Consider the following 57,671-nt stretch of genomic DNA (forward strand, 5'->3'; position numbering starts at 1 on the left):
GCCACGTCCGTGAGCGGCACCGTGGTGGGCAGCACGGGTTCCGAGTTCGGCTCGTCCAGCACGTCCATCGGCAGCGCCACGAACACCGGTCCCCGCGGCGGGGTCAGGGCGATCTTGACGGCCCGCCGGATCGTGCGGAGCACCGAGCGCGGGTCGGTGACCCGGGTCGCGTACTTCGTCACCGGCTTGGCCATCGCCACCAGGTCGGACGCCATCTGCGCGTCCATGGCGTCGTAGCGGACCCCCGCGTCACCGGCGACCACGACGAGCGGGGTGTGACCGCGCAGCGACTGGTAGAGCATGCCGATGCCGTTGCCCAGCCCCACACCGGAGTGCAGCTGGAGCAGGGCCGCGCCTCCGGTGGCCCGGGCGTAGCCGTCGGCGATGCCGGCGGCGACGGTCTCCTGGAGGGCGAGGACGTACCGGAAGTCCGCTGCCGCGTCGACCGCGTCGAGGAATCCCTGTTCGACCGTCCCCGGGTTTCCGAACATCACATTCAGGCCGTCGGCCTTGAACTGCTCGATCAGCCTTTCCCGTCCGGGAGTGGCTTCCATGAATTCCCCCTCTTTCCCAGGAGTTACCGGACTACCATCCGTACCGGGTGAGCCCGTTCTCCAGGACTTCCACGATCTTCTGCCCCGTCAGATATGAATCGGGGGTCGAACGGCCGGTCACGAAGGGGAAGTCGACGATCACCGAAAGGGGGTGTCCGAAATTCCCGTGGTACGCGCCGCGCGGGCCGGTGGCATCGCGCAGGATGTACTCCAGCGGATACGGGGGCGGCCCCATGTTGAAGTCGGTACCGAGGAATCCGGTGCCGTCCTTGTAGTCGTATTCCTTGCAGTGGCCGGTGACGTGCTTGCCCCAGATGATGCTCTTGCGGTCGCCCCAGTCCCGGGCGAAGGCCAGGCAGGCCACCCCGTAGCACTCGGCCGCCACGACCTTGCCGGCGTTCTTGAAGGCGAGGATGAGGGCGTGGACCCGCTCGTTGTTGGCGAGGTCGGCGATGGGGCCGCTGCCGCCGACGATGAGGATCGCGTCGAAGGAGGCGATGTCCTCCTGGAGCTTGTCCAGATCGCGGTGGTACTGCTCCAGCTTGGGCAGGTAGTCCTTGTCGCTGGTGTACGGGCGCTCGGGCGCCCACGCCTCGATGTCGAGCGGCGAGTCGAGTCGGCTCGACTGCTCGAACTCGCGGCCCAGCCGCGCGTTCTCCTCGGTGGTCACCGACCGGCCCAGCGGGGGGTCGATGTAGTGGGCGTCGAGGCTCGGCGGAAGTGCGTGGGCCCGCTTCCCGGTCGGCGTGGCGAATACGACTTCATAGCCCCGCTCGTCGAACTTCGATACCGGTCCGATCAGTTCTTCGGCCCAGTAACCGTGTTCGGAGACAATGACCAGAATCTTTCTGCTCACAGATTCCTCCAGGCGCCGCCTGTTGTGTTGGCGTCCCCCACCCTGCTTGTGCCCGGGGCCAGCGTCAAAGCGCCCGTATGCGACTTCGTGAGGTAGAAGGGCGGGCCGCCCCGACACCTCATGTAGTCGCCGCGCGAGGTCATGAAGTAGACGCGGTACTCCATGACTTCGGCCGAATCGATGAACCTTTGCGGGGCCCGCGTCCTATGGTCTGGACGCGCCCGTGATTCACGGGTGTGACGAGCGGGACGAATGCGCGAGGAGAGGGACGGGGACGATGACGATGGACCTGTTGTGCACACACATCGACCAGATACGTCCGGTGAAGCCCGGGACCGAGGGCTGCGAGGAGTGCCTGGCCACGGGGGACGGTTGGGTGCACCTGAGGATGTGCCTGAGCTGCGGGCACGTCGGCTGCTGCGATTCCTCGAAGAACCGTCATGCCACCCGGCACTACCGCACCACCGAACACCCCATCGCGGCCTCACACGAGCCCGGCGAGGACTGGGCCTGGTGCTACGCCGACAAGCTGATGCTGGACCCCGCGTGAGCGCGGCCCCGGAGCGCGCGGCGGCCCCCTCCTCCTCCGCCGGCTCCCCCACGACCCCCGCGCAGAGCGTCCGCCCCGCCGCCGGCCCCGCTCCCGCCCGCTCCTCCGCGGTCGCCCAGACCGGGTCCGCCGCGCCCGCGACCACGGCGGGACACGCCGCGGCCGCCACCGAGCGCTCCGAGAACCGCAAGCCTGTCATCCTCGCCGTCGACGACGACCCGCAGGTGCTGCGCGCCGTCCGGCGCGACCTGCGCAGCGCCTACGGCGACCGCTACCGGGTCCTCGGCGCCTCCTCGGCCGCCGACGCCCTCAAGATCCTCGACTCCCTCGACGAACGCGGCCACGACCCGGCCCTGTTCCTGGTGGACCAGCGGATGCCCGACGTCACCGGGGTGGAGTTCCTCCTGGAGGCCGTCAGCCGCTTCCCCGACGCCCGCCGGGTCCTGCTGACCGCCTACGCGGAGACCGACGCGGCGATCACCGCCATCAACCGGGTCCGCCTGGACTACTACCTGCTCAAGCCCTGGGACCCGCCGCACGAGCGGCTTTTCCCGGTCCTGGACGACCTGCTCTCGGACTGGCTCGCCACCTACCGCCCCGCCTACGACGGGATCATCGTCGCGGGCCACCTGGTCTCCCCGGGCACCCACGCGGTCCGGGATTTCTTCACCCGCAACGGCCAGCCCTTCCGGTTCCTGAACGTCGAGCGCGACCCCGAGGCGCTGACGGTGCTCGCCGCCGCCGACCCCGACGCGGCGCTGCCACTGGTCCGCTTCCCGGACGGGGCGGTGCTCTCCGCGCCGACCGACACCCAGCTCGCCCAGCGCCTGGGCCTGGCGACCACCGCCTCCCGCCCGCACTACGAGTGCGTCATCGTCGGCGCCGGCCCGGCGGGGCTGGCGGCCGGGGTGTACTCGGCGTCCGAGGGCCTGTCCACCCTCATGCTGGACTCCCGCGCGCCGGGCGGCCAGGCCGGCACCTCCAGCCTGATCGAGAACTACCTCGGGTTCCCGTCGGGTCTCTCGGGCGGCGACCTGACGCGCCGGGCCACCATCCAGGCCTCGCGCTTCGGCGCCGAGATCCTGCACCCGGTGGAGGTGGTCTCGCTGACCCGCGACGACCCGGCGAAGATCCTCACCCTGGCGGACGGTACGGAGATCAGCGCGGAGACGGTCCTCCTCGCCACCGGCGTCTCCTACAACCGCCTTCAGGCCCCGGGAGCGGACCGCTTCGAGGGCGCCGGGCTCTACTACGGGGCGGCCACCACCGAGAGCTCGGCCTGCATCTCGCAGCACGTGTTCATCGTGGGCGGCGCCAATTCGGCCGGCCAGGCGGCGGTGCACTTCGCCAAGTACGCGGCCCGCGTCACGATCCTGGTGCGCGCGGCGTCCCTCGACGCCAGCATGTCCCGCTACCTGATCGACGAGATCGCGCGCACCCCCAACATCGAGGTCCGGGTCCGCACGACCGTCGTCGCGCTGGACGGCGACGAGCACCTCGAACGCCTGACCCTCCACGACGCCGACACGGGCGAGGACACCGAGGTCGCGGCCCGGTTCATGTTCACCTTCATCGGAGCCCGACCCCACACGGACTGGCTGGCCGGGGTCGTGGAGCGCGACGAGTACGGCTTCGTCCTCACCGGCTCCGACCTGATCTCCAACGGGGGTGAGCTGCCCGCCGAGTGGAGCCTGGAGCGCGCCCCGTACCCGCTGGAGACCAGCGTGCCCGGAGTCTTCGCGGCGGGTGACGTGCGCGCCCACTCCGTCAAGCGGGTCGCCTCCGGAGTCGGCGAGGGCGCCATGGCCGTCTCCTTGATCCACCGCTACCGCTCGATGGGCTGAACCCTCCGCGGCACCTGCCGAGAGCGAACACCGAAAACCTTGCGATCAAGAAGGATGCGGATGCAACGTTGATTACATGATTACACCCGAGCAGCAGACACAGCTCCGTACCTGGTTCGCGGACCGCCTGCCGGTGGACGTCTACGAGTCCCTGGTCTCCGTCACCGCCGACCGCGAGGAGATCACGGTCATCGGCACCCTCCCGGCGAACGAGTCGGTGAAGGACTTCCGCGAACGCACCCGGGAGCAGCGCGTCGAGGTGGCACGCGAGGCGGAGGAGCTCTACCGCCGCAAGGTGTCCTGGGGCGTGCGCTCCGGCGACGGGACCACGCTCTTCACCCACCTCGCGGTCCCGGTGATGACCCGGCTGCGCCAGTCCGAACGCCAGGTGCTCGACACCCTGGTCGAGGGCGGCGTGGCCCGCAGCCGCGCCGACGCGCTGGCGTGGTGCGTCCGCCTCGTGAGCCGCAACACCGACACCTGGCTCACCGAACTGCGCGACTCCCTCGACACGGTCCGACGGGTCCGCTCGCAGGGCCCCGACGTCAAGGCGGACATCAAGAAGTCCGGGTCCGAATAGCCGAAAACCTCGCCGGGCGCGCAAGATCCCGGAAAGGTAGCCCGGACGGGACCAACGACCTCAGGGAGAGGCTCCACACGATGACGACCACCGTCGAGTACATCCGCTACCGGATCGCACCGGACGACCAGCCGGCTTTCGAGGACGCCTACGCGCGGGCGGCCGAGTCCCTGGCCGCCTCGCCCGAGTGCATCGACTACGAACTCGCCCACAGCGAGGAGGAGGCCGAGCGCTACATCCTCCGCATCCGCTGGACGTCGGTCGAGGACCACCTCCAGGGCTTCCGCAAGGGCGAGCAGTTCCCGGCGTTCTTCGCCGCGATCCGGCCGTACCTGAACAACATCGAGGAAATGAAGCACTACCGGGTCACCGACGTCTTCGGCACGGGAAAGGCCGCCTCCCAGTCATGAGCACCACGCCCGACACGACGCCCACCATCTACGAGTGGATGGGCGGGGCCGAGGCGATGAAGCGCCTCACGGACGTCTTCTACGCGCACGCCCTCCAGGACGAGATCCTGGCGCCGGTCTTCGCCGGAATGGACACGAACCACCCGCAGCACGTCGCCGTCTGGCTGTCGGAGGTCTTCGGCGGCCCCTCCGACTACTCGGCCCACCACGGCGGTCACCAGCACATGGCCACCAAGCACCTGGGCCGCGGCATCACCGAGACGCAGCGCCGCCGCTGGGTGGACCTCCTCATGGACACGGCGGACGAGGTCGGGCTGCCGTCGGACCCGGAGTTCCGGGCGGTGTTCGCCTACTACATCGAGTGGGGCACGCGCATGGCCCTGATCTACTCGGGCCCCAACCCGCCGCCGGTCGACGCGGCGAAGATCCCCGTCTGGTCCTGGGGGCAGACCCCGCCTTGGATCCCGAAGTCCTGATCCGGACCGCGGGCGCTGTCGGGAACCGCCCGGCAGCGCCCCCGCCCGGCAGGCTCGCACCCCTCACGGCCGGCCCCGCCCGGCAGACTCAGCCCGTCAGGCTCAGCCGCGGGGGTGTGCCGCGTGGTCCTCGCCGCCCGGCCGGTCGGCCAACACCACGGCCAGGGGAACCACGCCGTCGTCGTCACCTTCGTCCGCGCCCTCGCCCCTGCCCGCGTCCGCGCCCCGCCAGAAGTCGACGGCCTGTCCCAGGATCTCGCGCAGGGTCGCCCATTCGCCGGGTCGGTCCCGCGCGTAGTCGTGCCAGGACGTGATCGCCACCAGCCGTCCGGGGGCCCGCGGCAGCCACGACAGATCGCGCAGCACGTCCGCCAACGCGTCCCAGTTCCCCCCGAACCACTCCGGCGCGCTCAGCGCGTCCCCACACCGCCGCAGCAGCTCCGCCTTGCTCCCGACGCCGGCCAGGTCCAGCCGCAGCGTCGTCCAGCCCGCCTCGTCGGCGGCGGCCAGCGCCGGGCCGAGCGGCCCCGCTTCCAGGGTCATCGCAAAACCGCCTCGAAGGTGTCGTAGTGGTCGTCCGTGTAGAAGAACTCCCCGCCTCCACCGGTCACGATCCGCCGTGCCCCACGGTCGCGTTCGCCGGGTGTCCGCACGGTGAACTCGTGGTAGTAGCCGCGCGCCTGCGGCGGCAGGACCTTCTCGAAGTTCCCGAAGACCGTGCCGTCCTGCCGGTAGGGGTACGGGCCGCCCTTGTCGATCAGCGCCAGCACCTCGCGCGCCTGCGGCGGCAGTGCGTCGGCCCGGACGGTGGCCATCCCCTTGGCCCAACCGGGCACGACGGCGCGCGCCCCGGCGCTCGGGCTCGCGGTACCGGCGCTCGGGGGAGCGCCGGTGCGCACCGCCGCCCCGGGCGTCTTCCCGGCGCAGCCGACCGCGGCCACCAGTGCGGCGCACAGGAACAGAGCCCCCAGCACACGCAGCAACGATCGGGGCACGTTCCGAAGGATCATGCGCCGATCGTGCCAAATATCCGATTCACCCGCGAGTCGCGGGGTCCGGGGTGTGGAGACGGCCTAGAGCGCGGCCATCTTGGTATAGGGGCTCAGGATGCGTTTTTGGACCGACCCGAAGTCGACGAGGACGGCGATCCCCTCCTCGATACCGACGACACGGCCGAGGCCGTGCTCGTCGTGAGTGACCCGATCGCCGACGCTGAACTGCCGGAGCGGCGGTTCCACGGGGGCCTTGAACGGGCTGGACGGCAAATGGCGGCGAGGTACTGCTGACTTAGTCATTGACTCCAGTATGCGCCCAGCGGGCCGTCCCGCGGTCCGCCGTTCGGATCTCAATTCCGGCACCATCCGCAGCAGGAGGGCGTGGAAGCGGACCCCGCGGGGCCGATCAGTCGTCCGGGTCGGCCCTTTCCAGGGCCGGACGCAGCCCCGGCTGGGACTCCGTCAGCAGGTAGTCCGCCACCGCCGTGTCGGTGACCAGGCTGGTCACCAGACCCGACCGGAGCACCGCCCCGATCGCGGACGCCTTGCGCAGCCCGCCGGCGATCGCCACCACCTCCGGGATGCGGCGCAGCCGGTCCGCCTCGACGGTGATGCACCGCTCGCCGAGGTCCCGGCCGACCCGCCGGCCCTCGGCGTCGAACAGGTGCGCGGACATCTCGGCCGCGACGCCGAGCGAGGCGTAGTGCGCCCGCTCCTCGTCGCTCAGCATGTCGTGCACGGTGGAGATGCCGGGCTCCCACGAGCCGATGGACACCGCAGCGACGGTGACCTTGTCGAAGTACTCGAAGGCCCGCGCGATCCCCGTCTGGCCGCGCAGCGCGGCCGCCGTCGCCGGGTCGGGCAGCAGCATGGGCGCGTAGATCGGGTGCGCGTCCCCACCGGAGACCTGAGCGGCCCGCCGAACGGCCTCCACCGAGCCGCGCTCCGCCGTCCCGGCGTCGTACACGCCGGTCAGCTGGACGACGGTGCAGGGCGGCAGCCGGTGCAGGGAGGCCGCCATGTGGATGGTCGAGCGCCCCCAGGCGAGACCGAGCACGTCGCCCTCGTTGACCAGCTCGCCCAGCAGGTCGGCGGCGACCGCGCCGAGGTTCTCCGGGTCGGGGGCGTCCTCGGTCGCGTCGGCCGGGGACTCGACCACCACCGCGTGCCGAAGCCCGTACCGGGCCCGCAGCGCGTCGGACCGCTCGGCGTCGAGCTCCGCCGGCACCCTGATCTCGATCCGTACGAGGTCGCGTTCGAGGGCGGTCTCCAGGACCCGGGCCACCTTGAAGCGGCTCACGCCGAACTCCTCGGCGATCTGGATCTTGGACTTGCCCTCCAGGTAGAAACGGCGGGCCATGGCCGCCGCCTGCACCAGCTCCGCGGGTCCCATCCGCAGGGCTGACCGTCCCGCCGACATTGCAGACACCGCGTTCTCCTCACTGCTGTTCACACTCTCGACTCGCCGTTCATCCTGTCAGATCCGACGGCCGTTGATCAGCCCGTACAGCCTCGGTTCACCGAGCTGTTCACCAAGCCTTGGCCCCGTGGTCGCAAGCCCAGGGCGCCGCCGCGATCGCCGCGCCCGCCTGCGCGCGCAGCGTCCGGACGGCGGCGGCCGGATCGGGCGCCCCGTAGACCGCGCTCCCGGCGACGAAGACGTCCGCGCCGGCCTCCGCGACCCGCTCGATCGTGGAGGCCGAGACCCCGCCGTCCACCTGGAGCCACAGCTCCAATCCGTGCTTGGCGATCATCTCCCGGGTGCGACGGATCTTGGGCAGCATGATGTCCAGGAAGGCCTGACCGCCGAAGCCGGGCTCGACAGTCATGATCAACACCATGTCCAGTTCCGGCAGGATGTCCTCGTACTGCTCGATCGGGGTGGCCGGCTTCAGCGCCATGGCCGCCCGGGCGCCCTTGGCCCGGATCTCCCGCGCCAGCCGCACGGGCGCGGCGGCGGCCTCGGCGTGGAAGGTGACCGACCCCGCGCCGGCCTCGACGTACTGCGGCGCCCAGCGGTCCGGGTTCTCGATCATGAGGTGCAGGTCGAGCGGAATGTCCGTCGCGCGACTCAGGGACTCCACGATCGGCACGCCGAGCGTGAGGTTCGGGACGAAATGGTTGTCCATGACGTCGACATGCAGCCAGTCGGCCCCCTCGACGGCCTTCGCCTCCTCGGCGAGGCGGGCGAAGTCGGCGGACAGGATGCTGGGATTGATCTGAACGGCCATGCCCCAAGCGTGCCATGCCGAAGGCCACATCCGGCCACGACCCCGGAACTCCCACTCTCGTCAGCCACGCTTAAACGACGAGTCCCCTCACTTCACACCCACTTAACCCTCGTGCCACGTTCCGCCCCGCCCCCTCACAGGGGCGGCGCCCCGCGCAGATGACGCACGAGCCGTTCCAGCGCGGACCAGCTCTCGGCGCTCTCGCCGTCGCCGAGCGGGTAGTAATAGCCCGGTCGACCCCTGTGCCCCAGCCGCACCGGTGGTTCCTTCAGCGGCGTCCGGCTCGCGGTGGCGCGCCCCGCCTCCTCGACCTCCGCGGGGCCCAGAACGAACGCGTACGGCAGCGGCGGAGGCTCGAAGCGCGGCGGGGCGCTCAGGTCCCGGCGTGCCTCGCGCACCTGGCACATCATGGTCTTCAGCCCGTGCCGGGTCACCAGCTCGTCGGCCAGCTCCGCCAGCGCCTCCAGGGCCGGCTTCTCACCCGGGCCGTACCCCACGGTGAGGGTGACGTCCTCCTCCACGCCCTCCGGGGTGCGGATCACGCGCAGGGTGGCGACGGCGGGCCGGTCCGGGGTGCCGACGACCACCGTCCAGGTGGGTCGGGGAGCGCGCTCGTAGGCCACGTCGGTCAGCCGCCGCCTGGACCAGACCAGTCCGGCCGGCTCCGACGTCCCCCAGCCGGCGGGCGGACCGCCGGCGAGGGCCTGCCAGGCGGCTTCCACCGCGCCGCCGAGTAGGAGATCCGCATCGGCGCGGTGCAGGGTACGGAAGGAGACGATGAGCTGACGCTCGCCGGTGGGCTCGTACGCCTCCGTGAAGGCGTCCGCCACGGGGGTCTCCCCGCTCTCGCCCCGGTCCGGGGTGAAGGCGCCGTCCCGCCATTCCAGTACCGCACCGGTCAGCCCGTCGTAGTAGCCGCACCGCTCGTCCCGCACCACCCAGCGCGAGGAGGTGGACTGCAGCAGCATGCGGGTGGGCATGGAGAGGCGGCAGTGCGGCGGGGTGACGATCTGCAAGGAGCGCTCGCTCTCCAGGGTGGCCCGCAGGGCATCGGAGAGCCAGCTCGTCATGGGTACGACCGGCCGGTCCTGGAGGACGACGGCGGCCTCGTCGGTGAGCATGTCGACAGCCGGCTGGGCGGCAGCGGGGACCGGTACCGCGGTGACGCCCGAGACATCGACGGGACGGGCCGCGCCGACCGTGCCGGGGGCGTCCGGCGGCCATACCCGGCCGCCCAGCAGCATGGTCATACGGGCCGCGAAGGCACCCGCGAGCTGCTCCGCCCGGGGGACGCCGACGGCGGCCCGGGCCTCGATCCACCAGGCCGGGCCGTCGCCGGACGGCTCGGCGCCGGGCCCCAGCAATCTGGACGCCTCGCCGGGCACCTGGAGCAGCAGCGGCACCTCGATCGAGACGAGCGGCCGCCCTTCGGCGTCGCAGAGCTGCACCACGGCACCCTCGCCTGCTGTCTCGACCCGCAGGTCCGGCCCGCCCGCGAGCAGCCCCGCCAGCACGCTCAGCGGGTCGGGCATGCGCTCGGTGAGCGCGATCACGTCGGTGGTCATGCGGTATTCCCCCTGGCTGCTTGATCATGGTCATCACCGAGCAGCGCCTTGGCGCGAACGAGCAGGCCGTCGTCCGCGGGCTCCACAAAACGAGTGACGACTCGTGATTCCCGAGCGTGCTGTACCGACGCGCCCGGATGCGCACGTGATCGCCCTCGCGGGCAAGCTTCCATTCGGCGCAGAAGGTGTCGGACCCCCAGAAGACCTCGGCCGCGGCGAACTCCGGGCGCCGGACCTCTTCCAGCAGCGGCACGAGATCGTCGAGCAGAACCGGTACGTCGTAGCGGTACGTCAGCCGGATCGGCACCTGGCTTCCACACCAGGACGGCGTCCTCGGCGTCGGAGGAGTACATCTCGGCGACGGCGTCCGCGTCCCAGAAGTCGACCAACACCCGGAACGCGTCGTCCGGGGTGAAGTCGCCTCGCAACTCCGCCCGGCCGCATTGATCGACTGTCGGGCCGGTCACGCCCCGAGGAAGTCGCGGATTCCGGCCAGCGGGTCGCGCCCGTGCTCCTCGGCGTACTGCCGTCGGCGCGCGTCGGCTTTCCCAGGATTCGCCTGGCAGCAGTAGTCCCAGAAGTCGACCAACACCCGGAAGGCGTCATCGAGAGTGTAGTCGCCCTGGACGTGGTCGACGAAGAAGTTCTCCACCCGCACGCCTTGAGTGCTGATGGTGACGGTGTGCGCATTTCCGTCCAGATCCTCCGGCGCGAAATTCGGGTTGGCCTTGGCCTCGGCCACCAAATCAATCGCCTCGAGGACGGACAGCGGAGAGAGCTGGATATCGGCCGTCACCCACTCTCCCAGGAACATCAGTTCGTCAGGCCCACAGAAGAACGGTGTCCCGGTCTTCTCGACGTAGTACTGGGTGCGAATCACTGCTCTGTTCTCCTTCTTGCCTAATTCGGCATGAGCGGGTAAATCGTCTTCGCGTCGCCTGTGATCGGGTCGAAATAACCTTCAAACTTGATGCCCTTCCAGTCTCCCTGCCACTTGTTGGTGACCGGGTTGACCACACGACCGTTCTCGAAGGCTTTTTCCATGGCGCGCCTGACCTGCTTCTCCGTCCAACCTGCAGGAAAGAAGGTTGTTTTGGCTCGCTTCATCACCATCAACCCGGTTCGCGGATCACGCATCCACACGTTCCCCGTAGTCAGTCCCGTTTTGTTATCGATCTCGATGATCTTCGGGACTTTGACCATGTGACTGTTAAGGTCACGACCGCCGGGACGGAAATGATATCCAGACACCTTGGGGTTGCCGTTGCGATCATACTTGAGCTCACCCTGCAGCACATGCTCGAATGTGTGCTCAGGAATACGACCGCCCTTTGGCAGCGGAGGAAACTCTTCCGTCTCCGGCAGATTTTCATGGGGGGTGGACGGCTCCCCCCCGGAACCCGTACCGGAACCCGAACCCGTGGCCGGCTGACCCGTGCCGGGATCGGCGGGGTCATGGGGATCGCCACCATGACCGGAACCTGGACCGTGACCCGCAGGGTCGTGACCAGGGCCATGGCCCCCACCGGCACCCGTGTCCGGGGCGCTATGCCCTACGCCGGACGAGGGACCGTGGTTTTCTGCATGCGCCGACGGACCGTGCGCAGTACCGCTGGAACCGTGCCCACCTAGGTGCGGGGTACCGTGCGTCCCACCGCCACCCGCCAGGTGCGCCGGGCCGGACGGGTGGGTCGACCCGTTCTCCATGCGGCCGGGGCCGCCGGCGCCTTCGAGGACCTTCGGCTCTTCCCTGACCGGTGCCGTCTCGTGCTCGTGGACATTGGGCAGGTCGTCCTTGTGCGGTTCCCTGACGGGTTCGGTATCGGGAACGACGTTGCCGTGCTCGTCCCTGATGTACCCGTCGGCGCCGAGGACTCGCTTGTTGCCCGCGTGGTCGACGTAGTCATGCCCGGGAATCGCGGGTACCTCGCCCGGGTGCGGCGAGGTGCCGGAGGGGATGTTGCGGGCCATGTCATCGACGCCCGCACGGCTGGCCTTCAGGCCCTCCATGAGGTCGCCGACCTTGAACTTGGTGACGACCGCCGCCTTGCCGAGGTAGCTCATCGGGTCGACGAGCGCCCCCGCCTTGCCCAGCGCGGTCGCGGCCTCCGCGGCCACACCCAGCTTCCCGGCCTTGCCGAGCTTGAGCAGCGAGCCCGAGCCGAGCGTCAGGGCGTTGAACAGGACCGTCCCGCCCGCCCGCGAAGGGTCCTTGTCCCACTCGTCCCATGCGACCAGGGATTTGCCGAAGTTGCGCAGGGCCGCCTTCTGCTTGTCGCTGTCACTGTGGTCGACCGGCCCGAACATCTTGTCCATCGCCCAGTCGTACGGGGTCATGAGGTAGGCGCTGACGCCGCCGAAGACATTGCCGATGCCCGACCAGGTCTTCTTGAAGTTGTCCCAGTCGAACACGTTGACCATGCTGCCCAGGCCTTTGAGCGTGCCCCAGACACCGTCGACGAAGAACCCCTTCAGGGCGCCGCCGGCGTGGTCCTTCGTCCACTCCCACGCGGCCCGCAGCCCGGTGTACTCACGCTCGTCGGCCGTCCCCCAAGGCGTCTCCTTCGCGTCCTTGACGTCGCTTTCCTTGAAGCCGTACATGCCGGCCTTGTGCGAACCGTCATCGACGACGAAGTGGGTACCACCGACCAACGCGGTGATCTTGTTGGCCGCGTCACGCTCGACGCCCTGGAACGCCACCCATGTCGTACCGACCTCACGGACGAGACGAGCGTTCTCGTCGATCTTGCCCTGGTCCTTCTGCCAGTCGTCGTCATCCTTGTTGTCCGCGACGAACTTCTCCGCGTCCACGCGGAGTTGTCTCATCTTGTCCACCAGCGGACGGGCAGTCGTCGCGAAGGTCGTCAGCGCGCCGCTGACGGACTCCAGCTTCTTCGCGAACTCATCGGCCTTGTCCCGCACCGGAATCGTCGAATTGAGCAACTCCTCCTGCTCAGGCGCGTCGTAGACGGCATCCAACGCCTGGAAGGCGTTGTGCACGTCCTTGCCCGTACCGCGAATGCCGGAGGCGGTCGTCTTCAGCGAGGCCGCATGCGTCTCCAAAGTCTCCAGATTGCCCGTGAAGGTCGGTATCTTCCCCAGGTCGATCACTTCTGGGGGCCCTTCAACTCTTCCGGAGTCGGAGCCTTGGAGTACTCGTCCTGCTTGTTCTTCGCCATCGCGAGGTCGCCCTTGAGGTACTCCTCAGTGGCCAGACGCGCCCCGGTGATGGACTTCCCCGTCCGCACGGGAAGGAACTTCACGTCGTTCTCCGTGTGCTGCTGGAACTCTTGCAGCGCCTGGGCCACGGGACCGAACGCACCCCCCTTGGGGATTTCGGTACCACCCAGGACCATCGTGCCCGCCCACGTCGCGGCGCCCACCAGGCCCTCGCCGTACGCCGTGAACTCTTCCTCGAATTTGCCGCCGGCCTCCGCGGTCTTGCTCAGAACCCCTTGAACGCCATCCGGCTTGATGTCCCACGTCGACACGGTGCCCCCCGTTCTGCAAACACGTCCCGCACTGACGTGCCATGTCTATCAACTACGCGTTGCCGTCTGCAAAGTGAGTTCCAGTCATGTCGACATCTGTTACGGAGCGGTGACACGCGCGGCGGGGCAGCCCCGCCCGTGCCGGCTTCGGCCGGGCAATGGGCGGGGCTGCCGGGAGGGAGCGCTACGCCGTGCGGCGGAGGAGGGCCAGGTACATGGCGTCCGTGCCGTGGAGGTGGGGCCAGAGCTGGACGTCCGGACCGTCGCCGAGGGCCGGGACGCCGGACATGTACGGGCGCGCGTCGATCAGTTCGGCCGACACCCGGGCCGACGCGCCCGCGCCCCGGCCCTTGAGGACGTCGTCCACCACGACCCGGGTCTCCGCCAGGTGCGGGGAGCAGGTCGCGTAGCCCACGACGCCGCCCACCCGTACCGCCGCCAGCGCCTCCCGCAGCAGCCCGCGCTGGAGCGGCGCGAAGCCCTCCAGGTCCTCGGGCCGGCGCCGCCACCGCGCCTCGGGGCGCCGGCGCAGCGCGCCGAGGCCCGAGCAGGGGACGTCCACCAGGACCCGGTCGAAGGAGCCCGGCAGCCACGGGGGGCGGGTGCCGTCGGCCGCGATGACCTGGTACGGGCCGGGGTTGCCGGCCAGCGCCTTCTCCACCAGGCGCGCGCGGTGCGGCTGCTTCTCGGAGGCCAGCAGGAACGCCCCGCGCTGCGCCGCCAGCGCCCCGAGCAGGGCGGCCTTGCCGCCGGGTCCGGCGCAGCCGTCGAGCCAGCGCTCGTCGCGGCCCTCCACGGGCGCCGCCGCCAGGGCCATCGCCACCAGTTGGCTGCCCTCGTCCTGCACCCCGGCCCGGCCCTCGCGCACCGCCTCCAGGGCGCCCGGCTCGCCGCCCTCGGCCATCCTCACCGCGTACGGGGACCAGCGCCCCGGCAGGGCGGACTCCTCGCCGACCGCCTCCAGCAGCTCCTCGGGCGTGGAGCGGCCCGGGCGGGCGACGAGGGTGACCTCGGGCCGCTCGTTGTCGGCCTCCAGGAGGTCCTCGATGCCGGCCCGGCCGCCGCCCAGCGCGTCCCACAGGGCGCTGACGACCCAGCGCGGATGCGAGTGGTAGACCGCGAGGTGCTCCTCGGCGTCGTCCTCGTACGGCGGCGCGACCCGCTCCAGCCACCCCTCCAGGTCGTGCGCGGTGATCTTGCGCAAGACGGCGTTGACGAACTTCGCGCGCCCGTCCCCGAGCACGACGCGGGCCAGCTCCACGCTCGCCGAGACGGCCGCGTGCGGGGGGATGCGGGTGCCCAGCAGCTGGTGCGCGCCGAGCGACAGCACGTCCAGAACGGGCGGGTCGACCTCGCGCAGCGGCCGGTCGATGCACGCCTTGATCACCGCGTCGTACGTGCCCTGCCGGCGCAGCGTCCCGTACACCAGCTCGGTGGCCAGGGCGGCGTCGCGCGCCTGGAAGCTCTCGTCCTGGCGGGCCTTGCGCAGCAACGGTGGCAGCACGAGGTTCGCGTACGCGTCCCGCTCGTCCACCGCCCGCAGCACCTCGAAGGCCAGCATCCGGACGGGGTCCTTCTGCGGCCGGCGGTAGGGCTTGCCCTGCTTGCCGCCCTGGGGGCCGGACGGCTTGCCGTTGCCGCCGGCGGCGGTCCGCCGACGGGGCTGACGGGGCTGACGAGGCTGTTCGCTCACGTGAAAGGTGCTCCGGTTGTACGTAATGCCTGGGGTGACGAAATAGGTGGGGCAGGCGGTGCGGAATGTGCTGTGGAAGGTGGTGCGGAAAGGCGGTGGGAAAGGGCCGCGCGACCTGTATCAGCCTACGTCGGCTCCGCCCAGCCGCTCGCCGGGCGCGATCCGCACCCCGCGCGCCCAGTCGGCGCCCTTCATCGGCTTCTTGCCCTGCGGCTGTACCCAGAGCAGTTCCACGGCGTGCGAGCCGGTGCCGACGAAGACGTTGTTCTTGGCGGGAGCGAGTACGCCGGGCTCCAGCTCCGTACGGTCGGGCACCGGCGCGACCGAGATCAGCTTGAGGCGCTCACCGCGGAACACGGTCCACGCGCCCGGCGCGGGGGTACAGCCGCGCACCACGCGGTCGGCGCGCATCGCGGGGGCGTTCCAGTCGACGCGGGCGTCCTCGACCGTGATCTTGGGCGCGAGGGAGATCCCGTCGCCCGGCTGCGGCAGCGCGCGCAGGGTGCCGTCCTCGATGCCGTCCATGGTGGCCAGGAGCAGGCCCGACCCCGCGAAGGCGAGACGGGTCAGCAGGTCGCCGCTGGTGTCGGTGGGCCGGATCTCCTCGGTCAGGTGGCCGTAGACCGGGCCGGAGTCCAGCCCCTCCTCGATGAGGAAGGTCGAGGCGCCGGTGACCTCGTCGCCCGCCATGATCGAGTGCTGTACGGGCGCGGCGCCGCGCCACGCGGGCAGCAGGGAGAAGTGCAGGTTGACCCAGCCGTGCTTGGGGATGTCCAGGGCGCTCTTGGGGAGCAGCGCGCCGTAGGCGACGACGGGGCAGCAGTCCGGCGCGATCTCGCGCAGCCGCTCCTGGAAGTCCGGGTCGCGCGGGCGCGCCGGCTTGAGGACCTCGATCCCGGCCTCCTCGGCGCGCTCGGCGACGGGGCTCGCGACGAGCCGGCGGCCCCGCCCGGCCGGGGCGTCGGGGCGGGTGACGACGGCCGCGACCTCGTGGCGCCCGGAGGCGATCAGGGCGTCCAGGGCGGGTACGGCGACCTCGGGGGTGCCTGCGAAGACGAGCTTCACTGGGTCCTACCTCGCTATCTCGGCTGTCAGCAGCGCACCAGTCTATGGGCCGCCCGGCGTACCTCCCACTTGGTGCGCCCGGGGGCGTGCCGATACGCGCGCGCCTCTCGCATATGCCGACACGCCCCCAGAGCGTGACCTGGGCGCCCGCTGACGCGTTGGTCAAGAGAGATTGACCGAAACGGGCCGCGATTGAGAACGGTGTTCGTGGCCCGATCCGCTCTTAAGCACCGGTTCGAGAGGCTTCTTCATGGCCGACCACGCCACCCACGACGCCCAAGCACGGGCCAGCCTGCATCTCCTGGTGCGGGACATCGAGCGGGTCCGCCGACAGGTGGATGCTCTGCGTACGCTCACCGCCCAGCTCGGCAACGTGTACCGTCCGCGCCGCTCCGGTCCCTCCACGGGCTTCGTCGTCTACGGCAGGGCTCCCGCGCCCACCGTACGGCTCGCGCAGGAACTGCGGGACAGCGTCGAGACGCTGGTCACCGCCGCGGTGGACTTCGACCGCTCGCTCGGCTTCTCCTGGGACGCCGTCGGCTCGGCGCTCGGCGTCACCAAGCAGGCCGTGCACCGTCGCTACGGGGCCCGGCGCGCCCAGCCCGCCGAGACGGTGGAGGTTCCGGCGGACGGGACGACCACCCGGACCCTGGGGCCGCTCCCCACCATCCCGGCGGCGCGCTCCGTCCCCCCGCAGCCCGTACGCGAGGAGTCGGCCGCCGGGGCGCAGGGTGCGGCGGCGTCCCGCTCGCCCGCGTTCCCCGGCCCGCGCAACGGCTGACCCGCGGCCCGCCGCCGGGACGCCGACCCCTGACGGCCGGGCACTCCCCGCCGTGACACCCCCGCCCCCGGCCCGCCGCGGTCCTCCACCGGAGACCGCTCCCGCCGGGGGCGGTCCCGGTCCGGGACTCCCGCGGCGGCTCCTTCAGCCGATGTCCGGCGGGTCGATCCTGATGCGTACCGCTTCCGCGGGCGTCACCCCGCGCGCCAGACGGGCGGCCTGCGCCTTCTTCAGGGCCCTCGCCAGCTCCGCCCCGCTGCCGGGCCGGACCCTGATCAGGACCCGCTCCCCCGGCGACGGCGTACCGCGCCGGCCGGGCAGCGGCACCGGGCCCAGGACCTCGGCGTCGGCCGGCAGTTCCGCGGCGGCGAGGAACGCCTCCAGCGCCTCGGGCCGTCCGGCCACCGCCGCCATCCGGGACACCGGCGGGAAGCCGAGCTGGGCCCGCTCCGCGAGCTCCCGCACGGCGTGCCCCACCGGGTCCCAGCGCACCAACGCCTGCACCGGCCGCAACGTCGGTTCGGCGACGACCACCACCTGCCCCTCCCCGCGGACCAGCGAGGCGGCGCCGATCCAGCGCCGCAGCGCCTCCTCCCCGGCCCGCAGGTCGGACCGGCCGAGCATGGCCCAACCGTCGAGCAGCAGCGCCGCCGCGTACCCGGCGCCGGCGGCGACGGGTTCCGCGCCCGGGGTGCACACCACCAGCGCGGGCCGGTCCGGCACCTCGTCCAGCACGTGATCGCGGCCGGAGGTGCGCACGGGCACGGCCGGGAAAGCGCGTCCCAGCTCCTCGGCGGTGCGCCCGGCACCGACCACCCGGGCCCGCAACCGGAACGACCCGCATTCCTCGCAGTGCCAGGACGGCTCGCCGCGCCCGCACCACCCGCACCGCAGGTCCCGCTCGTCGGGGGCCTCCAGGGGCCCCGCGCAGGCCCGGCAGCGTGCCGGGGTCCGACAGCGCTCGCAGGCCAGCCGGGGCACGTAGCCCCGCCGGGGCACCTGCACCAGGACGGGCCCGCTCTTGAGCCCCTCGCGCACCGTCTCCCAGGCCAGGCTCGGCAGCCTCGCGGCGCGCGCCGCCTCGTCCCGGGCCAGCAGTTCGTCCCCGACGGTCCTGATCCGGGGCGCGCAGGCCCGTACCGTCGCGCGGTCGGCGACCAGGGGCCGCGCCCAACCGGACTCGACCAGTTGGGCCGCCTCGACGGTGCAGCTCGTGCCGCCGGCCAGGAAGGCGCAGCCGTCGTTCACCGCGCGCAGTTCCAGTACCTCGCGGACGTGCGGGAACGGCGCGTGGTCGTCGCTGTGGCTGGAGTCCCCGTCGTCCCAGACGGCGACCAGCCCGAGGTCGCGCACGGGCGCGAACATCGCGGCGCGCGTGCCGACGACGGCCCGCACCGAACCCCGGCTGACGGCGAGCCATTGGCGGTAGCGTTTCTCCGGCCCCGATTCGGCGGTCAACAGCGCGTGCCGGCCCTCGCCGAGCAGGGCGGTGAGCGCCGCGTCCACCCGGGCGGCGGTCCGCCCGTCGGGCAGGACGGCGAGGGCCCCCCGGCCGGAGGCGAGGGTGGCGGCCATGGCGCGGGCGAGTTCGTCGGCCCAGCCGGGGCCGGGCAGGGCCGTCCACACGGCGCGCGGACTGCCTCCGCCGGCCAGGGCCCGCAGGAAGGCCGGGCCCGCCCCGTACCGCTCCCAGCCGCCGGGGTCGGGCGCGGGGGGCGGCGGCAGCGGTTCCGGCGACGGCTTCGCCTCGGCACGGGCGCTGCGCGGGGGCAGGGCGAGCTGGAGGACGTCGGCCAGGCTGCCCGCGTACCGGTCGGCGACGGCCCGTGCGAGCGCCAACAGGGCGGGGGTGAGGACGACCTCGGAGGAGACCACCTGGGCGATCGCGGCCAGCGCGCCGTTGTAGTCGGACTCGGCGCGCCGCTCGACGATGAAGCCGTCGATCAGGCCACCGCCCTCGCGGCGGCCGCCGTGCACCTGGTGGGAGCCGGCGCCGAAGCGGACCCGGACGCGCACGCCGGGCCGCGCGGCCTCGGCCAGCTCGGCGGGCACCGCGTAGTCCCACAGCTGGTCGAGGTGGAGCACGCCCTTGTTGACGAGGACACGGGCGACGGGCAGTTCCTCGGCGAGGGCCGCCCCGCGCCAGGTCCGCGGCTTGGCCTTGGGGGCTTTGGCCTTCGCCCCGGCCACGATGTCCCGGATGAGCGCGAGCTGTTCCGGCGGGCCGCCGGGGTCCCGCTCCCCGTCCCGCTGATCCGACTCGTCCGCGCTGCTCACACCCGCATTCTTACCAAACGCCACCGACACCCGGACATGCGCGAGGCCCCGGAACCTCTCGGTCCGGGGCCTCGCGGGGAGAACGTGTCTACAGGCCGGCGGCGGTGCGCAGGGCGTCGACGCGGTCGGTGCGTTCCCAGGTGAAGTCCGGCAGCTCGCGGCCGAAGTGGCCGTAGGCGGCGGTCTGCGCGTAGATGGGCCGCAGCAGGTCCAGGTCGCGGATGATCGCGGCCGGGCGCAGGTCGAAGACCTGACCGATGGCCTCCTCGATCTTCGCCGTGTCGACCTTGGCGGTGCCGAAGGTCTCCACGAAGAGGCCGACGGGCTCGGCCTTGCCGATGGCGTACGCGACCTGCACCTCGCAGCGCGAGGCGAGACCGGCGGCGACCACGTTCTTCGCGACCCAGCGCATCGCGTACGCGGCGGAACGGTCGACCTTGGACGGGTCCTTGCCGGAGAACGCGCCGCCGCCGTGACGGGCCATGCCGCCGTAGGTGTCGATGATGATCTTGCGGCCGGTCAGGCCCGCGTCACCCATCGGACCACCGATCTCGAAACGACCGGTCGGGTTCACCAGGAGCCGGTAGCCCTCGGTGTCCAGCTTGATCCCGTCCTCGATGAGCTGCGCGAGCACGTGCTCGACGACGAACTCGCGGATGTCCGGCGCGAGGAGCGAGTCCAGGTCGATGTCGGCGGCGTGCTGCGAGGACACGACGACGGTGTCGAGGCGGACGGCCTTGTCACCGTCGTACTCGATGGTGACCTGCGTCTTGCCGTCGGGGCGCAGGTACGGGATGGTCCCGTTCTTGCGGACCTCGGAGAGCCGGCGGGAGAGCCGGTGCGCGATGTGGATCGGGAGCGGCATCAGCTCGGGCGTCTCGTCGCAGGCGTAGCCGAACATCAGGCCCTGGTCGCCGGCGCCCTGCTTGTCCAGCTCGTCCTCGTCGCCTTCGACGCGCTGCTCGTAGGCGGTGTCGACACCCTGGGCGATGTCGGGCGACTGCGCGCCGATGGACACCGACACGCCACAGGAGGCGCCGTCGAAGCCCTTCTTCGAGGAGTCGTAGCCGATCTCCAGGATCTTGTCGCGGACGAGCTGCGCGATCGGCGCGTACGCCTTCGTCGTCACCTCGCCCGCGATGTGCACGAGACCGGTGGTGATGAGGGTCTCCACGGCCACACGCGAGGTCGGGTCCTCGGTGAGGAGCGCGTCGAGGATCGTGTCGCTGATCTGGTCAGCGATCTTGTCGGGGTGACCCTCGGTCACGGACTCCGAGGTAAACAGGCGACGGGACACAACGCTCCCTGGGGTTGCAGCGGCTGCTGGCTGATCATTTGGCGGAACCTTACCGGGGGCTGCTCCCGGTCGTGCTCCAAGTGCAGTTTATCGGTCGCCACCGTTTGCCGGACCACCCGTCTCGCCTTGTGGGAGGCGTGTGACCTGCGGCACTACATTCTGGCGTACGGACTCGCCGTCGGGAAGGCGATCCGCTCAGGCGCGTCGGGGCGTCAGGCGCGGGGCGACCTGGTCCCAGATCGCGTCGGCCAGGACTTCCTTCGGTCCATGCGGGATGGCGGTCTCGCAGCCATCGGAGGAAAGGATGACCGCTTCGTTGTCCTCTGAACCGAAGGTCTTCGATTCGCCGACCTCATTGATCACGAGCAGGTCACATCCCTTGCGCCGGAGCTTGGCCCTCCCGTTGGCGAGGACGTCGTCGGTCTCGGCGGCGAAGCCGACCACCACCTGACCCTCGCGGGCCCGCTCCGCGGAGATCTCCGCCAACACGTCGGGGTTGCGGACGAGCGCCACCGGCTCGGGGTCCTGCCCGTCCTGCTTCTTGATCTTGCCCCCCGCGTAACGGGCGGGCCGGAAGTCCGCGACGGCCGCGGCCATCACCACGGCGTCGGCGTCGGCGGCCGCCTTGAGCACCGCCTCCCGGAGCTGGAGGGCCGTCCCGACCCGTACGACGTCCGCGCCGGCGGGGTCGGCCAGCGCGGTGTTGGCCGCGACGAGGGTGACCCGGGCACCGCGCGCGACGGCGGTCCGGGCGAGCGCGTAGCCCTGCTTGCCCGAGGAACGGTTGCCGAGGAAGCGGACCGGGTCCAGCGGTTCCCGGGTGCCCCCGGCGCTGATCACCACGTGCCGCCCGGCCAGGTCCTGCTCACCGGCGCCCCGGGCGAGGACCCGACGGCACACCTCGAAGATCTCGTCGGGGTCGGGCAGCCGTCCTTTCCCGGTGTCCTTGCCGGTGAGCCGGCCGACGGCGGGCTCGATGACGACGGCGCCGCGCCGGCGCAGCGTGGCCACGTTCTCCCGGGTGGCGGGGTGCTCCCACATCTCGGTGTGCATCGCGGGTGCGAAGACCACGGGACAGCGGGCGGTGAGGAGGGTGTTGGTGAGCAGGTCGTCGGCCAGTCCGTGGGCGGCCTTGGCCAGCATGTCGGCGGTGGCCGGGGCGACGACGACGAGGTCGGCGCCCTGCCCGATCCGTACGTGCGGGACGTCGTGGACGCTCTCCCAGACCTCGGTGGAGGCCCGATTGCCGGACAGCGCGGCCCAGGTGGCCTCGCCGACGAAGTTCAGCGACGCGGCCGTCGGCACCACGCGTACGTCGTGGCCGGACTCGGTCAGCCGGCGCAGCAGCTCGCACGCCTTGTAGGCGGCGATACCGCCGCTGACCCCCAGCACGACCTTCGGCTTACCCACCACGCACTCCCCTTCGAGGAACCATCTCTGCACCTATGACACACCACAGGCCCGGCAGATGTTCTGCCGGGCCTGTGGTGAAAGGAATTCCTGGTGCCTTACTGGGCCGGGGCCTCGATGGCCTCGGAGGTCAGCAGACCCGCGTTGATCTCGCGCAGCGCGATCGAAAGCGGCTTCTCGTGGACGTGGGTGTCCACCAGCGGGCCGACGTACTCGAGCAGGCCCTCACCGAGCTGCGAGTAGTACGCGTTGATCTGACGCGCGCGCTTGGCCGCGTAGATCACGAGGCTGTACTTCGAGTCCGTGGCCTCGAGCAGCTCGTCGATCGGCGGGTTGATGATGCCCTCGGGCGCAGTCATGGAAGAGGACACGCTCTACCTTCCGAAGATGGGTGAAAGATCTTGCGTCGTTCGGACAAATACCGAACAACGATCAGACAACGTCCATCAAGGCTAGCAGCTCACGCGCCACGTCCTCGACGGAGGTGTTGACCAGGGTGGTGTCGAACTCGGTTTCGGCAGCAAGTTCGATCTTGGCGGCGCCCAGGCGGCGCTCGATGACCTCGGCCGACTCGGTACCGCGGCCGGTGAGGCGGCGGACCAGCTCGTCCCAGCTCGGCGGCGCGAGGAAGACCAGCTGGGCCTCCGGCATCGACTGGCGGACGAGCCGAGCGCCTTGGAGGTCGATCTCCAGCAGGACCGGCTCACCGTTCTCCAGGCGTTCCAGTACCGCGCCGCGCGGCGTGCCGTAGCGGTTGCCCGCGAACTCGGCCCACTCCAGCAGCTCGCCGTTGGCGATCAGCTTGTCGAACTCGTCGTCGCCGACGAAGAAGTAGTGGACACCGTGTCGCTCACCGGGTCGCGGCTTGCGGGTGGTGGCCGACACCGAGAGCCATACCTCGGGGTGGACCTTGCGCATATGCGCGACGACCGTGCTCTTGCCGACCCCTGAGGGGCCGGAGAGCACGGTCAGCCGCGGACGAACCTCTGCTGCCATAGAGCGATTATCCAGGTTCCAGGGACTGCCTGAGAACGCCGGGAGAACTTCGGGCGACGCCTCAGGCGCCGCTACCGCCGAACTCACGCTCCAGAGAGGCGATCTGGTTGGAGCCGAGACCTCGGACACGCCGGGATTCGGAGATGCCGAGGCGCTCCATGATCTGCTTGGCGCGGACCTTGCCCACGCCGGGCAGCGACTCGAGAAGGGCGGAGACCTTCATCTTGCCGATGACGTCGTTCTCCTGTCCCGTCTTGATCACGTCGTGGAGGGAGGCGCCGGAATGCTTGAGTCGATTCTTCACCTCGGCCCGCTCCCGGCGAGCCGCGGCGGCCTTTTCGAGCGCTGCTGCGCGCTGTTCAGGGGTAAGGGGCGGAAGAGCCACGCCTACGTCACCTCGGATGTCGAACTGTCGGATACGGACCGGCGCGGAGCCGGGAGGCACCACACCAGGCGAGCTCCCGAACAGCGGCGATCCTGCTCCGCTGTTCGTTGACTCTGCTCGGAGACTAGCGGCCTGGGCCGCTCCAGTCAGCGAGAACGGACGAAAAGTCCTGGTCAGCCTCCGTTGAAACGTACATCACGGACAAACTACCCCGGTTTTGTCCGGTGAAGGACGTTCGGATTTCGTCAAGCGGTGCGACGGACTCCCTCCTCGGAGTCCGTCGCAGCTCACCGCACCCGTTCAGGCGGAGGGGATCGCCGCGCGGATCTCGGCCGCGAAGCCGGCCGCCGCCGCTCGCAGGGCGGCCGGGTCCGGGCCGTGGCCCAGGACGCCCCGCGAGACGTTGGGGACGACGTTGCCGACGGCCGCGCCGAAGACCGCGGGGAGGTCGGCGGCGGTGGCGCCCTGCGCGCCGATGCCGGGCGCCAGGAGCGGGCCGTTGATGTCCAGGTCGAAGGAGGAGAGGTCGCCGAGGGTGGCGCCGACGACGGCCCCGAAGGAGCCCATCGGCTCGGCCCCCGCGTTCTCCGCCGCGAGGTGGGCCAGCATCGTCGCGCCGATCGACCGGCCGTCGGAGCGCACCGCCCGCTGGACCTCCGCCCCCTCGGGGTTGGAGGTGAGCGCCAGCACGAAGAGCCCGGCGCCCGAGCGGCGGGCCAGGTCCACCGCGGGGGCGAGGGAGCCGTAGCCGAGGTACGGGGAGACCGTCAGGGCGTCGGAGAACAGCGGCGAGCCCGGCGAGAGGAACGTCTCGGCGTAGGCGGCCATCGTCGAGCCGATGTCCCCGCGCTTGGCGTCCATGACGACCAGCGTCCCGGCCGCCCGGGCGTCGGCCACGGTCCGCTCCAGCACCGCGATGCCCCGCGAGCCGAACCGCTCGAAGAAGGCGGCCTGCGGCTTGAAGACGGCGACCGAGTCCGCGAGGGCCTCCACGACCGTGCGCGAGAAGGTCTCCAGCCCCGCGATGTCGTCGTCCAGGCCCCAGGACGCCAGCAGGGCGGCGTGCGGGTCGATGCCGACGCACAGCGGGCCTCGGGAGTCCATCGCCGCCCGCAGGCGGGCGCCGAAGGGGGTCACAGGGGTCTCGTGGGTCACTGGGAGGCCTTCCGGGTCTCGGCGCCCACCGCGTCGGCGAGCGTCTCGTACGGGCTGTCGGCCAGGCGCCGGGCCAGGCCCTTGTGGATCGCGCGGGCGTAGCCGGGGCCCTCGTAGATGAAGGCGCTGTAGCCCTGGACGAGCGTGGCGCCCGCCAGGATGCGCTGCCAGGCGTCCTCGGCGTTCTCGATGCCCCCGACGCCGACCAGGACCAGCCGGTCCCCCACCCGGGCGTACAGGCGGCGCAGGACCTCCAGGGAGCGTGCCTTGACCGGGGCGCCGGACAGGCCGCCCGTCTCCTTCACGAGGGCGGGGTCCGACCTCAGCCCCAGTCCCTCGCGGGCGACGGTGGTGTTCGTCGCGATGATGCCGTCCAGGCCGAGCTCCAGGGCGAGGTCGGCGACGGCGTCCACGTCCTCGTCGGCGAGGTCGGGCGCGATCTTGACCAACAGCGGGACCCGGCGGTCGGTCACCACGCGATCGGCGGCCTCCCGTACGGCGCTCAGCAGCGGGCGCAGGGACTCGGTGGCCTGGAGGTTGCGCAGGCCCGGGGTGTTGGGCGAGGAGACGTTGACGACCAGGTAGTCGGCGTGGCGGGCCAGGCGCTCGGTGGAGGCGACGTAGTCCGCCACCGCCTCTTCCTCGGGGACGACCTTCGTCTTGCCGATGTTGACGCCGACCACGGTCTTGAAGACCGCCTCGCGTGCCGCCAGGCGCCGGGCGACGGCGGCCGAGCCCTCGTTGTTGAAGCCCATCCGGTTGATCAGCGCGCGGTCCGGCACGAGCCGGAACAGCCGCTTCTTGGGGTTGCCCGGCTGCGCCTGCGCCGTGACCGTGCCGATCTCGACGTGGTCGAAGCCGAGCATCGCCATGCCGTCGATGGCGACGGCGTTCTTGTCGAAGCCCGCCGCGAGGCCGAAGGGGCCGTGCATGCGCAGCCCGAGCGCCTCGGTGCGCAGCTCCTCGTACCGGGGGGCCAGGGCGGCCGCGGCGAAGGTGCGCAGGACGGGGGTGCGGGCCGCGAGGCGGATCCAGCGGAAGGCGGTGTAGTGGGCCCGCTCGGGGTCCATCCGCTTGAAGACGAGGTCGAAGAAGAGTTTGTACATCGGCGTGGTGGTCCTTCTGCGCTCATGAAGAGGGGGACACCCGTCGCTGTCGCGAATCCGGTGTCCCCCTCCTCGTACGGGCTGCTAGTCGCGGGCCGCGATCAGGTGCTCGGCGTGCTCCTGGAGGGAGCGGACGCCGACGTCGCCGCGGTTGAGCGCGTCGATGCCCTGGACGGCCGCGGCGAGCGCCTGGACCGTCGTCAGGCACGGGACGCCGCGCGCCACGGCCGCGGTACGGATCTCGTAGCCGTCGAGGCGGCCACCCGTGCCGTACGGCGTGTTGACGATCAGGTCGACCTGGCCGTCGTGGATCAGCTGGACGACGGTCTTCTCGCCGTCCGGGCCCTCGCCCTCGCTGAGCTTGCGCACGATGGTGGCGTTGATGCCGTTGCGGCGCAGCACCTCGGCGGTGCCGGAGGTGGCCATCAGCTCGAAGCCGTGGGCGACCAGCTCGCGCGCCGGGAAGATCATCGAGCGCTTGTCGCGGTTGGCGACGGAGATGAACGCCCGGCCCTTGGTGGGCAGCGGTCCGTAGGCGCCGGCCTGCGACTTGGCGTAGGCCGTGCCGAAGACCGTGTCGATGCCCATGACCTCGCCGGTGGAGCGCATCTCCGGGCCGAGGACGGTGTCGACGCCGCGGCCGTGGATGTCGCGGAAGCGCGACCACGGCATGACGGCCTCCTTGACGGAGATCGGCGCGTCCAGCGGCAGGGTTCCGCCGTCGCCGGTCTTCGGAAGCATGCCCTCGGCGCGCAGCTCCGCGATGGTGGAGCCGAGCGAGATGCGGGCGGCGGCCTTGGCGAGCGGCACCGCGGTCGCCTTCGAGGTGAAGGGGACGGTGCGCGACGCGCGGGGGTTGGCCTCCAGGACGTAGAGGATGTCACCCGCCATCGCGAACTGGATGTTGATCAGGCCGCGGACGCCGACGCCCTTGGCGATGGCCTCGGTGGAGGCGCGCAGGCGCTTGATGTCGTAGCCGCCGAGGGTGATCGGGGGCAGGGCGCAGGCCGAGTCGCCGGAGTGGATGCCGGCCTCCTCGATGTGCTCCATGACCCCACCGAGGTAGAGCTCGTTGCCGTCGTAGAGGGCGTCGACGTCGATCTCGATCGCGTCGTCGAGGAACCGGTCGACCAGCACGGGGCGGGTCGGGGAGATCTCGGTGGACTCGGCGATGTACGACTCCAGCCGGGTCTCGTCGTAGACGATCTCCATGCCGCGGCCGCCGAGCACGTACGAGGGACGGACCAGGACCGGGTAGCCGATCTCGTCGGCGATGGCCTTGGCGCCCGCGAAGGTGGTGGCGGTGCCGTGCTTGGGCGCGGGCAGGCCGGCCTCGGCGAGGACCTGGCCGAAGGCGCCGCGGTCCTCGGCGGCGTGGATGGCCTCGGGGGAGGTGCCGACGACGGGGACGCCGTTGTCCTTGAGCGCCTGGGCGAGACCGAGGGGGGTCTGGCCGCCGAGCTGGACGACGACGCCCGCGATCGGGCCGGCCAGCGACTCGGCGTGGACGATCTCCAGCACGTCTTCCAGCGTCAGCGGCTCGAAGTACAGGCGGTCGGAGGTGTCGTAGTCCGTGGAGACGGTCTCCGGGTTGCAGTTGACCATCACGGTCTCGTAGCCGGCGTCGCTGAGCGCGAAGGAGGCGTGGACGCAGGAGTAGTCGAACTCGATGCCCTGGCCGATGCGGTTGGGACCGGAGCCCAGGATGATCACCGCGGGCTTGGTGCGGGGCGCGACCTCGGACTCCTCGTCGTAGGACGAGTAGAAGTACGGGGTCTTCGCGGCGAACTCGGCGGCGCAGGTGTCGACCGTCTTGTAGACCGGGCGGACTCCCAACGCGTGGCGGACCTCGCGCACGACGTCCTCGCGCAGGCCGCGGATCTCGGCGATCTGGGCGTCGGAGAAGCCGTGGCGCTTGGCCTCGGCGAGCAGCTCGGGGTGGAGCTTCTCGGCGGCGGCCAGGTCGTCCGCGATCTCCTTGACGAGGAAGAGCTGGTCGACGAACCAGGGGTCGATCCTCGTGGACTCGAAGACCTCCTCCTGGGTGGCCCCGGCGCGGATGGCCTGCATGACGGTGTTGATGCGGCCGTCGGTCGGGCGGACGGCGGTGGCGAGGAGCTCGTCCTTGTCGCCGGGCTCGCCGACGAAGGTGAACTGCGAGCCCTTCTTCTCCAGCGAGCGCAGGGCCTTCTGCAGGGCCTCGGTGAAGTTGCGGCCGATGGCCATGGCCTCGCCGACCGACTTCATGGTGGTGGTGAGGGTGGCGTCGGCGGCCGGGAACTTCTCGAAGGCGAAGCGCGGGGCCTTGACGACGACGTAGTCGAGGGTCGGCTCGAAGGAGGCCGGCGTCTTCTCGGTGATGTCGTTGGGGACCTCGTCGAGCGTGTACCCGATGGCCAGCTTGGCGGCGATCTTGGCGATCGGGAAGCCGGTGGCCTTCGAGGCGAGGGCCGAGGAGCGCGAGACGCGCGGGTTCATCTCGATGACGATGACGCGGCCGTCGACCGGGTCGATCGCGAACTGGATGTTGCAGCCGCCGGTGTCGACGCCGACCTCGCGGATGATCGCGATGCCGATGTCGCGCAGGCGCTGGTACTCGCGGTCGGTCAGCGTCATCGCCGGGGCGACGGTGATCGAGTCGCCGGTGTGCACGCCCATCGGGTCGAAGTTCTCGATGGAGCAGACGACGACCACGTTGTCCTTGGTGTCGCGCATCAGCTCCAGCTCGTACTCCTTCCAGCCGAGGATGGACTCCTCCAGGAGCACCTCGGTGGTCGGGGAGAGCGTCAGGCCCTGGCCGGCGATGCGGCGCAGCTCCTCCTCGTCGTGGGCGAAGCCGGAGCCGGCGCCGCCCATGGTGAAGGAGGGGCGGACGACGACGGGGTAGCCGCCGAGCGTCTCCACGCCCTGGATGACGTCGTCCATCGAGTGGCAGATGACCGAGCGGGCGGACTCGCCGTAACCGATCTTGCCCTTGACGGCCTCGACGACGCCCTTGAAGAGGTCGCGGTCCTCGCCCTTGTTGATGGCCTCGACGTTGGCGCCGATCAGCTCGACGCCGTACTTCTCCAGCACCCCCTGCTCGTGCATGGAGATGGCCGTGTTCAGCGCGGTCTGGCCGCCGAGGGTGGGCAGGAGCGCGTCGGGGCGCTCCTTGGCGATGATCTTCTCGACGAACTCGGGGGTGATCGGCTCGACGTAGGTGGCGTCGGCGATCTCCGGGTCGGTCATGATCGTCGCCGGGTTGGAGTTCACCAGGATGACCCGCAGGCCCTCGGCCTTGAGGACGCGGCAGGCCTGGGTGCCGGAGTAGTCGAACTCGGCGGCCTGGCCGATGACGATCGGGCCGGAGCCGATGACCAGGACGGACTGGATATCGGTGCGCTTAGGCACGCTCGGCCTCCATCGGGACGGTGTTCATCAAAGACGTGAAGCGGTCGAAGAGGTACGCGGCGTCGTGCGGGCCGGCAGCCGCCTCGGGGTGGTACTGGACGGAGAAGGCCGGCTGGTCGAGCAGCTGGAGCCCTTCCACCACGTTGTCGTTGAGACAGAGGTGGGAGACCTCGGCGCGGCCGAAGGGGGTTTCGGAGACCTTGTCGAGGGGCGCGTCGACGGCGAAGCCGTGGTTGTGCGCGGTGATCTCGACCTTGCCGGTGGTGCGGTCCTGCACGGGCTGGTTGATCCCGCGGTGGCCGTACTTCAGCTTGTAGGTGCCGAAGCCGAGGGCGCGGCCGAGGATCTGGTTGCCGAAGCAGATGCCGAAGAGCGGCGTCTTGCGGGCGAGGACGCCCTGCATGACGGAGACCGCGTGGTCGGCGGTGGCCGGGTCGCCGGGGCCGTTGGAGAAGAACACGCCGTCCGGCTCGACCGCGTACACGTCCTCGACGGTGGCGGTGGCGGGCAGCACGTGCACCTCGATGCCGCGCTCGGCCATCCGCTGCGGGGTCATGCCCTTGATGCCGAGGTCGACGGCCGCCACGGTGAACTTCTTCTCGCCGATGGCGGGGACCACGTAGGCCTCCTTGGTGGCGACCTCGGCGGAGAGGTTCGCGCCCTTCATCTGCGGGGCGTCCTGGACCTTCGCCAGCAGTACGGCGTCGTCCATCACCGCCTCGCCGGAGAAGATGCCGACGCGCATGGCGCCGCGCTCGCGCAGGTGGCGGGTCAGGGCGCGGGTGTCGACTCCGCTGATGCCGACGACGCCCTGCGCGACGAGCTCCTCGTCCAGCGACCGGCGCGAGCGCCAGTTGGACGGGACGCGGGCGGGGTCGCGCACGACGTACCCGGAGACCCAGATGCGCGAGGACTCGGGGTCCTCGTCGTTGACGCCGGTGTTGCCCACGTGCGGGGCGGTCATCACGACGACCTGCCGGTGGTACGACGGGTCGGTGAGGGTCTCCTGGTAGCCGGTCATGCCGGTGGAGAACACGGCCTCGCCGAAGGTCTCCCCCACGGCGCCGTAGGCACGGCCGCGGAAGATCCGACCGTCCTCCAGGACGAGTACGGCGGGAGCTTTGGCTGCTCCCCTGGTGGAGGTCGTCATCGTTCGGCGCCTTCCGTCGTGATGGTTGGGTTCATGAGGTTGATGGCTTCGACCCAGGCGGCGTGTTCGGCCGCCCGGTCGGAGCGGAATCCGGAGTCGATCAGCTTGTCGCCGTGCGCCCAGGTGACGACGAGCAGACCGCCCTCGGTGAGTACCTTGCCCGCGATCCCCTTGTCGAGGCGGGCGCCGCGCAGCCGCGCGGCCGGTACGAAGAAGTCGGTGGCCCCCGGACGGACCACGTCGAGGCCCGCGTCGGTGAGCGTGAGCTCGACCCGGCTGCGCACCCCCAGGCCGTGCGCGACGATCCGGTCGAGCCACTGTCCGGCGGTGGTGGACCCGTGGTACCGGCCGGTCAGCGCCAGCCGGTGGGCGGGCAGACCGTCCGGGGCGGCGGGCAGCTCCGGCAGATCGCCCTGCAGGGTGCCGCGCCACTTCCAGCCCTGCCGCATCAGCCAGTAGACGAACGCGACGAAGACGAGCAGACCGATCACCCAGGCGATGCGGGCGCCCCAGTCCGTCACCTCCGCCGAGTGTCGTTCGGCGGCCTCGGCGGCCAGTTGGATTACTGCAGGTGTCACGCCAGCGTCCCGTCCACGACCGTTGCCCGGCCCCGCAGGAAGGTGTGAGTGACGCGCCCCGGCAGCTCACGGCCCTCGTAAGGCGTGTTGCGGCTGCGGGAGGCGAAGTGTGCGGGGTCCACGACACCACGGTACGAGGTATCGACCAAGGTCAGGTTCGCGGGTTCACCTGCCGAGACGGGCCGGCCGTGGTTCTCCAGGCCGCCGATGCGCGCCGGGGCGAAGGACATCCGCTGGGCCACGCCCGCCCAGTCGAGCAGACCGGTCTCCACCATCGTCTGCTGGACGACGGAGAGCGCGGTCTCCAGGCCGACCATGCCCATGGCGGCGGCGGCCCACTCGCAGTCCTTGTCCTCGTGCGGGTGCGGGGCGTGGTCGGTGGCGACGATGTCGATCGTGCCGTCGGCGAGCGCCTCGCGCAGGGCCGTCACGTCGCGCTCGGTGCGCAGCGGCGGGTTGACCTTGTAGACGGCGTTGTACGAGCGCACCAGCTCGTCGGTGAGGAGCAGGTGGTGCGGGGTGACCTCGGCGGTGACGTCGATGCCGCGGGACTTGGCCCAGCGGACGATCTCGACGGAGCCGGCGGTGGACAGGTGGCAGATGTGCACGCGGGAGCCGACGTGCTCGGCGAGGAGCACGTCACGGGCGATGATCGACTCCTCGGCGACGGCCGGCCAGCCGCCCAGACCCAGCTCGGCGGAGACGACGCCCTCGTTCATCTGGGCGCCCTCGGTGAGCCGGGGCTCCTGGGCGTGCTGCGCGACGACGCCGCCGAAGGCCTTCACGTACTCCAGGGCGCGCCGCATGATCACCGCGTCGTCCACGCACTTGCCGTCGTCGGAGAAGACGGTGACGTGCGCGGCGGAGTCGTGCATCGCGCCGAGTTCCGCGAGCTGCTTGCCCTCCAGGCCGACGGTGACGGCGCCGATGGGCTGTACGTCGCAGTAGCCGGACTCCTTGCCCAGGCGCCAGACCTGCTCGACGACACCGGCGGTGTCGGCGACCGGGAAGGTGTTCGCCATGGCGAAGACGGCCGTGTAACCGCCGGAGGCGGCGGCCCGGGTGCCGGTCAGGACGGTCTCGGAGTCCTCGCGGCCGGGCTCGCGCAGGTGGGTGTGCAGGTCGACCAGGCCCGGCAGGAGCACCTGGCCGGCGGCCTCGATGACGGTCGCGCCCTCGGCGGAGAGGTCCTGCCCGACCTCCGCGATGGTCTCGCCGTCGATCAGGACGTCCTGCGCCTCGCCACCGAGTACCTTCGCCCCGCGAATCAGGATCTTGCTCATGGTTACTTGCTCTCCTCGATACGGGGCGTTCCGGTGGTGGTGACGGCGGGCTCGAAGCCGCCGAGCAGCAGGTACAGGACGGCCATCCGGGTGGACACGCCGTTGGCGACCTGCTCGACGGCCGTGCAGCGGTCGGAGTCGGCGACCTCGGCGGTGATCTCCATGCCGCGGTTCATCGGGCCGGGGTGCATCACGATGGCGTGCCCGGGCATCTTGGCCATGCGGTCGCCGTCGAGCCCGTACCGGCGGGAGTACTCGCGCTCGGTCGGGAAGAAGGCGGCGTTCATGCGTTCGCGCTGCACACGAAGCATCATCACCGCGTCGGACTTCGGCAGCACCTCGTCCAGGTCGTAGGACACCTCGCACGGCCAGCTCTCGACGCCGATCGGGACCAGCGTCGGCGGGGCCACGACGGTGACCTGTGCGCCCAGCGTGTGCAGGAGCCGGACGTTGGAGCGGGCGACCCGGCTGTGCAGGACGTCGCCGACGATCGTGATCCGGCGGCCGTTCAGGTCCTTGCCGAGGCCCGCGTCGCGCCCCACGAGGCGGCGGCGCATGGTGAAGGCGTCGAGCAGGGCCTGGGTGGGGTGCTCGTGGGTGCCGTCGCCGGCGTTGATCACGGCCGAGTCGATCCAGCCGGAGGTGGCCAGGCGGTAGGGGGCGCCGGAGGCGTGGTGACGGATGACGACGGCGTCCGCGCCCATCGCCTCCAGGGTCAGCGCGGTGTCCTTCAGCGATTCGCCCTTGGAAACCGAGGAGCCCTTGGCGGAGAAGTTGATGACGTCCGCGGACAGCCGCTTGGCGGCCGCCTCGAAGGAGATCCGGGTGCGGGTCGAGTCCTCGAAGAAGAGGTTCACGACCGTGAGGCCGCGCAGGGTGGGAAGCTTCTTGATCGGCCGGTCCGCGACGCGGGCCATCTCCTCGGCGGTGTCGAGGATGAGGACGGCGTCGTCGCGGGTGAGGTCGGCGGCCGAGATGAGGTGGCGCTTCATCTGGGTGCTCCGTAGGTCGGGAGGGCAGGCAGGCGGGCTGTCTGGCGGGTGGCGCGGGCAGGGCAGGCTGCGGCTCGGGCACCCGTGGCGGGACCCGGACCGGTTCGGGCTACTGCTGCCCGGCCGCCCGGTCGGTCCGCTGGCCGAGCAGTACGGCGTCGCGGCCGTCCTCCTCCTGGAGCTGGACCTTGACGGTCTCCCGCAACGACGTGGGGAGGTTCTTGCCGACGTAGTCGGCGCGGATCGGCAGTTCGCGGTGGCCGCGGTCGACGAGGACCGCGAGCTGGACGGCGCGGGGGCGGCCGAGATCGCCGAGGGCGTCCAGGGCGGCGCGGATGGTGCGGCCGGAGAAGAGCACGTCGTCGACGAGGATGACCAGGCGGCCCTCGATGTCGTCGCCGGGGATCTCGGTGCGGCCGATCGCGCGGGCCGGCTTGAGCCGCAGGTCGTCGCGGTACATGGTGATGTCGAGGGAACCGACCGGGATCTTGGTACCGGTGATCTCCTCCAGCTTGGCGGCCAGCCGGCGGGCGAGGAAGACGCCGCGGGTGGGGATGCCGAGGAGCACCACGTCGTCGGCGCCCTTGGCGCGTTCGACGATCTCGTGGGCGATGCGGGTCAGTACCCGCGCGATGTCCTGGGCGTCCAGCACGGGACGCATGACATCGGAGCTCTGCTGGGTGTCCATGAAAAGGACCTCCTTCTCCGCCTCACGGGACGGACCTTAAAGGACGTCTGATGTTCGCCATCCACCGTAGCAGGGAGATGCTCCGGGTCCGTCCACCGGGCGCGGGTCGGGACCCCTCGTAAGTGGGGGTTCAAGAGCATTCGGCTTGACGCATCCAAGTAACGCTGCGTAACCTCACAGTGAGTTACCAGCCGCGCGGCGGAGCCGCTCGTGGTCATGCCGTCCATGTCGTCACAGCGTCACAGCGTCCGGGAGCGTTATGTCCAGCGAATACGCCAAACAGCTCGGGGCCAAGCTCCGCGCCATCCGCACCCAGCAGGGCCTTTCCCTCCATGGTGTCGAGGAGAAGTCCCAGGGCCGGTGGAAGGCCGTGGTGGTCGGTTCGTACGAGCGCGGGGACCGCGCCGTGACCGTCCAGCGCCTCGCCGAACTGGCGGACTTCTACGGGGTGCCGGTGCAGGAACTCCTGCCGGGCACCACCCCCGGCGGAGCGGCCGAGCCGCCGCCGAAGCTGCGGCTGGACCTGGAGCGGCTCGCGGGCGTGCCCGCCGAGAAGGCCGGCCCGCTGCAGCGTTACGCCGCGACGATCCAGAGCCAGCGCGGCGACTACAACGGCAAGGTGCTCTCGATCCGCCAGGACGACCTGCGCACCCTCGCCGTCATCTACGACCAGTCCCCCTCGGTCCTGACCGAGCAGCTCATCAGCTGGGGCGTGCTGGACGCGGACGCCCGGCGCGCCGTGGCCCACGAGGACATCTAGTCCCACCAGGAAACACACGTCCTCCCGGGCCCAGGCCCAGCAGAAACGTTACCGGCGGGTGCCGGACCCCCAGGGGTCCGGCACCCGCCGTTCGTATGGGGCACGTGCGCCGCGCTGGGCGGATCGGGCCGCCCACACGACGGAGGGCCCGCGACGCGTGACGCGCCGCGGGCCCTCCGTTCTCGCCGATCCGTCGCGACTACTCGCGGCGCAGGCTCGGCTTGAGGTCCTTGAACCTGCCGAGCAGCCCGTTCACGAACGAGGGCGACTCGTCCGTGGAGAACTCCTTGGCCAGCTGGACGGCCTCGTCGATCGCCACGGCGTCCGGGGTCTCGTCCACCCAGATCAGCTCGTACGCGCCGAGACGGACGATGTTCCGGTCGACGACCGGCATGCGGTCGAGGTCCCAGTCCACGGCGTAGGTGACGATCAGGTCGTCGATGCGGTTCACCTTGTCGGCGTACCCCTCGACAAGATCCATCGTGTAGGCGTTGACCGGCGGCTGCCGGTCGTCCGACCGCGCGTGGCGGATCCAGTCCGCGAGGACCTCGCGCACGGGCACACCGCGCTGGTCGGCCTCGAAGAGGATCTGGAAAGCGCGCTTTCGCGCGTTGCTCCGGGCAGCCACGGTTAGCTGTTCACCCGGCCGAGGTAGTCGCTGGTGCGGGTGTCGACCTTGATCTTCTCGCCGGTGGTGACGAAGAGCGGGACCTGGATCTCGTGGCCCGTCTCCAGCGTCGCCGGCTTGGTGCCACCGGTCGAGCGGTCGCCCTGGACGCCCGGGTCGGTGTGCTGGATGACCAGCTCGACGGCGGCCGGGAGCTCGACGTAGAGCACCTCGCCCTCGTGGCGGGCCACGGAGGCGGTGAAGCCCTCGATGAGGAAGTTGGCGGCGTCGCCGACGACCTTGCGGTCGACCATCAGCTGGTCGTAGGTCTCCATGTCCATGAAGACGAAGTAGTCGCCGTCCATGTACGAGAACTGCATGTCACGGCGGTCGATGGTGGCCGTCTCGACCTTGGTGCCGGCGTTGAACGTCTTGTCGACGACCTTGCCGGAAAGCACGTGCTTGAGCTTGGTGCGCACGAAGGCCGGGCCCTTGCCGGGCTTGACGTGCTGGAACTCGACGACGGACCAGAGCTGGCCCCCGTCGAGCTTCAGCACCATGCCGTTCTTGAGGTCGTTCGTGGAAGCCACGGTTGCGGAATCTCCTGCACTGGAAGACCACGGGTGCGCGCACAGCCCGGCCGAGCGGGCTACAGCGCGAGCAGTTCCTTGGTCGTAATGGTGAGTAGCTCTGGACCGCCGTCCGCCTCGGGGCGCACGACGAGCGTGTCATCGATCCGGACACCTCCCCGGCCCGGGAGGTGAACCCCCGGTTCGACGGTGACCGGCACGCAAGCGTCCAGTTTACCCATGGCCGTAGGTGCAAGCTGCGGGTCCTCGTCGATTTCGAGGCCCACGCCGTGTCCGGTGGACGCGGCCAGCGCCTCGCCGTAGCCCGCGGAGTCGAGTACCGAGCGCGCCGCGTGGTCGACGTCGCGGTGGGCGGCGCCCGGGACGAGGGCCTCCCGGCCCGCCCGCTGGGCGGCGAAGACGAGGTCGTACAGCTCGATCTGCCATGCGGCCGGGGTGGTGCCGATCACGAACGTACGACCGATCTCGCAGCGGTAGCCCCGGTAGTTCGCGCCGAGGCACACGGAGAGGAAGTCGCCCTCCTCGACCCGGCGGTCGGAGGGCCGGTGCCGGGAGCGGCCTGAGTGGGGGCCGGTGCCGACGGAGGTGGGGAAGGCAGGGCCGTCCGCCCCGTGGTCGACGAGTCTGCGTTCCAGCTCCAGCGCGAGGTGGCGCTCGGTGCGGCCGACGAGGATCGACTCCAGGAGCTCGCCGAGGGCCTGGTCGGCGATCTCGGCGGCGATCCGCAGACAGGCGATCTCCTCCTCGTCCTTGACGAGCCGCAGTTGTTCCACGGCGAGCCCGAGGTCCGCCAGGCGCAGCTTCGGCGCGACGGAGTGCAGGGCCCGGTGCCGGACGACGGTGAGGTGGTGCTCCTCGACCGCGAGGGAGTCCGCCCGGGCGGAGGCGGCCAGATCGGCGGCGGCCACGGCCGGGTCCCCGCCGGGGGAGCCCAGCACCGTGACCCGAAGCCGCTCGTCGAGGCGTCCCTCGTCGTTCTCTCCGGTCGGCGCGCCGCCGCAGAACAGCGCGTCCTCGGCCGGACCGACCAGCAGGACGGCTCCCGGCGGGGAGGCCCCGGTGAGGTAGCGGACGTTGGCCGGACGCGTGATCAGCGCGGCGGCGTTGCCCGCGGCGGCGCAGCGGTCGCGAAGCAGGGCCCGACGGGCCGCGTACACGTCTGACATGTATTCGAGCGTACGAGCGCACCGCCGATCCGGCCTGACGAGCGCCGCCGTACGGGGCCGTCAGTAGGCGGGCGAGCCGATGACGCGGGCCAGGGTCTCGTCGAGCGCGCGGGCCGTGCCCTCGACGTCGAGCTGGGAGTTGTCGATGATCGGCAGGCCCGATCCGTACCAGCCGGCCATCCGCCCGTGGATGCGGGCGACCTCCTCGTCGGAGAGCCGGCGATTGCCGGAGCGGGCCGCGTTGCGCTCCAGTACGACCTCCAGTCCGGGCAGGAGGACCACCGGCAGCAGCGCGGGACCGACGTGCCGCTTCCAGCCGCCCAGCCCCACCACGGGCCGGTCCGGGAACACGGCGTCGTCCAGGATGCAGGAGATGCCGTTCGCCAGGAAGTTGCGGGCGGCGAAGCCGCAGGTGCGGCGGGCGAGGCGGTATTGGGCCTCGGAGTGGTCGTTCCAGCCCGCCTGGGGGTCCGCGAAGCCCGAGCACACCCACTCGCGGACATCGTCCAGACTGACGTGCGCGGTCGGCACCGGCCGGGTGGCGGCCCAATGGCGGGCCACGGTGGTCTTGCCCGCGCCCGCCGGGCCGATCAGCAGCACCGCGAGGGTGGCCGCGCCGGTACCGGGGGCGACGGCGGGCGGCAGCGGGATGTGCCCGGTGGCCTCCGGCGACGGCGCCTGCGCGGGCGGCAGGGGAACGTATCCGCTCTCGGCCGCCGGCGGCCCCGGGGGCGGAGTCGGCTGTCCGGCTCCCGGCCAGCCCGGCGCGGGGGGTATCGGGGGCTGCGGGGGCGTCTGCTGATGCTGTCCGGGCTGCCCCCAGCCGCCGGCCCCCACTCCTTGCTGCATCCGCTGCCACTCCGTCTCGTTTCCGGCGACTGATGCGAGAACGTTATCTGACCGCGGGCCGCGTCCCGGCCACCCCCGAGGCCGTGACGCGCGCCGGGGACGGCCGGGACCGACGGCTCAGGCGTCGACTTCCTCCGCCAGTGCCCGCAGCGCCAGCCGGTACGAGCCGATGCCGAAGCCCGCCACCGTACCCGTGGCCACCGAGGCGATGACCGACGTGTGACGGAACTGCTCACGGGCGTACGGGTTGGAGATGTGCACCTCGATCAGCGGGGCGGTGCGCTGCGCTGCCGCGTCCCGCATCGCGTACGAGTAGTGCGTGAACGCCCCCGGGTTGATCACGACCGGGATCTTGCCGTCCGCCGCCTCGTGCAACCAGCGCACCAGCTCGCCCTCGTCGTTGGTCTCGCGGACCTCGACGTCGAAACCGAGTTCCCCGCCCAGCGCGCGGCAGCTCTCCACCAGCCCGGCGTACGAGGTGGCCCCGTACACGTCGGGCTCCCGCGAGCCGAGCCGGCCCAGGTTCGGGCCGTTCAGGACCAGGACGCGCCGGCTCACGCGGCGACCTCGCCGAAGGCGGCGAACAGCACCGCCGGGTCCGGCCCCTCCAGGACCGTCGGCTTGGCCAGCCCGTCGAGCACGATGAAGCGCAGCAGGTCGCCCCGGGACTTCTTGTCGAGCTTCATGGTCTCCAGCAGCTTGGGCCACTGGTCGCCCCGGTAGGTCAGCGGCAGCCCGACGGAGGCGAGCACCGCCTTGTGCCGGTCGGCGGTCGCGTCGTCCAGTCGGCCCGCGAGCCGGCCGAGTTCGGCGGCGAAGACCATGCCGACGGAGACGGCCGCGCCGTGGCGCCACTTGTAGCGCTCGTTCTTCTCGATGGCGTGCGCGAGCGTGTGGCCGTAGTTGAGGATCTCCCGCAGTCCGGCTTCCTTGAGGTCGTCGGAGACCACGTCCGCCTTGACCCGGATCGAGCGCACGACGAGCTCGGCGGTGTGCGGGCCGGCGGGCGTGCGGGCGGCCTCGGGGTCCGCCTCGATCAGGTCGAGGATCACCGGGTCCGAGATGAACCCGGCCTTGATGATCTCGGCGAGGCCGCTGACGTAGTCGTGGACCGGCAGCGAGTCCAGGGCCGCGAGGTCGCAGAGCACCCCGGCGGGCGGGTGGAAGGCGCCGACGAGGTTCTTGCCCTCGGCGGTGTTGATGCCGGTCTTGCCGCCGACGGCCGCGTCCACCATGGCCAGCACGGTGGTCGGGACCGCGATCCAGCGCACACCGCGCAGCCAGCTCGCCGCGACGAATCCCGCGAGGTCGGTGGTGGCCCCGCCGCCGACGCCCACGATGACGTCGGTGCGGGTGAACCCGGACTGCCCGAGCGCCTTCCAGCAGTACGCCGCGACCTCGACGGTCTTGGCCTCCTCGGCGTTCGGCACCTGGATGGCGACGGCCTCGTAGCCCTGCGCCGCCAGGTCGTCGCGCAGCGCCTCGCCCGTCGAGGCCAGCGCCTCGGGGTGGATCACGGCCACGCGCCGGGCCTTCGTACCGATCAGCGTGCCGAGCTCGCCGAGCAGCTGCCGGCCGACCAGCACGTCGTACGCGTCGTGCCCGGCGCTCGCGCCGACGTTGATCCGCGTCACCTGGTCTGTCATACGTCCTTCAACTCCAGAGCGTCGAGGACCGCTTGGGCGACCTCTTCGGGGGTGCGGTCGTCGGTGGTCACCACGACGCGCGCGACTTCGGTGTACAGGTGGCGGCGGGCGTCCATCAGCTCGCGCCACTGGCGGCGCGGGTTGACGGCGAGCAGCGGGCGCGCGGCGCCGAGGCCGACGCGCCGTACCGCTTCCTCGACGTCCATCGACAGGTAGGCGACGGGCAGCCCGGCGAGCAGCTCGCGGGTGCCGGCGTCGAGGATCGCCCCGCCGCCGAGGGCGAGCACACCGGTGTGCCCGGCGACGGCGGCCGCGACCGCCTGCCGCTCCAGCTCACGGAAGTACGGCTCGCCCTCGTCGACGAAGATGTCGGCGATCTCCCGGCCCTGGGCCGCGACGATGTCGGCGTCCGTGTCCCGGTAGGGGACGCCGAGCCGCTCGGCGAGGAGTCCGCCCACCGTGGACTTGCCGGAGCCCATGGGCCCGACGAGGACGATCAGGGGTCCGCCGGTCACCGGATCTGCAGGTTGTCGAGGTACGCGCGGACGTTGCGACGGGTCTCGGGGACGGAGTCGCCGCCGAACTTCTCCACGACGGCGTCGGCGAGGACCAGCGCGACCATGGCCTCCGCGACGATGCCGGCGGCCGGGACGGCACAGACGTCCGAGCGCTGGTGGTGGGCGACGGTGGCCTCGCCGGTGGCGACGTCGACGGTGGCGAGCGCGCGCGGCACGGTCGCGATGGGCTTCATCGCGGCGCGCACCCGCAGCAGCTCGCCGGTGGTCAGGCCGCCCTCGGTGCCGCCGGAGCGGCCGGTGGTGCGCCTCAGGCCCTCGGGGGTGGCGACGATCTCGTCGTGGGCCTGGGAGCCGGGCACGCGGGCCAGGTCGAAGCCGTCGCCGACCTCGACGCCCTTGATGGCCTGGATGCCCATGAGCGCGGCCGCGAGGCGCGCGTCGAGACGGCGGTCCCAGTGCACGTGGGAGCCGAGGCCGACGGGGACCCCGTACGCCAGCACCTCCACGACGCCGCCGAGGGTGTCACCGTCCTTGTGGGCCTGGTCGATCTCGGCGACCATCGCCTTGGAGGCGTCGGCGTCGAGGCACCGCACCGGGTCGGCGTCGAGCTTCTCGACGTCGGCGGGGGTCGGGTAGACGCCGTACGGGGCCTTGGCGGCGGCGAGTTCGACCACGTGGGAGACGATCTCGATACCGGCGGTCTCCTTGATGAAGGACCGGGCGATCGCGCCGAGGGCCACGCGGGCGGCCGTCTCACGGGCGCTGGCGCGCTCCAGGATCGGGCGGGCCTCGTCGAAGCCGTACTTCTGCATGCCGGCGAGGTCGGCGTGGCCGGGGCGCGGGCGGGTCAGCGGCGCGTTACGGCCGGTGTCCTTGAGCAGCGAGGGGTCCACCGGGTCGGCCGACATGACCGTCTCCCACTTGGGCCACTCGGTGTTGCCCACCATGACGGCGATCGGGGACCCGAGGGAGAGCCCGTGGCGGACGCCGCCGAGGAAGGTGATCTCGTCCTGCTCGAACTTCATCCGGGCACCGCGGCCATAGCCGAGCCGGCGCCTGGCCAGGTGGTCGGCCACCAGCTCGGTGGTGACCGGGACGCCGGCGGGAAGGCCCTCCAGCGTCGCCACCAGGGCCGGTCCGTGCGACTCTCCCGCGGTCAGCCAACGCAACCTGCTCAACGATGCTCCTCATGCTCGCGCCTGGTACAGCCACGGCGCGATCTGGGTGCGCGGCCCGGACCCGCCGTACCCGATCCTCCCACGTCCGCGCCCGTACACCGCGCTCCGGTCCAGCTATCGGACGGCAGGGCCTAGCGCGCGGCCAGTGCGCCCTCGCCGGCGGCCCGCATGACGGCGAGGGGGCCGGGGGCGCGGCCGGTCATCTGCTCGACCTGGAGCACCGCCTGGTGGACGAGCAGGTCGAGACCGCCGACCAGTGCGCCGCCCCGGCCGGACCAGGCGGCGGCCAGCGCCGTGGGCCAGGGGTCGTAGAGGACGTCGAACAGGGTGCCGGGGGCGGTGGGCACGGCGGGGGCCAGTTCGTCCGTGGCTCCGGCCGGGGTGGTCGCGATGACCAGCGGCGCGCCCAGCGCCTCGGCCGCGCGCGACCAGTCGGCCGTACGGACGTCGACGCCGAGCCGCTCGCCCCACTGCCGCATCTCGTCGGCCCTGGCGGGCGAGCGGACGTACGCGGTGACCTCGCCGGCGCAGATCCGGGCGAGCGCGGCCAGAGCCGAGGAGGCGGTGGCGCCGGCGCCGAGGATCGCGGCGGCCGGGACCTTGTCGACGCCGCGCTCGTGCAGCGCGGCCACGATGCCGGGGATGTCGGTGTTGTCGCCGAGGCGGCGGCCGTCCTGGGTGAGGACGACGGTGTTGACGGCCTCGACGGAGGCCGCGGTGTCACTGACGGCGTCGAGCAACGGCATGACGGCCCGCTTCAGCGGCATGGTCAGGGACAGCCCCGCCCATTCGGGCCCCAGGCCGGCCAGGAACCCGGGCAGCGCCGCCTCGTCGATCTCGAACCGGTCGTAGGACCAGTCGGCGAGGCCGAGCTCCCGGTACGCGGCGCGGTGGAGCACCGGTGAGAGGGAGTGCTCGATGGGCGAACCCAGCACCGCGGCCCGCCGCACTGTCGGCTGCAATTGCGTCGCCCCTCTCGCGTGGGCCCCGCGTGCCCGCGCGGCCGGCCGGGCCTGCCCCGGGCGCGCAAAACAGTACCCCAGCCCTCGCACCGCGAGGGCGACGGCCCTCGCCGCCCCCGACGCGGGGTCCGGGGGCGGCGAGGGGCGGTGCGCGGGAGACGTCGAGGAGCCGGGCCTACTGCCCCGTCTTCTGACGCTCCTTCTCGTACTCGGCGCGGTTGCGGTTCTGCTCCTCGTTGGTCACCGCGTACAGGGTCTTGTTCTCGTTGACGGAGACGAAGTAGTACCAGGGACCGGGCTCGGGGTTGATCGCGGCCCTGAGCGACTCCGCGCCCGGGTTGCCGATCGGACCGGCGGGCAGGCCCTTGATCCGGTAGGTGTTGTACGGGTCGTCGATCTTGCGCAGGTCGTTGACGGACCCGATGTCCAGGGTGCTCTGGCCCTTCATGTAGTTGACCGTGGAGTCGAAGTCGAGCAGGCCGTACGTCTCGGTGTTGCCGGGCTTGAGGCGGTTGTAGACGACCCGGGAGATCTTGACGAAGTCGTGCGGGTACTTGCCCTCGGCCTGGACGAGGCTCGCGACGGTGACCAGTTCCAGCGGGCTCTTGAGACCCAGCTTGGCGGCCTGGCCCTTGACGTCGGACTTCGTGTACTCCTCGTTCGCCCGCGCCACCATCTGCTTGAGCAGCGCGTCCGGCTTCATGTCCTTGGTGAGGTCGTACCGCGCCGGGTAGAGGAATCCTTCCAGCGGGTCCTTGATGTCCTTGTTGGTGTTCGCCCAGTCCGGCAGTCCGAGGTTCTTGAACTCCTTGCCGGCGACGCTCTTCGTCGTGCCTTCCTGGAGGCCGAGCTTCTTGTCGATGGCGTCGTAGATCTGGACGTTGCGGGAGCCCTCGGCGATCGTCAGGACGTTCAGCTTCGAGGGGTCCGTCATCAGCGCGACGGCGGCGGCGGCGGACATCTTCTTCTTCAGCGGGTAGGTACCCGGCTGGATGCCCTTGCCCTTGGGGGTGTTCGCGGCGCTCACGAACGCCTTGGCGCTCGCGACCACCCCGGCCTTCTCCAGGATGCTGCCCATCTGGCCGAGGGTGGCGCCCTTGGGGATCTCGACGTCGACCGTCTCTTCGAGGCCCGAGCCCGCGTAGTCCTCGCCCGGGCCGTACCGCTCCTTGATGAAGGTGTAGCCGTAGTAGCCGCCACCGCCGAGGACCGCCGTGACAACCACGGCCGCGACCAGGCAGGACACGCCCCTGCGTCTGGGTTTCGCCTTCTTCGAACGGCCCGCGCGGCGGCCACCGCCGCCGGGACGGCCGTCGTCGTCGCCCGCGGGGAGCTCGGAATCCTCCTCGGGGTCCTCCGCGAGGACATCGGCGTCCTGGCTCCCCGGCTCCGGCTCCAGGTGGCGCCGGCTCGGGGGAACCGGCGGCGGGAACGCCTCCGGGGTGCCGTACAGGTCGGGGGCCTCGCCGGGGAAGCCGCCGCCGGTCTGCTGGGCGTACGGCTCCGCACCCGCGTACGGGTCCACGGGAGCGGGCGCCCCGGCGTACTGGGCTTGGCCGGTGTCCCACGGCTGGGCCCCGTACGCCGGCTGCGGCTGGTCGTTCTGCTGGTACTGCTGGTGCGGGAGGTAGCCCTCCTGCGGGACCTGCCGGTACTGCTGCTGGAACTGGTCCGGGTGCTGCTGTTGCTGCTGGTGTTGCTGCTCGTACTGCTGCGGGTCCTGGAACTGGGGGTCCTGGTGCTGCGGCGCCTGCGCGTACTGCTCCTGCGGACCACCGGCGTAAGGCATCGGACCCTGCTGGGCCGGATGCCCGTTCCACCCCTGGTCCCCGTACAAGGGGTCCTCGGGGTGCCACGGTTCGGGGGCGCGGCCCCGGCCATACTCAGTCATCGATCCCCTAGAGCCGCGAGACGGAGGCAGCGGCTCGACGCCACGGCACCCGGTTCCGCCTCTGAAGTGGTGGGCGACGGCTGTTCGAATGCCGCCACATCGCGCGGAACGTTACCGTATCGCGATCAGACAACCACTTCGACGCACTCACCGGGCGGATTACCTGATACCCGTTCGGTCTCAAGAGCGTTCTGAAGGATCACCACGGCGGCCGCCTGATCGATGACCGCCCGCCCCTTCTTGGCGTTCTTCCCGGAGGCCCGCAGCCCCTGGGCGGCGGTGACCGTGGTCATCCGCTCGTCCACCAGACGGACCGTCACCGGCTTGATGCCCTTGGCGAGTTCGGTGGCGAAGACGCGCACCTTGGCCGCGGCCGGCCCCTCCCGCCCGCTGAGCGAGCGGGGGAGGCCGACCACCACTTCGAGCGGCTCGTACTCCTGCACGAGCTGCCGCAGCCGCCGGTGTGCGAACGGGATGTCCCGACCGGGCACTGTTTCCACCGGTGTGGCCAACACCCCGTCGGGGTCGCAGGAAGCGACCCCGATCCGGGCGTCCCCGACGTCGATGGCCAGTCGGCGGCCGCGGCGCAGTGTCATCGTCAGGCCGTCTCGGTGACGAGGCGCTCGACCGCGGCGATGGCCTCCGGCACGGCGGCCGGGTTCTGGCCGCCGCCCTGGGCCACGTCGGGCTTGCCGCCACCGCCGCCACCGAGGGTCTTGGCGGCGGCGCGGACCAGGTCACCGGCCTTGAGACCGCGCTCGCGGGCGGCCTCGTTGGTGGCGATGACGGTCAGCGGCCGGTCGTTCGCCACGGTGAACAGGGCCACGACGGCCGGCCGGCCGGCCTGCCCCGACATCTGACCGAGCCGCCCGCGCACGTCGAGGACCAGCCTGCGCAGGTCGTCGGCGCCGGTGCCGTCCGGCACCTGGCCGACGACGAGGGCCACGCCGCGGATGTCCTGGGCGTTCTCGGCGAGACCCGCGGCGGCCTGGAGGACCTTCTCCGCGCGGAACTTCTCGATCTCCTTCTCGGCGTCCTTCAGCTTGCCGAGCATGGAGGCGATCTTCTCCGGCAGTTCCTCCGGACGACCCTTGACCAGCTCCTGGAGCTGGGCGACGACCGTGTGCTCCTTGGCGAGGAAGTTGTACGCGTCCACGCCCACCAGGGCCTCGACGCGGCGCACGCCGGAGCCGATGGAGGATTCGCCGAGCAGCTTGACCAGGCCGAGCTGGCTGGTGTTGCCGACGTGCGTACCGCCGCACAGCTCCTTGGAGAAGTCGCCGATGGTCACCACGCGCACGCGCTCGCCGTACTTCTCGCCGAACTCGGCGATGGCGCCCTGCTTCTTCGCCTCGTCGATGCTCATGATCTCGGCCGTGACGTCGAGCTCGCGGGAGAGCACGTCGTTGATCTTCTGCTCGACGTCGGTGAGGACCGTGCCGGGGACGGCGTTCGGCGAGCCGAAGTCGAAGCGGAAGCGGCCGGGGCTGTTCTCGGAACCGGCCTGGGCGGCCGTCGGGCCGAGGGCGTCGCGCAGGGCCTGGTGGGTCAGGTGCGTGGCGGAGTGGGCGCGGGCGATGGCCCGGCGGCGCCGGACGTCGATCGCCGCGTAGGCGGAGGCGCCCACCGTCACCTCGCCGACCTGCACCGAACCCTTGTGCACGGAGACACCGGGGACGGGCTGCTGGACGTCGCGGACCTCGATGACGGCGCCGGAGTCGAGCTTGATCCGGCCCTGGTCGGCGAGCTGGCCGCCGCCCTCGGCATAGAAGGGGGTGCGGTCCAGGACGACCTCGACCTCGTCGCCCTCGGAGGCGGCGGGCGCCGAGACGCCGTTGACCAGCAGGCCGACGATGGTGGACTCGCCCTGCGTGGTGGCGTAGCCGGTGAACTCGGTGGCGCCCGAGCCGTCGGCGATCTCCCGGTAGGCGGACATGTCCGCGTGGCCGGTCTTCTTGGCCTTGGCGTCGGCCTTGGCCCGGTCGCGCTGCTCCTGCATGAGGCGGCGGAAGCCGCTCTCGTCCACGGAGAGGCCCTGCTCCGCGGCCATCTCCAGGGTCAGGTCGATCGGGAAGCCCCAGGTGTCGTGGAGCAGGAACGCCTTGTCGCCGGACAGGACGCTGCCGCCGGCGGCCTTGGTCTCGCTGACCGCCGAGTCGAGGATGTTCGTGCCGCCCTTGATCGCCTTGAGGAAGGCGGCCTCTTCGGCCAGGGCGACGGTCTCGATGCGCCCCCGGTCGGTGACGAGCTCCGGGTACTGCTGCCCCATCGTGTCGATCACGACGTCGATGAGGTCCTTGACGACCGGGCCGGTGGCGCCCATGAGGCGCATGTTGCGGATGGCACGGCGCATGATGCGGCGCAGCACGTAGCCGCGACCCTCGTTGCCGGGGGTGACACCGTCGCCGATGAGCATGGTGGAGGTGCGGATGTGGTCGGCGACCACGCGCAGGGAGACATCGGTCTCCTGGGCGGCGCCGTAGCGCACGCCGGTCAGCTCGGTGGCCCTGTCCATGACGACGCGCAGGGTGTCGGTCTCGTACATGTTCCGCACGCCCTGCAGGATCATCGCGAGGCGTTCGAGGCCGAGGCCGGTGTCGATGTTCTTCGAGGGCAGGTCCCCGAGGATCGGGAAGTCTTCCTTCCCGTCGCCGGCGCCGCGCTCGTACTGCATGAAGACCAGGTTCCAGATCTCCACGTACCGCTCGTCGTTGACGGCCGGGCCGCCCTCGACACCGAACTCGGGGCCGCGGTCGTAGTTGATCTCGGAGCAGGGACCGCAGGGGCCCGGGACGCCCATGGACCAGAAGTTGTCCTTCTTGCCCAGGCGCTGGATGCGCTCGGCGGGGACGCCGATCTTCTCGCGCCAGATCTGCTCGGCCTCGTCGTCGTCGAGGTAGACGGTGATCCAGAGCTTCTCGGGCTCAAGGCCGTAGCCGCCGTCCGCCACGGAGCTGGTCAGCAGCTCCCAGGCGTACTTGATGGCGCCTTCCTTGAAGTAGTCGCCGAAGGAGAAGTTGCCGCACATCTGGAAGAACGTGCCGTGGCGGGTGGTCTTGCCGACCTCTTCGATGTCCGGGGTGCGGACGCACTTCTGCACGCTCGTGAGCGTGGGGGCCGGCGGCTTGACCTCGCCCAGGAAGTAGGGCTTGAACGGCACCATGCCCGCGGGCACCAGCAGCAGAGTCGGGTCGTCCGCGATGAGCGACGCCGAAGGGACAACGGTGTGACCGCGCTCCTCGAAGAAGCTCAGCCAGCGGCGGCGGATTTCAGCCGACTCCATCAGTGGTCCTCATTCCGGTTGTACGAAAACTTCGTGGGGTGGGTGGTCTGGTCGTGCGGGTCGAGCGCGAGGGCCCGTGTCCGCCGGGGCCCGGGCAACGCGGTGACGTTGTCGAGCCGGGCCGCGTCCTCGTCGGACCGACGCAAACCGAGTGCGTCGTTCAGCTGTTCCTCGCGCTGGGTCATTCCCGCCTTGACGTCCAGGGCGAAGTCCTTGAGGCGGTGGCCCGCCTCGACGGCCTTGTCGGCGGCCTGGGCGGCGAGGCTCTCCGGGGTCAGCTTCTTGAGCTGTCGGTTGACCTTGGTGGTGGCCCACACGCCGGCGGCGGCGCCGGCGGTGAACCAGAAGGCTCGGCGGAACATCGGAGGTCTCAGCCCTTCTGCTTCCGGCGCCGGGCGGCCGGCACCGTACGGCCGACGATCACAGTGCGTCGGGGGGTCTTGGTGGGCTCGGCGTCGGTCCGGCCCAGGGCCTTGCGCACGCCGTAGCCGAAGGCGGCGACCTTGACGAGCGGGCCGCCGAAGGTGGAGGCCACGGTCGAGGAGAGGGCGGAGGCGTTGGAGGTGACCTCCTGGACGTCGCTCGCGATGGCGTCGACCCGGTCGAGCTGGGTGCGTGCGGAGCGCACGGTGGTGGAGGCGTCCGCGAGCAGCGGGACGGCCTGCTCCGTCACGTCCGCCACGAGCTTGGTCGTCGCCTTGAGCACCTGGGCCAGTCTCACCAACGCCACGGCGAGGAACGAGACCAGAATGGCCCAGAAGACGGCCACGAGGATACCGGCCACCTCTCCACCGGACACGTTTGCACCGCTCTCTGCACGTAGATCACCGCGTATGAAAAGTCTTCTCCGACCCTATCGCGCCGGAGATCCCCGGCCGTACCGGAATAACCACCCGGCCGGGAAAGCAGGAAGCCCGCCGGCTCCCCCGAGGGGGAACCGGCGGGCTGACCAGCCTGTGAGGCTACGGCCGCCGGAAGATCAGCGGGCGTAGTACTCGACGACGAGCTGCTCGTCGCAGATGACCGGGATTTCCTTGCGGTTCGGGTCGCGGTCCAGGCGGAAGGCCAGGGCCTTCAGGTTGACCTGCAGGTAACGGGGGGTCTCGCCCTCGCCTGCGTAGCCACCCTCACGGGCAACCTGGAACGGAACCTTCTCGCGGCTGCGCTCGCGCACCGTGATCACGTCGTCCGGGCGGACGCGGAACGACGGCTTGTCGACCTTGGCACCGTTGACCTCGATGTGGCCGTGAACGACCATCTGGCGGGCCTGGTAGATGGTGCGGGCGATGCCCGAACGCAGGACCAGGGCGTCGAGGCGACGCTCGAGCTCGACGACCAGCGCCTCGCCCGTCTTGCCTTCGGCCTTCTTGGCGCGGTCGTAGGCGCGAGCCATCTGACGCTCAGAGATGTCGTACTGGGCGCGCAGACGCTGCTTCTCGAGCAGACGAACCTTGTAGTCCGAGTTCTGCTTGCGGCCACGGCCGTGCTCGCCCGGCGGGTAGGGGCGGGCCTCGAAGTACTTGACGGCCTTCGGGGTCAGCGCAATGCCGAGGGCACGCGACTTCTTGACCTTGGGTCGCTTCTGGTTCACGTGGAACCTACCTCCATGTAGTTCTGGTGAGGCTTACCGTAACGAGGAGGACGTAATGCCTCGACCACATGGGATCCCCCCGTCCAGTGCGCATCGAAGTTCGGGTTCCACCACAACGGAATCCGCTTTCGACGACGGTAGACAAGGTCAGCCGCGTCCCAGGGAAGGCGTTCGGCAGCTCACCGGAGCCGAACGCGTACGAACCCTCGTAGAGTCCAACGCCTCAGTATCCCCCACGTCGCCGGGTGCTCCTGACGCGCAGGGGCGGGGCGGGTGCGGGACAGGGGAGCCGGCCGCTGCGGCCGTCACCCCGGACGGGGACGTGATCCTCCTTGTTCCCAAGGGATCCGCGGCCACGGAGGCCACCGCTCACGCCCAGGACCCCGACCCCACCGTGATCGAGATCACGGATGCGGCGCCGGTGTCCGTGGACCATCGTATCCGAGGCCCCGGCGGGCGGGGCTCCGCCCCGGGCGGTCAGCCCCGCTCGCCCCGCAGGCGTTCGCGGACCTTCTCCACCACGTCCGCGTACCGCGCCTCGGCGCCGTAGCGCGTCGGCTCGTAGTACCTCTTGCCCTGGACCTCGTCCGGCGCGTACTGCTGGGCCGCGATCGCGCCCGGTACGTCGTGCGGGTACACGTACCCCACCGCGTGACCCAGCTTGGCCGCGCCCTTGTAGTGGCCGTCGCGCAGGTGCGCCGGGACCGAGCCGGCCAGTCCCGTCCGGACGTCCGCCAGGGCCGCGCCGATCGCCGTCGTCGCGGTGTTCGACTTGGGGGCCAGCGCCAGGGCGATGGTGACGTGCGACAGGGTCAGCGCCGCCTCCGGGAAGCCGATCATGGCCACGGCCTGCGCCGCCGCGACCGCGAGCGGCAGGGCCGTCGGGTCCGCGAGTCCGATGTCCTCGCTGGCGGAAATCATCAGGCGCCGTGCGATGAACCGGGGGTCCTCCCCCGCCTCGATCATCCGGGCCAGGTAGTGCAGCGCCGCGTCCACGTCCGAGCCCCGGATGGACTTGATCAGGGCGCTTGCCACGTCGTAGTGCTGGTCGCCGTCCCGGTCGTACGTGACGGCGGCGCGGTCGACGGCCTCCTCCACGGTCCGCAGGGTGATCTCCGGCTCACCCTTGGCGATCGCGGAACCGGCCCCGGCCTCCAGGGCCGTCAGCGCCCGGCGGGCGTCACCGCCCGCGATGCGCAGCAGGTGCGCCTCGGCGTCGGCCGGCAGCGTCACCGCCCCGCCCAGTCCCCGCTCCTCCGTCAGCGCGCGCCGCAGCAGCGCCCGCAGGTCGTCGTCGGTGAGCGGCTCCAGCGTCAGCAGCAGGGAGCGCGAGAGCAGAGGCGAGATGATCGAGAAGTAGGGGTTCTCGGTCGTCGCCGCGATGAGGGTCACCCAGCGGTTCTCCACGGCCGGCAGCAGCGAGTCCTGCTGCGCCTTGCTGAAGCGGTGGATCTCGTCGAGGAAGAGGACGGTTTCCCTGCCGTACCCGCCGGCCGCCCGCCGGGCGCCCTCGATGACGGCGCGGACCTCTTTCACTCCGGCGGTGATCGCCGACAGCTCCACGAACCGCTTCTGCGTCGCCTGGCTGACCACGTACGCGAGGGTGGTCTTCCCGGTGCCCGGAGGCCCCCACAGGATCACCGAGGAGGCGCCGGCCGGTCCCCCGGCGCCTTCCCCGACCAGTCGCCGCAGCGGGGCGCCCGGTTTCAGCAGGTGCTGCTGGCCCACGACCTCGTCCAGGGTGCGCGGGCGCATCCGGACGGCGAGCGGAGAACTGGACGGGTCCTTCTCCTGGCGGTCCTCGGCGGCGGCGGTGAAGAGATCTGGTTCCACATGGGAAGCCTATGCGAGGCCACTGACAGCCACGGGGCCGTCAGGAGGTCCAGAAGTCCCACCAGCGGGTCAGGATCAGCATCCCGATGATCCCGACGTGCAGCACGGGCAGCACCCAGGGGAACTCGTCGAGGAAGCCGCGCAGCCAGCCGGGGGCCGGCAGCATGCGGGTGCGCACGGTGTGGGCGGTCACGTACCAGAACATGAAGATCGTGGCGACCCAGGTGAGGCAGCACCACAGGCACAGCGAGTTGATGTTGTACAGCGACTGGTACATCAGCCAGGTGCAGAAGGCGACGCCGAACAGCATGCCCGCGTTGAGGGTGAGCCAGTACCAACGGCGGAAGCGCGCACCGGCCAACAGGCTCATGCCGACGCAGATCACGATGCCGTAGGCGACGAGACCCAGCATCGGGTTGGGGAAACCGAAGGCGGCGGCCTGGTCGCTCTTCATGATGTTGCCGCAGGAGACGATCGGGTTCAGGCTGCAGCCCGGCGTGAAGTTCGGGTCCTCCAGCAGCTTGAACTTGTCGATGGTGATCACCCAGGCGGCCACCAGCGCCGCCGCGCCGGTGATCACCAGGAGCAGCGCCAGGGCCCGGCTTCCGCCGAAGGTCCGGGCGGTGTCCGCGTCAGCGCCTGTTGTCGTCATCCCGCCCGCTCCACATCTACAAGGTCGTCAAGCACCGGCCATTGTGCCGTACGGGGCCGCCCGGGGGCCGTTCGTTGCGGATAAGGACGAGGGGGCGGGCCGGGGGGCGCTCCCCCGACCCGCCCCCTCGGGACGGCGGCCGTCAGGCCAGTTTCGCCCGCAGCACCTCGACCACCTCGGCCACGGCGACCGGGCTCTGCTCGCCGGACTCCATGTCCTTGAGCTGCACCACGCCCTCGGCGAGGTCCCGGTCGCCCGCGACGATCGCGAAGCGGGCGCCCGAGCGGTTCGCGTCCTTCATCGCGCCCTTGAGTCCCTTGCCGCCGTACGAGATGTCAGCCGCGACTCCGGCCCGGCGCAGCTCGGTCACGAGCCCGAAGAGCGTCGGCTTGGCCTCGCCCAGCGCCACCGCGAAGACCGAGGTGGCCGCCGGGATGTCCAGCTCGATGCCCTCCGCCTCCAGCGCGAGCACGGTGCGGTCCACGCCCAGCGCCCAACCCACGGACGGCAGCGCCGGGCCGCCGATCATCTCGGACAGGCCGTCGTAGCGGCCGCCGCCGCCGACCGCCGACTGGGAGCCGAGACCGTCGTGCACGAACTCGAAGGTGGTGCGCGTGTAGTAGTCCAGGCCGCGCACCAGCTTCTCGTCGTCCTCGAAGGCGACGCCGGCCGCCGTCACGAGCGCCCGGACCTCCTCGTGGTACGCCTTGCAGGCGTCGCACAGGTAGTCGCGCAGCATCGGCGCGCCGACCAGCTGCTTCTGTACCTCGTCCCGCTTGTCGTCCAGGACGCGCAGCGGGTTGATCTCGGCGCGGCGCACGGTGTCCGCGTCGAGGTCCAGCCCGCGCAGGAAGGACTGGAGCGCCTCCCGGTACACCGGGCGGCACTCCTTGTCGCCCAGCGAGTTCAGCAGGATGCGGAAGTCGCGCAGCCCCAGGGTGCGGTAGGCCTGGTCGGCGAGGATGATCAGCTCGGCGTCCAGCGCCGGGTCCTCGGCGCCGATCGCCTCGGCGCCGACCTGCGAGAAGTGGCGGTAGCGGCCCTTCTGCGCCCGCTCGTAGCGGTAGTACGAACCGGAGTACCAGAGCTTGACGGGCAGGCCGCCGAGCTTGTGCAGGTTGCCCTGGAGCGCCGCGCGCAGTACGGACGCGGTGCCCTCGGGGCGCAGGGCCAGCTCGTCGCCGCCCTTGGTCGTGAGCGTGTACATCTCCTTGCTCACGATGTCCGTGGACTCGCCGACACCGCGCGAGAACAGCTCGACGTTCTCGAAGCCCGGGGTCTCGACGTACCCGTACCCGGAGTTCCTCAAGGGGGCGGAGATCGCCTCCCGCACCGCCAGGAAGGTGGCGGAACGGGGCGGCAGCAGGTCGTACGTGCCCTTGGGAGCCTGAAAAGTACTCACGAAATTCTCGTCACATTCCTCGTCGTGGGACGGCCGCGCCGTCCCCCAGGCCGGCGGCGACGTCCCGCAGGTACGGGTTGGTCGCGCGCTCGCGGCCGATGGTGGTCTGGGGACCGTGGCCGGACAGCACCACCGTGGAGTCGTCCAGCGGCAGGCACACGCGGGCCAGCGACCGGAGCATCTCGGCGTGGGAGCCACCGGGCAGGTCGGTACGTCCGACGGAGCCGGCGAAGAGCAGGTCGCCCGAGAAGAAGACCGACGGGATGTCGGCCGCCTCGGGCATCCTGAAGGTCACCGACCCCTTGGTATGTCCGGGCGCGTGGGCCACCGAGAAGTCCATCCCGGCCAGCCTCAGGTCCGCCCCGTCGGTCAACTCGCGGACGTCGTCCGGTTCGCCGATGGTCAGCTCGCCCATGAGCGGCATCCCGATGGAACGCCCGAGGGCCTTCTCCGGGTCGCTCATCATGTAGCGGTCCTCGGGGTGGATCCAGGCCGGTACGTCGTGTGCCCCGCACACCGGGACCACCGAGGCCACATGATCGATGTGGCCGTGGGTGAGGACCACCGCGACGGGCTTGAGCCGGTGCTTCCTCAGCGTGTCCTCGACGCCCTGGGCCGCCTGGTGGCCCGGGTCGATGACGACGCACTCCTCACCGGCGGCGGGGGCGACCACATAGCAGTTGGTCCCCCAGGCCCCTGCGGGGAACCCGGCAATCAGCACGTTCGTCCTCAATCGTCGTCCGGCGGGAGCTCGGGCGGCGCGCTCGGGGCGCGACGCCGCTGCTCAGAGCCTACCGGCGCGGCTCATGACACAGCGAACCCATATACGGTACGGCCTAACCCAGCCCGGACAGCGGTACCAGAGACGCACAAGGAGACGACCGGTGGTCAGCAGCGATCAGCGTCGGCGACAGCTCGCCAGGGAGAAGTACGAGCGCCAGCAGAAGCGGCGGGCGGAGGCCCGGCAGAAGGCGCGCCGCCGTGCGGCGGTGATCGGCGCGGCCGTGGCCGTGGTGGTCGCGACGCTGGTCGGCCTCGTGGCGGGCGGCGTCTTCGACTCCAAGGACAAGAAGCCCGAGGCGTCGGCCACCCCCTCGCCGTCCGCGTCCCCGACCCCGAAGCAGTCCCCGCCGGCCATGACGATCGACGACAAGGCGAAGTACACCTTCGCCCTGAAGACGAGCGCGGGCGACGTGAACTTCCAGATGGACGCGTCCAAGACCCCCCAGACGGTCAACTCGTTCAAGTCGCTCGCCGACAAGGGCTTCTTCGACAACACCAAGTGCCACCGCCTGGTCACCGGCGGCATCTTCGTGCTCCAGTGCGGTGACCCGCAGGGCACCGGCATGGGCGGCCCCGGCTACACGATCCCGGACGAGAACCTCGACTCCCTCGGCAAGCCGAACGACCAGGGTCAGGTGATCTACCCGGCGGGCACGGTGGCGATGGCCAACACCGGACAGCCGGGGACCGGCGGCAGCCAGTTCTTCCTCGTGTACAAGGACAGCCCGCTGGCTCCCTCGTACACCCCCTTCGGCAAGATCGACGCGGCCGGTCTCAAGGTCGTGGAGGACATCGCGAAGGCGGGGACGGCGGACGGTGCGCAGGACGGCGCCCCCAAGAATCCGGTGACCATCCAGAAGGGCACCGTCACCAAGGACTGACCCGGGCCGGGGAAGCGGTGACCGGACGCGGCCGGCCTCCGCCCGTACGTCGATATTGCGTCGTGCGGGATGCGGACAGCCGGCCCGACGGTCGCCTATGTTGGCGTTGTGCAGGGCGGGCGCGGCCCGCCCCAGGAAACTGTGGACGATGCCCGGGGGCGAACCCCTCGCGAGGCATCAGGTGGAGGAGGCGCTGTGAGCAGCGACCCGTGGGGCCGAGTCGACGAGACCGGCACCGTGTACGTGCGTACTGCCGAGGGCGAGCAGGTCGTCGGCTCTTGGCAGGCGGGCACCCCTGAGGAGGCCCTGGCCTACTTCGAGCGCAAGTACGAGGGCCTGGTGGTCGAGATCGGCCTCCTCGAACGGCGGGTGCGGACCACCGATCTGTCCGCCAAGGACGCCCAGACGGCGATCGACCACCTGCGCACGCAGGTGGACGAGCACCACGCCGTGGGCGACCTCGGCGCGCTGCGCGTGCGGCTGGACAAGCTGGTCGCGACGGTGGAGTCGCGGCGCGAGGAGCGCAAGGTCCAGAAGGCGAAGCAGGCGGACGAGGCCCGGGCGGCCAAGGACGCGCTGGTCACCGAGGCCGAGGAGCTGGCGCAGAGCGACCAGTGGCGCAGCGCCGGCGAGCGGCTGCGCGCCCTGGTGGACATCTGGAAGGGGCTGCCCCGACTCGACCGCAAGTCGGACGACGAGCTGTGGCACCGCTTCTCGCACGCCCGCTCCGCGTTCTCCAAGCGTCGCAAGGCGCACTTCGCCTCGCTGGACGCGCAGCGCGAGGAGGCCCGCAAGGCCAAGGAGAAGCTGGTCGCGGAGGCCGAGTCGCTGTCGAAGTCCACGGACTGGGGCCCGACGGCCGCCCGCTACCGCGAGCTGATGGAGAGCTGGAAGGCCGCGGGCAGGGCGCAGCGGGAGGCGGAGGACGACCTGTGGAACCGCTTCCGCGGTGCGCAGGACGTGTTCTTCGCGGCCCGCAGCGAGGTCTTCGCGGAGCGCGACGCCGAGCAGGTGGAGAACCTCAAGCTGAAGGAGGAGCTGGCCGAGGAGGCCGAGAAGCTCGTCCCGGTGACGGACCTGAAGGCGGCCCGGGCCGCCTTCCGCTCCCTCAACGAGCGCTGGGAGGCCATCGGCCACGTCCCGCGTGACGCGCGCCCCAAGGTCGAGGGCCGGATGCACGCGGTGGAGCGGGCCATCCAGGAGGCCGAGGAGGGCGAGTGGCGTCGTACGAACCCGGAGGCGCGGGCGCGTGCGGCCGGTCTGACGGGTCAGCTGCAGGCGGCGGTCGACAAGCTGCGCCAGCAGATCGACGCGGCCCGCGCCTCGGGCAACAACGCGAAGGCCGACAAGCTCTCCCGTGAGCTGGAGGGCCGCCAGGCCCTGCTGGACCAGGCCCTCAAGGGCCTGGAGGAGTTCGGGGGCTGACGCCCCGGCGGACGTGTGCGACGGGCACCACCGGAGGTTTCCGGTGGTGCCCGTCGTCGTGTCCCGCCCTCGTCGGCCGCCGCTCACGGCCCTGCCGTCAGGGCCTGCGGGCCGAGGTGACGCGGTAGACGTCGTAGACGCCCTCGACGCCCCGTACGGCCTTGAGGACGTGGCCCAGGTGCTTCGGATCGCCCATCTCGAAGGTGAACCGGGAGGTGGCCACCCGGTCGCGGGAGGTCTGCACGGCCGCCGACAGGATGTTGACGTGCTGGTCCGACAGGACGCGGGTGACGTCCGACAGCAGCCGGGACCGGTCCAGCGCCTCGACCTGGATGGCGACGAGGAAGACGGAGGACTGGGTGGGCGCCCACTCGACCTCCAGCATCCGCTCGGGCTGCTGGGACAGCGAGTCCACGTTGACGCAGTCGGCGCGGTGAACCGACACGCCGCTGCCCCGCGTGACGAATCCGATGATCGGATCGCCCGGTACCGGGGTGCAGCAGCGGGCCAGCTTGACCCAGACGTCGTCGACGCCCTTGACGACCACGCCGGGATCGGCGCTGCCGCGGCGCTTGCGGCCCCGCGAGGGCGGGACGCTCTCCTCGATGTCCTCGTTGGCCGCGTCCTCGCCGCCGAGGGCCTGCACCAGCTTCTGCACGACGCCCTGCGCGGCCACGTGGCCCTCGCCGATCGCCGCGTACAGGGACGAGATGTCGGGGTAGCGCATCTCGTGCGCGAGGGTGACGAGGGAGTCGCCCGTCAGGATGCGCTGGATCGGCAGGTTCTGCTTGCGCATGGCCCTGGCGATGGCGTCCTTGCCGTGCTCGATGGCCTCGTCGCGGCGCTCCTTGGAGAACCAGGCGCGGATCTTGTTGCGGGCGCGCGGGGACTTGACGAAGCCCAGCCAGTCGCGGGACGGCCCGGCGCCCTCGGCCTTGGAGGTGAACACCTCGACCAGGTCGCCGTTGTCCAGGGTCGATTCGAGCGGGACCAGCCGCCCGTTGACCCGCGCCCCTATGGTGCGGTGGCCGACCTCGGTGTGGACGGCGTAGGCGAAGTCCACCGAGGTGGCACCGGCGGGCAGCGCGATCACGTCGCCCTTGGGCGTGAAGACGAAGACCTCGTTGCGGGAGAGGTCGAACCGCAGCGAGTCGAGGAACTCCCCCGGGTCCTCGGTCTCCTTCTGCCAGTCCAGCAGCTGGCGCAGCCAGGCCATGTCGTTGACGGTGTCCTGGCCGGCGCTGCCCTTGGCGGCCTGCGGGACGTCGGTGCGGACCTTGGAGGTGCCCGCGACGGTCTGCTGCTTGTACTTCCAGTGCGCGGCGATGCCGTACTCGGCGCGGCGGTGCATGTCGAAGGTGCGGATCTGGAGCTCGACCGGCTTGCCGCTGGGCCCGATGACCGTCGTGTGCAGCGACTGGTACATGTTGAACTTCGGCATCGCGATGTAGTCCTTGAACCGGCCGGGGACCGGGTTCCAGCGCGCGTGCACGGTGCCGAGGGCGGCGTAGCAGTCCCGGACGGTGTCGACCAGGACCCGGATGCCGACCAGGTCGTAGATCTCGGCGAAGTCGCGGCCCCGCACGATCATCTTCTGGTAGACGCTGTAGTAGTGCTTGGGCCGGCCGGTGACGGTGGCCTTGATCCGGGCCGCCCGGAGGTCGGTCTGGACCTCGTCGGTGACGACCGCGAGGTACTCGTCGCGCTTGGGGGCCCGCTCGGCGACCAGGCGCACGATCTCGTCGTACATCTTCGGGTACAGGATCGCGAAGGAGAGGTCTTCGAGCTCCCACTTGATCGTGTTCATGCCCAGCCGGTGCGCCAGCGGGGCGTAGATCTCCAGGGTCTCGCGG

Annotated in this window: 56 protein-coding genes (2 of these 56 cut by a window edge); 9 read left to right on the plus strand and 47 right to left on the minus strand. The window is 71.1% G+C overall.

The genetic code is table 11. From position 1 onward, the window contains the following. Positions 1-554 carry the start of a thiamine pyrophosphate-binding protein gene (locus E6R62_RS02390; protein ID WP_136210848.1) on the minus strand. It extends 1,084 nt beyond the left edge of the window, so only the first 554 of its 1,638 coding nucleotides appear in the window; the start codon lies at positions 552-554; its stop codon lies beyond the left edge, outside the window. A gap of 31 nt (positions 555-585) precedes the next feature. Continuing rightward, complete coding sequence (locus E6R62_RS02395) at positions 586-1,410, minus strand: type 1 glutamine amidotransferase domain-containing protein (protein WP_136210850.1); 825 nt, start codon at positions 1,408-1,410, stop codon at positions 586-588. Between the two features lie 277 nt (positions 1,411-1,687). Between E6R62_RS02395 and E6R62_RS02400 the strand changes: the two genes are divergently transcribed. The 5 genes from E6R62_RS02400 to E6R62_RS42020 all read left to right on the plus strand — a co-directional run bounded on the left by E6R62_RS02400 (position 1,688) and on the right by E6R62_RS42020 (position 5,270). After that, positions 1,688-1,960 (plus strand): UBP-type zinc finger domain-containing protein, encoded by a 273-nt coding sequence (locus E6R62_RS02400; RefSeq protein ID WP_136210852.1) that lies wholly within the window; start codon positions 1,688-1,690, stop codon positions 1,958-1,960. Positions 1,961-2,157: 197 nt separating this feature from the next. Continuing rightward, positions 2,158-3,804, plus strand: coding sequence for an FAD-dependent oxidoreductase (locus E6R62_RS02405; RefSeq protein ID WP_136211160.1), 1,647 nt, complete (start codon positions 2,158-2,160; stop codon positions 3,802-3,804). 76 nt (positions 3,805-3,880) lie between these two features. Further along, a complete protein-coding gene (locus tag E6R62_RS02410) occupies positions 3,881-4,384 on the plus strand; it encodes a hypothetical protein (RefSeq protein WP_136210854.1) in 504 nt (167 codons plus the stop codon). Between the two features lie 80 nt (positions 4,385-4,464). Further along, positions 4,465-4,794, plus strand: a complete 330-nt coding sequence (locus tag E6R62_RS42015) for an antibiotic biosynthesis monooxygenase (protein WP_136210856.1) — start codon at positions 4,465-4,467, stop codon at positions 4,792-4,794. Continuing rightward, positions 4,791-5,270 (plus strand): group II truncated hemoglobin, encoded by a 480-nt coding sequence (locus E6R62_RS42020; RefSeq protein ID WP_136210858.1) that lies wholly within the window; start codon positions 4,791-4,793, stop codon positions 5,268-5,270. The genes E6R62_RS42015 and E6R62_RS42020 overlap by 4 nt, the downstream gene beginning before the upstream one ends. A 102-nt stretch (positions 5,271-5,372) precedes the next feature. Here E6R62_RS42020 and E6R62_RS02425 read toward each other — a convergent pair whose 3' ends face one another. From E6R62_RS02425 to fmt, 11 genes are all read right to left on the minus strand, one after another. Then, complete coding sequence (locus E6R62_RS02425) at positions 5,373-5,813, minus strand: barstar family protein (protein WP_136210860.1); 441 nt, start codon at positions 5,811-5,813, stop codon at positions 5,373-5,375. Then, entirely contained in the window at positions 5,810-6,280 is a 471-nt protein-coding gene (locus E6R62_RS02430) for a ribonuclease domain-containing protein (protein WP_136210862.1), read from the minus strand. Before E6R62_RS02430 ends, E6R62_RS02425 begins: the two co-directional genes overlap by 4 nt. Before the next feature lie 63 nt (positions 6,281-6,343). After that, positions 6,344-6,565, minus strand: coding sequence for a CarD family transcriptional regulator (locus E6R62_RS02435; protein WP_031145007.1), 222 nt, complete (start codon positions 6,563-6,565; stop codon positions 6,344-6,346). Between the two features lie 106 nt (positions 6,566-6,671). After that, positions 6,672-7,685, minus strand: coding sequence for a sugar-binding transcriptional regulator (locus tag E6R62_RS02440; RefSeq protein ID WP_136211161.1), 1,014 nt, complete (start codon positions 7,683-7,685; stop codon positions 6,672-6,674). 109 nt (positions 7,686-7,794) lie between these two features. Continuing rightward, entirely contained in the window at positions 7,795-8,496 is a 702-nt protein-coding gene (gene rpe / locus E6R62_RS02445; RefSeq protein WP_136210864.1) for a ribulose-phosphate 3-epimerase, read from the minus strand. 134 nt (positions 8,497-8,630) lie between these two features. Continuing rightward, positions 8,631-10,061, minus strand: coding sequence for a DUF6177 family protein (locus tag E6R62_RS02450; protein WP_136210866.1), 1,431 nt, complete (start codon positions 10,059-10,061; stop codon positions 8,631-8,633). A 463-nt stretch (positions 10,062-10,524) separates the two neighbouring features. Then, the gene (locus E6R62_RS02455) at positions 10,525-10,941 is read right to left on the minus strand and encodes a hypothetical protein (RefSeq protein ID WP_136210868.1); all 417 of its coding nucleotides are present in this window, start codon (positions 10,939-10,941) and stop codon (positions 10,525-10,527) included. Positions 10,942-10,961: 20 nt separating this feature from the next. Next, entirely contained in the window at positions 10,962-13,172 is a 2,211-nt protein-coding gene (locus tag E6R62_RS02460; RefSeq protein ID WP_136210870.1) for an EndoU domain-containing protein, read from the minus strand. Next, entirely contained in the window at positions 13,169-13,552 is a 384-nt protein-coding gene (locus E6R62_RS02465) for a DUF6507 family protein (protein ID WP_136210872.1), read from the minus strand. The genes E6R62_RS02460 and E6R62_RS02465 overlap by 4 nt, the downstream gene beginning before the upstream one ends. A 184-nt stretch (positions 13,553-13,736) precedes the next feature. Further along, positions 13,737-15,245, minus strand: coding sequence for an RsmB/NOP family class I SAM-dependent RNA methyltransferase (locus E6R62_RS02470; protein ID WP_136210874.1), 1,509 nt, complete (start codon positions 15,243-15,245; stop codon positions 13,737-13,739). Between the two features lie 120 nt (positions 15,246-15,365). Further along, positions 15,366-16,310 (minus strand): methionyl-tRNA formyltransferase, encoded by a 945-nt coding sequence (gene fmt / locus E6R62_RS02475; RefSeq protein ID WP_136210876.1) that lies wholly within the window; start codon positions 16,308-16,310, stop codon positions 15,366-15,368. 250 nt (positions 16,311-16,560) lie between these two features. On the opposite strand from fmt, the gene E6R62_RS02480 reads away from it, so the two are divergent. Next, the gene (locus E6R62_RS02480; protein ID WP_136210878.1) at positions 16,561-17,091 is read left to right on the plus strand and encodes a hypothetical protein; all 531 of its coding nucleotides are present in this window, start codon (positions 16,561-16,563) and stop codon (positions 17,089-17,091) included. Between the two features lie 144 nt (positions 17,092-17,235). On the opposite strand, the gene E6R62_RS02485 is transcribed toward E6R62_RS02480, so the two are convergent. The 14 genes from E6R62_RS02485 to pyrR form a co-directional block, all read right to left on the minus strand. Then, positions 17,236-19,368, minus strand: a complete 2,133-nt coding sequence (locus tag E6R62_RS02485) for a primosomal protein N' (protein ID WP_136210880.1) — start codon at positions 19,366-19,368, stop codon at positions 17,236-17,238. 88 nt (positions 19,369-19,456) lie between these two features. Next, positions 19,457-20,665, minus strand: coding sequence for a methionine adenosyltransferase (metK, locus tag E6R62_RS02490; RefSeq protein ID WP_136210882.1), 1,209 nt, complete (start codon positions 20,663-20,665; stop codon positions 19,457-19,459). Positions 20,666-20,860: 195 nt separating this feature from the next. After that, positions 20,861-22,075 carry a bifunctional phosphopantothenoylcysteine decarboxylase/phosphopantothenate--cysteine ligase CoaBC gene (gene coaBC, locus E6R62_RS02495; protein ID WP_136210884.1) on the minus strand — a complete coding sequence of 405 codons (1,215 nt, stop codon included), beginning with the start codon at positions 22,073-22,075 and terminating at the stop codon, positions 20,861-20,863. Between the two features lie 98 nt (positions 22,076-22,173). Beyond that, positions 22,174-22,446 carry a DNA-directed RNA polymerase subunit omega gene (gene rpoZ / locus E6R62_RS02500; RefSeq protein ID WP_030879741.1) on the minus strand — a complete coding sequence of 91 codons (273 nt, stop codon included), beginning with the start codon at positions 22,444-22,446 and terminating at the stop codon, positions 22,174-22,176. Positions 22,447-22,507: 61 nt separating this feature from the next. Continuing rightward, positions 22,508-23,071, minus strand: coding sequence for a guanylate kinase (gmk, locus tag E6R62_RS02505; RefSeq protein ID WP_136210886.1), 564 nt, complete (start codon positions 23,069-23,071; stop codon positions 22,508-22,510). Between the two features lie 61 nt (positions 23,072-23,132). Next, positions 23,133-23,456 carry an integration host factor gene (locus E6R62_RS02510; RefSeq protein ID WP_030234009.1) on the minus strand — a complete coding sequence of 108 codons (324 nt, stop codon included), beginning with the start codon at positions 23,454-23,456 and terminating at the stop codon, positions 23,133-23,135. 300 nt (positions 23,457-23,756) lie between these two features. Next, positions 23,757-24,611 carry an orotidine-5'-phosphate decarboxylase gene (gene pyrF, locus E6R62_RS02515; protein ID WP_276615515.1) on the minus strand — a complete coding sequence of 285 codons (855 nt, stop codon included), beginning with the start codon at positions 24,609-24,611 and terminating at the stop codon, positions 23,757-23,759. Continuing rightward, the gene (locus E6R62_RS02520; protein ID WP_136210888.1) at positions 24,608-25,717 is read right to left on the minus strand and encodes a quinone-dependent dihydroorotate dehydrogenase; all 1,110 of its coding nucleotides are present in this window, start codon (positions 25,715-25,717) and stop codon (positions 24,608-24,610) included. The genes pyrF and E6R62_RS02520 overlap by 4 nt, the downstream gene beginning before the upstream one ends. 84 nt (positions 25,718-25,801) lie before the next feature. Continuing rightward, on the minus strand, positions 25,802-29,110 hold the full coding sequence (carB, locus tag E6R62_RS02525; RefSeq protein ID WP_136210890.1) for a carbamoyl-phosphate synthase large subunit: 3,309 nt from the start codon (positions 29,108-29,110) through the stop codon (positions 25,802-25,804). After that, positions 29,103-30,260, minus strand: coding sequence for a glutamine-hydrolyzing carbamoyl-phosphate synthase small subunit (gene carA, locus E6R62_RS02530; protein WP_136210892.1), 1,158 nt, complete (start codon positions 30,258-30,260; stop codon positions 29,103-29,105). Before carA ends, carB begins: the two co-directional genes overlap by 8 nt. Beyond that, a complete protein-coding gene (locus E6R62_RS02535; RefSeq protein WP_136210894.1) occupies positions 30,257-30,838 on the minus strand; it encodes a hypothetical protein in 582 nt (193 codons plus the stop codon). The genes carA and E6R62_RS02535 overlap by 4 nt, the downstream gene beginning before the upstream one ends. Further along, positions 30,835-32,121 (minus strand): dihydroorotase, encoded by a 1,287-nt coding sequence (locus E6R62_RS02540; protein WP_136210896.1) that lies wholly within the window; start codon positions 32,119-32,121, stop codon positions 30,835-30,837. The genes E6R62_RS02535 and E6R62_RS02540 overlap by 4 nt, the downstream gene beginning before the upstream one ends. A gap of 2 nt (positions 32,122-32,123) precedes the next feature. Then, the gene (locus E6R62_RS02545) at positions 32,124-33,113 is read right to left on the minus strand and encodes an aspartate carbamoyltransferase catalytic subunit (protein WP_136210898.1); all 990 of its coding nucleotides are present in this window, start codon (positions 33,111-33,113) and stop codon (positions 32,124-32,126) included. A 109-nt stretch (positions 33,114-33,222) separates the two neighbouring features. Beyond that, positions 33,223-33,801 (minus strand): bifunctional pyr operon transcriptional regulator/uracil phosphoribosyltransferase PyrR, encoded by a 579-nt coding sequence (gene pyrR, locus E6R62_RS02550; protein WP_136210900.1) that lies wholly within the window; start codon positions 33,799-33,801, stop codon positions 33,223-33,225. Between the two features lie 259 nt (positions 33,802-34,060). On the opposite strand from pyrR, the gene bldD reads away from it, so the two are divergent. After that, positions 34,061-34,561, plus strand: a complete 501-nt coding sequence (gene bldD / locus E6R62_RS02555) for a transcriptional regulator BldD (protein WP_007263032.1) — start codon at positions 34,061-34,063, stop codon at positions 34,559-34,561. Positions 34,562-34,760: 199 nt separating this feature from the next. Here the strand turns inward: bldD and nusB are convergent, their stop codons facing one another. The 19 genes from nusB to E6R62_RS02660 all read right to left on the minus strand — a co-directional run bounded on the left by nusB (position 34,761) and on the right by E6R62_RS02660 (position 53,450). Next, complete coding sequence (gene nusB, locus E6R62_RS02560; protein ID WP_136210902.1) at positions 34,761-35,189, minus strand: transcription antitermination factor NusB; 429 nt, start codon at positions 35,187-35,189, stop codon at positions 34,761-34,763. A gap of 2 nt (positions 35,190-35,191) precedes the next feature. After that, positions 35,192-35,758 carry an elongation factor P gene (gene efp, locus E6R62_RS02565; RefSeq protein WP_136210904.1) on the minus strand — a complete coding sequence of 189 codons (567 nt, stop codon included), beginning with the start codon at positions 35,756-35,758 and terminating at the stop codon, positions 35,192-35,194. Between the two features lie 59 nt (positions 35,759-35,817). Then, complete coding sequence (locus tag E6R62_RS02570) at positions 35,818-36,924, minus strand: aminopeptidase P family protein (RefSeq protein ID WP_136210906.1); 1,107 nt, start codon at positions 36,922-36,924, stop codon at positions 35,818-35,820. Positions 36,925-36,984: 60 nt separating this feature from the next. Continuing rightward, the gene (locus E6R62_RS02575) at positions 36,985-37,773 is read right to left on the minus strand and encodes an AAA family ATPase (protein ID WP_136210908.1); all 789 of its coding nucleotides are present in this window, start codon (positions 37,771-37,773) and stop codon (positions 36,985-36,987) included. 117 nt (positions 37,774-37,890) lie between these two features. Beyond that, positions 37,891-38,331: a type II 3-dehydroquinate dehydratase gene (aroQ, locus tag E6R62_RS02580; protein ID WP_136210910.1), complete on the minus strand. Its 441-nt coding sequence runs from the start codon at positions 38,329-38,331 to the stop codon at positions 37,891-37,893. After that, positions 38,328-39,419, minus strand: coding sequence for a 3-dehydroquinate synthase (aroB, locus tag E6R62_RS02585; RefSeq protein ID WP_136210912.1), 1,092 nt, complete (start codon positions 39,417-39,419; stop codon positions 38,328-38,330). The genes aroQ and aroB overlap by 4 nt, the downstream gene beginning before the upstream one ends. Then, positions 39,416-39,934, minus strand: coding sequence for a shikimate kinase (locus E6R62_RS02590; protein ID WP_136210914.1), 519 nt, complete (start codon positions 39,932-39,934; stop codon positions 39,416-39,418). The genes aroB and E6R62_RS02590 overlap by 4 nt, the downstream gene beginning before the upstream one ends. Further along, complete coding sequence (gene aroC, locus E6R62_RS02595) at positions 39,931-41,115, minus strand: chorismate synthase (protein WP_136210916.1); 1,185 nt, start codon at positions 41,113-41,115, stop codon at positions 39,931-39,933. The genes E6R62_RS02590 and aroC overlap by 4 nt, the downstream gene beginning before the upstream one ends. Positions 41,116-41,246: 131 nt before the next feature. Next, complete coding sequence (locus E6R62_RS02600; protein WP_136210918.1) at positions 41,247-42,077, minus strand: shikimate dehydrogenase; 831 nt, start codon at positions 42,075-42,077, stop codon at positions 41,247-41,249. A gap of 175 nt (positions 42,078-42,252) precedes the next feature. Then, entirely contained in the window at positions 42,253-43,968 is a 1,716-nt protein-coding gene (mltG, locus tag E6R62_RS02605; protein WP_136210920.1) for an endolytic transglycosylase MltG, read from the minus strand. 125 nt (positions 43,969-44,093) lie between these two features. Further along, entirely contained in the window at positions 44,094-44,564 is a 471-nt protein-coding gene (gene ruvX, locus E6R62_RS02615) for a Holliday junction resolvase RuvX (RefSeq protein ID WP_136210922.1), read from the minus strand. Between the two features lie 2 nt (positions 44,565-44,566). Then, positions 44,567-47,251 carry an alanine--tRNA ligase gene (alaS, locus tag E6R62_RS02620; protein WP_136210924.1) on the minus strand — a complete coding sequence of 895 codons (2,685 nt, stop codon included), beginning with the start codon at positions 47,249-47,251 and terminating at the stop codon, positions 44,567-44,569. Next, on the minus strand, positions 47,251-47,613 hold the full coding sequence (locus E6R62_RS02625) for a DUF6167 family protein (RefSeq protein WP_136210926.1): 363 nt from the start codon (positions 47,611-47,613) through the stop codon (positions 47,251-47,253). Before E6R62_RS02625 ends, alaS begins: the two co-directional genes overlap by 1 nt. Positions 47,614-47,621: 8 nt before the next feature. Continuing rightward, positions 47,622-48,050, minus strand: a complete 429-nt coding sequence (locus tag E6R62_RS02630) for a DUF948 domain-containing protein (protein ID WP_136210927.1) — start codon at positions 48,048-48,050, stop codon at positions 47,622-47,624. A 180-nt stretch (positions 48,051-48,230) separates the two neighbouring features. Beyond that, entirely contained in the window at positions 48,231-48,842 is a 612-nt protein-coding gene (gene rpsD / locus E6R62_RS02635; RefSeq protein WP_030026606.1) for a 30S ribosomal protein S4, read from the minus strand. Between the two features lie 477 nt (positions 48,843-49,319). Further along, a complete protein-coding gene (locus E6R62_RS02645) occupies positions 49,320-50,675 on the minus strand; it encodes a replication-associated recombination protein A (RefSeq protein ID WP_136210929.1) in 1,356 nt (451 codons plus the stop codon). Between the two features lie 40 nt (positions 50,676-50,715). Next, positions 50,716-51,327, minus strand: a complete 612-nt coding sequence (locus E6R62_RS02650; protein WP_136210931.1) for a vitamin K epoxide reductase family protein — start codon at positions 51,325-51,327, stop codon at positions 50,716-50,718. 142 nt (positions 51,328-51,469) lie between these two features. Further along, a complete protein-coding gene (gene hisS, locus E6R62_RS02655) occupies positions 51,470-52,729 on the minus strand; it encodes a histidine--tRNA ligase (protein ID WP_136210933.1) in 1,260 nt (419 codons plus the stop codon). Between the two features lie 10 nt (positions 52,730-52,739). Then, positions 52,740-53,450, minus strand: a complete 711-nt coding sequence (locus E6R62_RS02660) for an MBL fold metallo-hydrolase (RefSeq protein WP_136210935.1) — start codon at positions 53,448-53,450, stop codon at positions 52,740-52,742. Positions 53,451-53,613: 163 nt separating this feature from the next. Here E6R62_RS02660 and E6R62_RS02665 point away from each other — a divergent pair, with 163 nt between their 5' ends. Together E6R62_RS02665 and E6R62_RS02670 are read left to right on the plus strand one after the other, a co-directional pair. Then, entirely contained in the window at positions 53,614-54,393 is a 780-nt protein-coding gene (locus E6R62_RS02665) for a peptidylprolyl isomerase (protein ID WP_136210937.1), read from the plus strand. Between the two features lie 195 nt (positions 54,394-54,588). Further along, a complete protein-coding gene (locus E6R62_RS02670; RefSeq protein ID WP_136210939.1) occupies positions 54,589-55,818 on the plus strand; it encodes a DUF349 domain-containing protein in 1,230 nt (409 codons plus the stop codon). Between the two features lie 97 nt (positions 55,819-55,915). Here the strand turns inward: E6R62_RS02670 and E6R62_RS02675 are convergent, their stop codons facing one another. After that, positions 55,916-57,671, minus strand: the 3' portion of a protein-coding gene (locus E6R62_RS02675; protein ID WP_136210941.1) for a bifunctional (p)ppGpp synthetase/guanosine-3',5'-bis(diphosphate) 3'-pyrophosphohydrolase. The gene runs 707 nt beyond the window's last position; 1,756 of the gene's 2,463 nt are visible here — the last part of the coding sequence; its start codon lies beyond the right edge, outside the window — the gene reads right to left on this strand; the stop codon is at positions 55,916-55,918.

Source organism: Streptomyces sp. A1136 (assembly GCF_004795055.1).
Lineage (GTDB): Bacteria > Actinomycetota > Actinomycetes > Streptomycetales > Streptomycetaceae > Streptomyces.

Excerpts from the sequence above, each read along its gene's own strand:
- E6R62_RS02650 (WP_136210931.1), bottom strand. The coding sequence starts at position 51,327 with ATGACGACAACAGGCGCTGACGCGGACACCGCCCGGACCTTCGGCGGA.
- ruvX (WP_136210922.1), bottom strand. The coding sequence starts at position 44,564 with ATGACACTGCGCCGCGGCCGCCGACTGGCCATCGACGTCGGGGACGCC.
- E6R62_RS02425 (WP_136210860.1), bottom strand. The coding sequence starts at position 5,813 with ATGACCCTGGAAGCGGGGCCGCTCGGCCCGGCGCTGGCCGCCGCCGAC.
- bldD (WP_007263032.1), top strand. The coding sequence starts at position 34,061 with ATGTCCAGCGAATACGCCAAACAGCTCGGGGCCAAGCTCCGCGCCATC.
- aroB (WP_136210912.1), bottom strand. The coding sequence starts at position 39,419 with ATGACAGACCAGGTGACGCGGATCAACGTCGGCGCGAGCGCCGGGCAC.
- pyrR (WP_136210900.1), bottom strand. The coding sequence starts at position 33,801 with ATGGACACCCAGCAGAGCTCCGATGTCATGCGTCCCGTGCTGGACGCC.
- E6R62_RS02545 (WP_136210898.1), bottom strand. The coding sequence starts at position 33,113 with ATGAAGCGCCACCTCATCTCGGCCGCCGACCTCACCCGCGACGACGCC.
- E6R62_RS02450 (WP_136210866.1), bottom strand. The coding sequence starts at position 10,061 with ATGACCACCGACGTGATCGCGCTCACCGAGCGCATGCCCGACCCGCTG.
- E6R62_RS02625 (WP_136210926.1), bottom strand. The coding sequence starts at position 47,613 with ATGTTCCGCCGAGCCTTCTGGTTCACCGCCGGCGCCGCCGCCGGCGTG.
- rpe (WP_136210864.1), bottom strand. The coding sequence starts at position 8,496 with ATGGCCGTTCAGATCAATCCCAGCATCCTGTCCGCCGACTTCGCCCGC.
- alaS (WP_136210924.1), bottom strand. The coding sequence starts at position 47,251 with ATGGAGTCGGCTGAAATCCGCCGCCGCTGGCTGAGCTTCTTCGAGGAG.
- E6R62_RS02520 (WP_136210888.1), bottom strand. The coding sequence starts at position 25,717 with ATGTACAAACTCTTCTTCGACCTCGTCTTCAAGCGGATGGACCCCGAG.
- E6R62_RS02435 (WP_031145007.1), bottom strand. The coding sequence starts at position 6,565 with ATGACTAAGTCAGCAGTACCTCGCCGCCATTTGCCGTCCAGCCCGTTC.
- gmk (WP_136210886.1), bottom strand. The coding sequence starts at position 23,071 with ATGGCAGCAGAGGTTCGTCCGCGGCTGACCGTGCTCTCCGGCCCCTCA.
- mltG (WP_136210920.1), bottom strand. The coding sequence starts at position 43,968 with ATGACTGAGTATGGCCGGGGCCGCGCCCCCGAACCGTGGCACCCCGAG.
- carA (WP_136210892.1), bottom strand. The coding sequence starts at position 30,260 with ATGACGACCTCCACCAGGGGAGCAGCCAAAGCTCCCGCCGTACTCGTC.
- E6R62_RS02440 (WP_136211161.1), bottom strand. The coding sequence starts at position 7,685 with ATGTCGGCGGGACGGTCAGCCCTGCGGATGGGACCCGCGGAGCTGGTG.
- E6R62_RS02540 (WP_136210896.1), bottom strand. The coding sequence starts at position 32,121 with ATGAGCAAGATCCTGATTCGCGGGGCGAAGGTACTCGGTGGCGAGGCG.
- E6R62_RS02570 (WP_136210906.1), bottom strand. The coding sequence starts at position 36,924 with ATGTCAGACGTGTACGCGGCCCGTCGGGCCCTGCTTCGCGACCGCTGC.
- E6R62_RS02400 (WP_136210852.1), top strand. The coding sequence starts at position 1,688 with ATGACGATGGACCTGTTGTGCACACACATCGACCAGATACGTCCGGTG.
- E6R62_RS42020 (WP_136210858.1), top strand. The coding sequence starts at position 4,791 with ATGAGCACCACGCCCGACACGACGCCCACCATCTACGAGTGGATGGGC.
- E6R62_RS02430 (WP_136210862.1), bottom strand. The coding sequence starts at position 6,280 with ATGATCCTTCGGAACGTGCCCCGATCGTTGCTGCGTGTGCTGGGGGCT.
- E6R62_RS02480 (WP_136210878.1), top strand. The coding sequence starts at position 16,561 with ATGGCCGACCACGCCACCCACGACGCCCAAGCACGGGCCAGCCTGCAT.
- E6R62_RS42015 (WP_136210856.1), top strand. The coding sequence starts at position 4,465 with ATGACGACCACCGTCGAGTACATCCGCTACCGGATCGCACCGGACGAC.
- E6R62_RS02575 (WP_136210908.1), bottom strand. The coding sequence starts at position 37,773 with ATGCAGCAAGGAGTGGGGGCCGGCGGCTGGGGGCAGCCCGGACAGCAT.
- E6R62_RS02410 (WP_136210854.1), top strand. The coding sequence starts at position 3,881 with ATGATTACACCCGAGCAGCAGACACAGCTCCGTACCTGGTTCGCGGAC.